Origin of the sequence: Massilia glaciei (genome assembly GCF_003011895.2) — a bacterium.
In the GTDB taxonomy this organism is placed as follows: Bacteria; Pseudomonadota; Gammaproteobacteria; order Burkholderiales; family Burkholderiaceae_D; genus Telluria_A; species Telluria_A glaciei.
Genome location: NZ_PXWF02000204.1, coordinates 1 through 56035, shown reverse-complemented (window position 1 = coordinate 56035; position 56035 = coordinate 1). Strand labels below are relative to the sequence as shown.

Annotated in this window: 34 protein-coding genes and 1 pseudogene; 17 read left to right on the top strand and 18 right to left on the bottom strand. The window is 65.2% G+C overall.

Going from position 1 to position 56035, the window contains the following annotated elements; translation table 11 throughout:
- Together C7C56_RS28845 and C7C56_RS12780 are read left to right on the top strand one after the other, a co-directional pair.
- A pseudogene (locus tag C7C56_RS28845) lies at positions 1-733 on the top strand (hypothetical protein); the annotation flags it as partial.
- Positions 734-803: 70 nt separating this feature from the next.
- A complete protein-coding gene (locus C7C56_RS12780; RefSeq protein ID WP_146204457.1) occupies positions 804-1346 on the top strand; it encodes a hypothetical protein in 543 nt (180 codons plus the stop codon).
- Positions 1347-1433: 87 nt separating this feature from the next.
- Here the strand turns inward: C7C56_RS12780 and C7C56_RS12775 are convergent, their stop codons facing one another.
- On the bottom strand, positions 1434-3650 hold the full coding sequence (locus C7C56_RS12775) for a molybdopterin-dependent oxidoreductase (protein WP_106757775.1): 2217 nt from the start codon (positions 3648-3650) through the stop codon (positions 1434-1436).
- A gap of 152 nt (positions 3651-3802) precedes the next feature.
- Here C7C56_RS12775 and C7C56_RS12770 point away from each other — a divergent pair, with 152 nt between their 5' ends.
- A complete protein-coding gene (locus C7C56_RS12770) occupies positions 3803-4252 on the top strand; it encodes a hypothetical protein (RefSeq protein WP_181373157.1) in 450 nt (149 codons plus the stop codon).
- Between the two features lie 405 nt (positions 4253-4657).
- Here the strand turns inward: C7C56_RS12770 and C7C56_RS12765 are convergent, their stop codons facing one another.
- Positions 4658-6724, bottom strand: coding sequence for a diguanylate cyclase (locus C7C56_RS12765; RefSeq protein ID WP_307719046.1), 2067 nt, complete (start codon positions 6722-6724; stop codon positions 4658-4660).
- Between the two features lie 340 nt (positions 6725-7064).
- Here C7C56_RS12765 and C7C56_RS12760 point away from each other — a divergent pair, with 340 nt between their 5' ends.
- The 3 genes from C7C56_RS12760 (at position 7065) to C7C56_RS12750 (ending at position 10276) form a co-directional block, all read left to right on the top strand.
- Complete coding sequence (locus tag C7C56_RS12760; protein ID WP_106757772.1) at positions 7065-7934, top strand: ABC transporter ATP-binding protein; 870 nt, start codon at positions 7065-7067, stop codon at positions 7932-7934.
- Complete coding sequence (locus C7C56_RS12755) at positions 7931-9535, top strand: ABC transporter permease (protein WP_229458744.1); 1605 nt, start codon at positions 7931-7933, stop codon at positions 9533-9535. The genes C7C56_RS12760 and C7C56_RS12755 overlap by 4 nt, the downstream gene beginning before the upstream one ends.
- 237 nt (positions 9536-9772) lie before the next feature.
- Positions 9773-10276, top strand: coding sequence for a hypothetical protein (locus C7C56_RS12750; RefSeq protein WP_146204456.1), 504 nt, complete (start codon positions 9773-9775; stop codon positions 10274-10276).
- Positions 10277-10600: 324 nt separating this feature from the next.
- Here the strand turns inward: C7C56_RS12750 and C7C56_RS12745 are convergent, their stop codons facing one another.
- Positions 10601-14686 carry an EAL domain-containing protein gene (locus C7C56_RS12745; RefSeq protein ID WP_181373156.1) on the bottom strand — a complete coding sequence of 1362 codons (4086 nt, stop codon included), beginning with the start codon at positions 14684-14686 and terminating at the stop codon, positions 10601-10603.
- An 823-nt stretch (positions 14687-15509) separates the two neighbouring features.
- Between C7C56_RS12745 and C7C56_RS30705 the strand changes: the two genes are divergently transcribed.
- A complete protein-coding gene (locus C7C56_RS30705; RefSeq protein WP_219933150.1) occupies positions 15510-15836 on the top strand; it encodes a site-2 protease family protein in 327 nt (108 codons plus the stop codon).
- Between the two features lie 365 nt (positions 15837-16201).
- Here C7C56_RS30705 and C7C56_RS12740 read toward each other — a convergent pair whose 3' ends face one another.
- The 4 genes from C7C56_RS12740 to C7C56_RS12725 form a co-directional block, all read right to left on the bottom strand.
- The gene (locus C7C56_RS12740; protein ID WP_106757769.1) at positions 16202-17638 is read right to left on the bottom strand and encodes a TIGR00341 family protein; all 1437 of its coding nucleotides are present in this window, start codon (positions 17636-17638) and stop codon (positions 16202-16204) included.
- 163 nt (positions 17639-17801) lie between these two features.
- A complete protein-coding gene (locus C7C56_RS12735; RefSeq protein ID WP_106757768.1) occupies positions 17802-19661 on the bottom strand; it encodes an ABC transporter ATP-binding protein in 1860 nt (619 codons plus the stop codon).
- On the bottom strand, positions 19651-21402 hold the full coding sequence (locus tag C7C56_RS12730; RefSeq protein WP_106757767.1) for an ABC transporter ATP-binding protein: 1752 nt from the start codon (positions 21400-21402) through the stop codon (positions 19651-19653). The genes C7C56_RS12735 and C7C56_RS12730 overlap by 11 nt, the downstream gene beginning before the upstream one ends.
- A 91-nt stretch (positions 21403-21493) precedes the next feature.
- The gene (locus C7C56_RS12725) at positions 21494-22297 is read right to left on the bottom strand and encodes a phasin family protein (protein WP_146204455.1); all 804 of its coding nucleotides are present in this window, start codon (positions 22295-22297) and stop codon (positions 21494-21496) included.
- A gap of 69 nt (positions 22298-22366) precedes the next feature.
- On the opposite strand from C7C56_RS12725, the gene C7C56_RS12720 reads away from it, so the two are divergent.
- Positions 22367-23650, top strand: coding sequence for an amidohydrolase family protein (locus tag C7C56_RS12720; protein WP_106757778.1), 1284 nt, complete (start codon positions 22367-22369; stop codon positions 23648-23650).
- Positions 23651-23715: 65 nt separating this feature from the next.
- Positions 23716-25449, top strand: a complete 1734-nt coding sequence (locus C7C56_RS12715) for a methyl-accepting chemotaxis protein (protein WP_229458743.1) — start codon at positions 23716-23718, stop codon at positions 25447-25449.
- Positions 25450-25762: 313 nt separating this feature from the next.
- Here C7C56_RS12715 and C7C56_RS12710 read toward each other — a convergent pair whose 3' ends face one another.
- The 7 genes from C7C56_RS12710 to C7C56_RS12680 form a co-directional block, all read right to left on the bottom strand.
- Entirely contained in the window at positions 25763-26839 is a 1077-nt protein-coding gene (locus C7C56_RS12710) for an alpha/beta hydrolase (protein WP_106757765.1), read from the bottom strand.
- A 16-nt stretch (positions 26840-26855) separates the two neighbouring features.
- Complete coding sequence (locus C7C56_RS12705; RefSeq protein WP_106757764.1) at positions 26856-29804, bottom strand: MGH1-like glycoside hydrolase domain-containing protein; 2949 nt, start codon at positions 29802-29804, stop codon at positions 26856-26858.
- Between the two features lie 8 nt (positions 29805-29812).
- Complete coding sequence (locus C7C56_RS12700) at positions 29813-31687, bottom strand: glycoside hydrolase family 13 protein (RefSeq protein WP_106757763.1); 1875 nt, start codon at positions 31685-31687, stop codon at positions 29813-29815.
- Between the two features lie 17 nt (positions 31688-31704).
- On the bottom strand, positions 31705-32811 hold the full coding sequence (locus C7C56_RS12695) for an ABC transporter ATP-binding protein (protein WP_106757762.1): 1107 nt from the start codon (positions 32809-32811) through the stop codon (positions 31705-31707).
- Positions 32812-32844: 33 nt separating this feature from the next.
- On the bottom strand, positions 32845-33717 hold the full coding sequence (locus C7C56_RS12690) for a carbohydrate ABC transporter permease (RefSeq protein ID WP_106757761.1): 873 nt from the start codon (positions 33715-33717) through the stop codon (positions 32845-32847).
- A complete protein-coding gene (locus C7C56_RS12685; RefSeq protein WP_106757760.1) occupies positions 33707-34591 on the bottom strand; it encodes a carbohydrate ABC transporter permease in 885 nt (294 codons plus the stop codon). The genes C7C56_RS12690 and C7C56_RS12685 overlap by 11 nt, the downstream gene beginning before the upstream one ends.
- A 61-nt stretch (positions 34592-34652) precedes the next feature.
- Positions 34653-35933: an ABC transporter substrate-binding protein gene (locus C7C56_RS12680; RefSeq protein ID WP_106757759.1), complete on the bottom strand. Its 1281-nt coding sequence runs from the start codon at positions 35931-35933 to the stop codon at positions 34653-34655.
- Between the two features lie 655 nt (positions 35934-36588).
- On the opposite strand from C7C56_RS12680, the gene C7C56_RS12675 reads away from it, so the two are divergent.
- The 3 genes from C7C56_RS12675 to C7C56_RS12665 all read left to right on the top strand — a co-directional run bounded on the left by C7C56_RS12675 (position 36589) and on the right by C7C56_RS12665 (position 43044).
- The gene (locus C7C56_RS12675; protein WP_181373155.1) at positions 36589-39366 is read left to right on the top strand and encodes a TonB-dependent receptor; all 2778 of its coding nucleotides are present in this window, start codon (positions 36589-36591) and stop codon (positions 39364-39366) included.
- Between the two features lie 88 nt (positions 39367-39454).
- The gene (locus C7C56_RS12670) at positions 39455-40960 is read left to right on the top strand and encodes a tryptophan halogenase family protein (RefSeq protein WP_106757757.1); all 1506 of its coding nucleotides are present in this window, start codon (positions 39455-39457) and stop codon (positions 40958-40960) included.
- Positions 40961-41058: 98 nt separating this feature from the next.
- The gene (locus C7C56_RS12665; RefSeq protein ID WP_106757756.1) at positions 41059-43044 is read left to right on the top strand and encodes an alpha/beta hydrolase family protein; all 1986 of its coding nucleotides are present in this window, start codon (positions 41059-41061) and stop codon (positions 43042-43044) included.
- Positions 43045-43126: 82 nt separating this feature from the next.
- On the opposite strand, the gene C7C56_RS12660 is transcribed toward C7C56_RS12665, so the two are convergent.
- Positions 43127-43516, bottom strand: a complete 390-nt coding sequence (locus C7C56_RS12660; protein WP_106757755.1) for a hypothetical protein — start codon at positions 43514-43516, stop codon at positions 43127-43129.
- A gap of 519 nt (positions 43517-44035) precedes the next feature.
- Between C7C56_RS12660 and C7C56_RS12655 the strand changes: the two genes are divergently transcribed.
- Positions 44036-45916 carry a DEAD/DEAH box helicase gene (locus C7C56_RS12655; protein WP_106757754.1) on the top strand — a complete coding sequence of 627 codons (1881 nt, stop codon included), beginning with the start codon at positions 44036-44038 and terminating at the stop codon, positions 45914-45916.
- 158 nt (positions 45917-46074) lie between these two features.
- Positions 46075-47361, top strand: a complete 1287-nt coding sequence (locus tag C7C56_RS12650) for an ABC transporter substrate-binding protein (RefSeq protein WP_106757753.1) — start codon at positions 46075-46077, stop codon at positions 47359-47361.
- Positions 47362-47629: 268 nt separating this feature from the next.
- Here C7C56_RS12650 and C7C56_RS12645 read toward each other — a convergent pair whose 3' ends face one another.
- From C7C56_RS12645 to C7C56_RS12635, 3 genes are all read right to left on the bottom strand, one after another.
- Positions 47630-48385: a hypothetical protein gene (locus tag C7C56_RS12645; protein WP_106757752.1), complete on the bottom strand. Its 756-nt coding sequence runs from the start codon at positions 48383-48385 to the stop codon at positions 47630-47632.
- Positions 48386-48409: 24 nt separating this feature from the next.
- Positions 48410-49735, bottom strand: a complete 1326-nt coding sequence (locus C7C56_RS12640; RefSeq protein ID WP_181373154.1) for an alpha/beta hydrolase — start codon at positions 49733-49735, stop codon at positions 48410-48412.
- Between the two features lie 400 nt (positions 49736-50135).
- On the bottom strand, positions 50136-51413 hold the full coding sequence (locus tag C7C56_RS12635) for an MFS transporter (protein WP_106757750.1): 1278 nt from the start codon (positions 51411-51413) through the stop codon (positions 50136-50138).
- A 300-nt stretch (positions 51414-51713) separates the two neighbouring features.
- Here C7C56_RS12635 and C7C56_RS12630 point away from each other — a divergent pair, with 300 nt between their 5' ends.
- The 3 genes from C7C56_RS12630 to glk form a co-directional block, all read left to right on the top strand.
- Positions 51714-53345 (top strand): alpha-D-glucose phosphate-specific phosphoglucomutase, encoded by a 1632-nt coding sequence (locus C7C56_RS12630; RefSeq protein ID WP_106757749.1) that lies wholly within the window; start codon positions 51714-51716, stop codon positions 53343-53345.
- A gap of 31 nt (positions 53346-53376) precedes the next feature.
- Positions 53377-55050 carry an alpha-amylase family glycosyl hydrolase gene (locus tag C7C56_RS12625; protein ID WP_106757748.1) on the top strand — a complete coding sequence of 558 codons (1674 nt, stop codon included), beginning with the start codon at positions 53377-53379 and terminating at the stop codon, positions 55048-55050.
- A 138-nt stretch (positions 55051-55188) separates the two neighbouring features.
- Positions 55189-56035: glucokinase (gene glk / locus C7C56_RS12620; RefSeq protein WP_106757747.1), on the top strand; the 847-nt coding region annotated here is incomplete at its 3' end.

Here is a 56035-nt window from a genome sequence, read left to right as displayed (position 1 = left end):
GGCGGCGGCGCCGCCGGCGCCGCCGCCACAAGCGCCCAAGCCGCCGCCGCTGCCGGCAGGGCCGCCGCGGCGGCAACCGGTCAGGCTGCGCTATTGGCTGCTCGCGCTCGGGGTGCTCTGGCTGATCTGGCTCGGCGCCAAACCGGACACCCGCAGGACCGATGCGCGCGTCAACGAGGTGATCGCGCTGGCCGCCGATTGCAAGCTTCCCAATGCCGACGCCGAAATGGTCATGCTCAAGACCGAGGGCGCGCGCGCGGTTCAGATCGAGCGGGTGCAGGAGGCGATCGACAAGGCCAAACCCCGTTGCGAGAGAATACGCCTGCGCGCCGCGGCCTGGAAAACAGCCAGCGCCGCGGTCGACGGCGCGCTCAGGGAGGGCACGTTCACCAAGGCGCGCGCGGCGTTGGCCGGGTTCGCGCGCAAGTGGGGCGACGACGCCAATACGCGCGCACTGCACACGCGGATCGACAAGGAGCAGCAGCGCGCGCAGGATGCCGAGTCGGTGCAAAGGCTCGTCGGCGAGGCGCGCTCCGACGTCGCGCGCGGCGACTACAGCGGCGCGACCCGCAAAATGGAGGTCTGCGTGTTGATGGTCGACGCCGATCACAGCCAGTGCATCGCGCTGCGCGACCAGGCCAACCGGCTGCGGCAGGCGATGCTGCGGTGCGTGGCCGGAGGCAACGAATGGTTCGGCTACCAATGCCGCTTGGTCGTTTCGCCTGATAATTAGTCACAAAACATTGTAAGAAAGATATATTATCAACGCCATACCGATGCGTGAGCACATTTTGGAGATGGCGATGAGATTAGCATTTACCCTGATGGCGTTTTTAACGGCGGGCGCCGCGCTGGCGGCCAACGGCGAAACCGCGCCGCGCGCCGACGCTTCGTACTACGTCAACAGCTTCGATGGCGCCGACCTCAAATTCAGCCGGTTCAAATGCGTCGCCCTCGTGTTTCCGGTCAATTCGGCCTCGAACGAGAGCGTGCGCCGGGTCGACAAGGCGGTGCGCCTGTGGCGCGACTGCTTCGCGCGTTTCTCGGCCAGGTTCGACGCCGCGCTGCCGGTCGGGAAGGGGATCCCCGAAGACGTCATCAAGGTCATGAGCGCGGCCGACCTGGCCAAGGCCAAGGCCGCGATGGAAAGCGTGTACGTGCAGATCGCGGCCGATGCGACGATGCAGAACGAGCAGGTGCGCCAGGGCTACGACAAGTGGCTGGCCGCGACCCGATCGTATTCGAACAACAGCGTCCTGAGCGGGGCGACCGAGGCCTCGAAACGCAGCTTCAAGAACGACGAAACCGTCGTGCAGCCCGAGTTGCCGGGCGGGCGCAAGCATTGAGCCGTTCGAGCCGGTTTGTAAGTCGCGTTGAATCAACATAAATCTCAAAAACCACACCGTCCCCGCGCATGAGGTTGGCGCGCGGGCCTAGGCCGGCGCCATCTGCACCGCGATCCCCGACAACACCGCGTTGCCCGACAGCGGGTCGCGCAAATGTTCGTCGAGCAGGGCGTTCAGGTTCACGCCCGGCCGCTCGGCGGCCACCCCCATCCGCGTGCCCGGCAGGTCGTGCCCCCAGCCGTGCGGCAGGCTGACCACGCCCAGCATCATCTGGTCCGACAAGGCCACCTGCGCCTCGATGCTGCGCGCGCCGTTGCTAATGCGCGCCATGGCGCCCTCGGCCAGGCCGAGCCGCGCGGCGTCGTCCGGGTGGACCAGCGCGGTGCAGCGGTAGGCGCCCTTGGCCAGCGCCGGCAGGTTGTGCATCCAGCTGTTGTTCGATCGCAGCTGGCGGCGCCCGATGATCACCATGTCGGGCGCGGGCAGCGCCAGCTGGGCCGCCACGCGCGCGAGGTCGTCGAGCAGCATCTGCGGCGCCAGTTCGATTTTTCCCGACGGCGTGCGCAGCGCCTCGGGGATGCGCGGCGCCATCGGCCCGAGGTCGATCCCGGAGGGCGCGGCCTTGAGGCGCGCCAGCGTCAGGCCGCCCGGGTTGGCGCCGAAGCGGTCGCCGTAGGGGCCGGTGCGCAGCGCCAGGTCGAGCAGGCGTTCGGGCCCGCGCAGGGGCGCGAGCGCCCGGTACACGGATTCGCCCCCGGCGCCCATGGTGCGCCGCAGCTCGTCGCCAAGCGCGGCGTCGTCGAGCGCGCCGATGTCGGCCTGCGCGCCCAGCCCCTGCGCGATGGCGGCGATGCGCATCACGCTCTCCCATTCATCGGGCTGGCCGGGCGCGCGCGCGAGCACCGGGGCGCTGTAGCGCGCGTGGTTGCGGTGCGAGAACTGGGCGAACGTGACGTCGTAGTGCGCGTCCTCGAGCGGGGACGGGCCGGGCAGGATCACGTCGGCGTGGCGCGACGTTTCGTTGAGGTAGATGTCGAGGCTGACCATGAAATCGAGCTGACCGAGCGCGGCGGCCAGGCGCGCGCCGTTGGGGGCCGACAGCACCGGGTTGCTGGCGATGGCGATCAGGGCCCGGATCCGGCCCGGGCCGGGGGTGTCGATTTCCTCGGCCAGGCAGGTGATCGGCAGTTCGCCCGACACCTCGGGCGCGCCCGAGACGCGCGAGCGGTGGCGCCCGGTGACGACGCCGCGTCCCGTGCCGGGCGCGCCGCGGGTGTTGGCCGCGAACGCGGGCGCCTTGGGGAACATGGCGCCGCCTTCCTCGTCGAGGTGGCCGGTCAGGATGTTGAGCGCGTCGATCAGCCACGACGCGAGCGTGCCAAACTCCTGGGTGCAGGTGCCGATGCGGCCGTAGACGGCGGCCCGTTTGGCGCCGGCCAGCTCGCGCGCCAGCGCGCGCATGACGCCGGCCCCGACGCCGCAGCGCGCGGCCACCCGTTCCGGCGCGTAGCCGCGCACGGCGGCCTCGAGCTGTTCGAGGCCGTTGACGTGCCGGCCGAGCCGGCCCAGGCGCACCAGGCCCTCGTCGAACAGCGTGTGGACCATGCCGAGCAGGAGGAACACGTCGGCGCCGGGGCGGATGAAGTGGTGGGCGTCGGCCACCTCGGCCGTCTCGCTGCGGCGCGGGTCGAGCACCACGATCCTGCCGCCGCGTTCGCGCAGCGCGCGCGCCTTGCCGCGGAAGTCGGGCACGGTCCACAGGCTGCCGTTCGAGACCATCGGGTTGGCCCCGAGGATGAGCAAAAAGTCGCAGCGTTCGATGTCGGGCACCGGCACCGACAGCCAGCTGCCGAACATCAGGCCGCATGAGAGCATTTTGGGGACCTGGTCCACGCTCGAGGCCGAGAACATATTGCGGGTGCCGAGCGCGCGCGCCATGCGCGGGAAATACAGCGACAGGCCCATCTTGTGCGACACCGGATTGCCCAGCACCGTGGCCAGCGCGTCGGCGCCGCCCTCGGCGATGATGGGCGGCAGGCGGCGCGCGATTTCGGCGTAGGCCTCGTCCCAGCTGGCCTCGACGAATTTGCCGCCGCGTTTGATCAGCGGCGCGCGCAGGCGGTCGGGGTCGTGCTGCAGCTCCTTGAGGCCGATCGCCTTGGGGCACAAAAAGCCGGCCGAGAACACGTCGGCGTCGTCGCCGCGCACGCGCACCACGCGGTTTTCTTCGAGTTCGAGGGCGAGGCCGCAGCAGGCTTCGCAAAAGGGGCAGATGCGGCGGACGCTGTCGGCGGGCAGTGGCATGGGGGGCTTTCGGGAAGGATGGCGGCAAGGCGGTAAAAATCGAACGGTCGTTCTATTGTGCGCACGGGCGCCGCAACTGTCAACCGCGATTTCCCGCGCCGGTGTATGCTTGCAGGCAATAATATTGGCAACCACTTGGACGGGGTACGACGATGAAAAAAGCAACTGCAATGGGCGCCGCCGCGCTTGCGATGGGAATGCTGCTGGCGCTGCCGGGCTGCGGACAACGCGACGCCGACGCGCCCGGGCCGGCCGAGTCGGCCGGGCGCGCGCTCGACAACGCGGTCGAGAGCGCGGGCGACAAGGTCGCGCGCGAGGTCAGGGAGAGCAAGCAGGCCGCCGACGCGGCCGCGCGCAAGGTCAGCGATGGCGCCGAGCAGGCCGGGCGCAACGTCACCGACGCGGCCGAGCTGGCCAGGACCCGGGTCACCGACGCGGCCGCGACGGCGCGCCAGAACGTCCACGACAGCGCCGAAGCTGCCGGCGCCAAGCTCGAGGACGCGGCCGACGACGCCAGCAAGGGGCTGAGCAAGGCGACCGTGGAAGTGGGCAAATCGGTCGAGCGCGCCGGCGAGAAGATCCAGGATTCGGCGGGCAAATAGCACCGCCGTAAGCTCAGAGGCTGAGAGTTTTTCGGGCGGGCTGAGCGGGCATGATCGAAAGACTCTCAGCCTCTCAGTCGCCATCCTCGCGGAGGCGCGATTCATACGAGCTTGCCGATACGCGCAGTTCGACCTGGATATCAAAATCAACGTCATTGCTGCCATTGGCAGCAATGTCCCCGCGAAAGTGCGATCGCATGCGTTTGCCCCATCCTGCGCATGCGGTTTTGCGCCTTCCTAAAGTTTGGACGCGCAGTTCCAGGGCCTGAAGGTTTGAACTCTGCGTGTAGGCAAGCTCGGCATGGGTCCCCGCTGAGGGGGGCGCCGAGCCCGAGGATGACGTTGGCTGTTTTTTCGATGAAGACGGTTTCTCGATTTCTGCCGCGTTAAACACCGGGTTTCGCACTAATGCGCAGCTTCCGCTCCGGCCTCGTGGTTGCTGCCCAGTACGATCGACAGGTCGACGAAGCCGCTTCGCCACGCGCGCTCGAGGTCCTGCTCGATGTCCTCCATCGAGGTCTGCGCGAAGTTGGCGAAGCCGCGCACGCCGTAGGCGCGGTTGCGGCCATGCGCCTTGGCCAGGTACAGCGCCATATCGACCAGGTTGACCGCGCGCTCCCAAGGCAGCGGGTGTTCGCCCGGCGACAGCGGGAACGGCGCGAAGCCGATCGACACGTTGACCGTGATCGCGTGGCCCTGATAGTGGATGGTCTGGGCCGTGATGCCGACCAGCAGCCGGCGCGCGATCTCCTCGACGCCGCTGCGCGGGATGGCCGGCAGGAAGGCCAGGAACTCCTCGCCGCCCCAGCGCACGATCATGTCGGTCTCGCGCAGGATCTCGCGCAGGTTCTCGGCGATCATCTTGAGCACCAGGTCGCCGGCGGCGTGGCCGTAGGTGTCGTTGACCTTCTTGAAGTGGTCGATATCGAGCAGGAACAGAGCGCCCACGATCTCCTCGCCCGAGGTGCCCGAGCCGCGCTTTTCGACCTGCATGTGGGTGCGCATGAACTCCTGGAAGTGGCGCCGGTTGTACAGCGCCGTGAGCGGGTCGCGCGAGCTTTGCTGCTTGAGCTCGAGGTTCTTGACCTCGAGCTGGGCGTTGGCCTGGCGCACCTTGCGGTAGAGCAGGGTGACCACGATCGAGGACAGCGCGAACACCAGCGCCAGCAGCCACCAGACGCGCTGCTGCAGCCGGCGGTTGTCGATCTCGGTGGACTTGACGAGGTTCTCGCGGCTGAGCAATTCGATTTGGCGCTGCTTCTTGTCGGTCTCGTATTTCTCCTGCAGTTCCCAGATCGCCTTCTGGCGCTGCTTCTCGAACAGCTCGTTCGAGAGCGCGCGCTCGCGGTGGTAGGCCTTGACCGCCCCCTGCAGATCGCCGGCGCGTTCGAGCACGGCGCCGTATTCGATCAGCACGCCCTGCAATTCGGGTTTGTTCTCCGATTCCTCGTAGTGCTTCAAGCCGGCCTCGAAATTGCGCTTGCCCTCGGCCAGCCGCCCCATGCCCATGTAGGCTTGGCCGATGTTGATGCGCGCGGTCGCCACGCTGCTCTCGTCGTTGATGCGCCGCGCCGCCTCGATCGCCTGGTTGCCGTAGTCGATGGTGCGCGAATAGTTGTGTTCTTTGAGGTAGCTGTCCGACAGGTTGACCAGCGAGTAGACGATATCCGAGTCGGCATCGATCTGGCGCTGCAGCGCGAGCGCGGCGAGCAGGGCGCGCAGTCCGCGCTGCGGCTGGTTGGTCGAGCTCGCGAGGATGAATTCGGTGCTCTTGAGCGTGGCCTGGCGGCCCGGCGAGGCGGACTTCTCGGCCAGCTTGAACGCTTCGTCGAGCGCCTCGAAACCGCGGTCGTATTCCTTCATCTGCGAATACAGGTTGGCCAGCGAGTCGAGCGCGATGACCAGCGTGACGGGGTCGTTGTGGCGGCGCGCGATCGCCACCGCCTCCTGCATCTTGGCCAGCGCCGGCGGGAAATTGCCCTCTTCGCCATGCGACTGGGCCGACGCGATCGCCGACGTCACCTGCAGCGGCACGTCCGTGCTCAGGTCGGCGAGCCGCTCGGCCTCCCAGGCGTAGCGGTGCGAATCGGCCAGGCGGTTCAGGTCGTACGTGGAATAGGACTTGGCCAGCAGGCCCTTGGCCATGGCCCGGTTGTCCTTTTGCGCCCGGCCGTAGGCGTACAGCTCCTCGCCGAGCGCGTAGGCCTCCTGCTTGAGGCCGATGCTGAGTTTGGCCAGTCCGAACTGGAACAGGAAGTCGGTCTTGGTGCGCAGGCCGGCGGCGCGCGCCTGCGCCTCGAGTTCCCTCAGTTCGGGCAGCGCCTTGGCCGGCGCGAAGCGGCCGACCTCGCGCAGATGTTCGAGCCGCGAATCGAGGCGCGAATCGAGGCGGCTCGGTGCCGGCGCGGTCGTCGTCTGCGCCCACGCGAGCGCGCCCGCCAGGCACAGCGGTGCCAGCAGTAGGCGGCGCACGGCGCGCGGCGATCGTTTGGTCGAACCTGCCAGCATCGTTCCCTTTGGTGACTTGAAAATGCACGCGCGCTGCCGTGCGGACTGCGCCCAATTATATTCTTGTTGCAGATGAGAAAGACCGTTTTTTAGTTGTTTTTCGGCTGCAACAGGGATTTTTCGTGTCAAAAAACACAAAGAAGATAGTGTTTTGCTAGCTATCAATATCAAAACGTTATTTGCCGCCCATACCGCCAATTGTGCCGCCTGTCACAATCCCCGCGCGCCGCGGCGGGGCTTGGCTTACATTGGGCGCATCCACCCAATCTGGCAGTCACGACAAACACAAACGATAGGTATCCCCATGCTCGAAATCCGCAACGTGGTCAAAACATTTGGACGCGACGTCACCGCCGTCGGCGGCGTCTCGCTCTCGCTCGGATGCGGGTTGGTGGGCCTGATCGGGCACAACGGCGCGGGCAAGACCACGCTGATGCAGATGATCGCGACCCTGACCAGGCCGAGCAGCGGCGAGATCGTGTTCGACGGCGTCGACATCGCCAAAAAGCCGGGGCACATCCGGCGCAGGCTCGGCTTTCTGCCGCAGGACTTCGGCGTCTATCCGAACCTGTCGGCGCTCGAGTTCATGCAGTATTTCGCCGCCCTCAAGGGGGTGCGCGACCCGGCCCGCATCCGCCAGCTGCTCGAGCTGGTCAACCTGCACGATGTCGCCAAGCGCCCGGCGTCGAGTTTTTCGGGCGGCATGCGGCGCCGCCTCGGAATCGCCCAGGCGCTGCTGGGCGACCCGGACATCCTGGTGGTCGACGAGCCGACCGCCGGCCTCGACCCGGAGGAGCGGCTGCGCTTTCGCAACCTGCTCGCCGACCTCGGCTACAACAAGCTGGTGATCATGTCGACCCACATCGTGTCCGACGTCGAGAGCATCGCCAGCCACCTGGCCATCATGCGCGGCGGTAAGCTGCTGGCCTACGAGACGCCCGCCGCCATGCTGGCCCAGGCGCGTGGCCAGGTCTGGAGCGCCAACGTCGACGCCGCCGCGTACGATGAGCTGCGCGCCACGGTGCACGTGCTGCACGCGCAGCGCCAGGGCGAGCGCGTGGCGCTGCGCATCGCCCATCCGCACGCCCCGTTCGCCGGCGCCACGGCCGCCGAGCCGACCCTCGAGGAAGCCCTGATGGCGCAGCGCTACGCGGCGCAGGAGCTGGCGGCATGAAGGCGCATCGGAGCCCGCACCTGAGCCCGCGCCTGAACCTGCACCTGCTCAAGGTCCTGATCCTCAACGAGGTGCGGCTGCGCATGCGCCGGCTGTCGACCGTGGTCACGCTGGTGGCGATCGCCGCCATCGGCTGGGCCATGATTCCCGACCCGGCCACCAGCACCAACGCGCTGATCTCGGTCGACGAGATGCGCGTGCTGTACACCAGCAGCGCGATGGCGCTCGGCAGCGCCTGTTTCGGCGGCACGCTTTTCAGCCTGGCCGGCTTCTACCTGGTGCGCGGGCGCATGTCCGAGGACATCCGCAGCGGCACCGGCAGCGTCATTTGCGCGACGCCGGTCGGCAACACCGCGTTTCTGGTCGGCCGCTGGATGGGTGGCGTGGCCTACCTCGGCGCGCTGGTGGTCGCCTTCATGGGCACCATGATGGTGTGCCACGCGGTGCGTGGCGAGGGGCCGATCGAGCCGCTGATCTACCTCCAGACCTACCTGATCGTGCTGCTGCCGATGGTGCTGTTCACGGTCAGCTGCGCGATCCTGTTCGACAGCTACACCCTGTTGATGGGCAAGGCCGGCGACGCGCTGTATTTTTTCATGATGCTGGCCCAACTGATGATCATGGCGATCGTCGAAAAGCACGCCAGGGAGGGTTTTCATCCACTGCTGCTGGTCGATTTCTCGGGCATGGCCTCCACCTTCTTCAACCTGGCGACCCATTTCAGCACCACCAACCTGTCGGTCGGCGCCTCGCCGTTCGACGCCAAGCTGGCACCGATCACGCTGCCGGCCACGATCTGGAGCGCTCAGATCGTGCTGGCGCGACTGGCCAGCTGCGCCATCGCGCTGCTGCCGCTGCTGCCGGCGGCCTTGCTGTTCCACCGTTTTTCGCCGGACCGGGTCAAGGTCTCGCGCGCCAGCGTGCGCCGCTCGCCGCTGGCGATCCTTAACGGCTGGTGCCAGCCGCTCGCGCGGCTCGCACAGCCACTGTTCCGCGGCGCCGCCGTGCTGCCCGGACTGCCCGGACGCATCGCGGTTGAACTGGCGCTCACGCTGGCGGCCAATCCCTCGGCCATCGCGGTGCTGATCATAGTTTGCGGCGCCTCGCTGGTGGTGCCGTCGGCCAAGCTCGGCGCGCTTGTGATAAGCGGTGTGATGTTCTGGGGCGCGCTCGTGTGCGCCATCTCCACGCGCGACTACGACTCCGACATGGAGGCGCTCAGCGGGGCCGTTCCCGGTGGCGCCGGGCGGCGCTACCTTGGCCAGCTCGGTGCTACGGTCGCGCTGGGCTTGATGATCATGGGGCCGATCGCGCTGCGCTGGTCGTTTGGCGAACCGCTGCGCGCCGCCGCGGTGGTCACAGGCGTGTTCGCGCTGGGGGCGTTGGCGAGCATGTTCGGGCGCCTGAGCCGCACCTCGCGCACGTTTTTGGCGCTGTTCATGTTCGCCTGCTACGTCGCGCTCAATGGGAAGCAGGCGCCGATGCTCGATATGGTTGGTTTCAGCGGGGCGACGAATGTGCAGGCATTGCTGACGCAATTGGCCGTCGGCGCGGCCGCGTTGCTGGTCGGGTATGCGTACAACCGCCATCAGGCCAGGTAGGATCGCGGGACGGATGTCCATATAGTAAGATTCACTACTTGCAAACGCTATCGCCATGGGACGTCGCGCTTTTCGAGACGGCACCCGTACTTGGATAGAATGAGTGTTCGCTAGTGCTCGAGGAAATACAGCTGAAACGGGGCCAATGCACTGAATCTCATGCCGGCCGGCACTGGCCCTCGCGCCCTCATATCACCAGTCGGCAACGCATTTGATATCCCTTAAGACGTTTAGGCTATGCTGAAAGATACCGATCCAAATCCGTATAAGCCGCCAAGCGTCAGCATGGATGACTTGCGCGAATCGGACGAATTTTTTCGGGAACGCCGGGCTGCAGGCATCCGGTCGACAAGTCGGTTTGCTGTTTGCTCCGGCATGTTTTTTTTTAGCTTTGCGGTTGGCCTGCCTTATATTCTCAGATGGCAGGTTGGGAATGTTTTGCGGGAGTATGGCGCCGAACAGTACATTGAAATTGTTGTTGCCAGCGCGATGGAACGGATCGGAATCGGACGTATTCTCACCGGCATATCCGCCGCGCTCAGTATTGCAGCAGGTGTGCTGATGCGGATGCGTGCGGCCCCTGGCCTACACTTGTTGATGCTGGTAAGCGCCGTTCTCGTTGGTGAGATAGTCATCGAGGTGGCAATGCATCCGAGGGACACAAGCGTCCTAGTGATTATTCGAGGTTTTTGGTGGGCATTCGTCTTTTTCTCTGCATTTCGGACAAACAAGTGGCTATAGCAACTGCAACGGGGTCGATACGAATCGGAAGCGTTGCGCGCGCGCACGATCGCGTCAAGGAAGTCCGCCATCGGCCAACAGCGGCCATTAGCCCCACCGCAAATTCACTTTCAGATTGGTATGAAATGATGCGTCCCGAAGTACTCTTATTGCTGATGTTGGCACCTTTCGTGAGTCAAGTGTTGACGCCGACGTCAAATTAACCCAGGACGCCGGCATTTGTTGCCCCACATTTTTTCTTCTAAGGCCCAGCCTCGTGTGGCGTCGATCCGATTTCACTGGGTCAGTTGAGATCGGCCAGCCTGGGGCATTTTGACGTCGGCGTCAACACTCAGCCGACTTGTGTGTAACGAGGTGCTCTCTGATGCCAGTGATAAGATCGCCGGAAATGGGCGCTGCGCCCCAAGCCGCATCAGGCCGCCAGGTCGCGGCCCAGGCTGGCAAATCCCTCGCTGGCATGGGGCGCGCAATCCCATAGCCTTGTGCCAGCACGCAGCCCAAGCGCAGCAGCGCGGTGCCGTGCGCCACCGTCTCTACACCCTCGGCAATCACCTCGCGTTTGAAGGCGGCCGCCAAGCCAATGACACCTTGCAAAATGGCCAAGTCATCGGGGTCCTCGAGCATGTCACGCACAAAGCTCTGGTCAATCTTGAGCAGGGCGACACGCAGGCTCTTGAGGTAAGTCAGCGACGAGTAACCGGTGCCAAAGTCATCCAGAGCAAACTTCACGCCCATGTGGCGACACTCCTCAATCACCTGAGACACCTGTACCATATCTGCCAGCGCACTGGTTTCAAGCACCTCCAACTCCAGCTTGGTGGGACTGGCTTTCGGGTGCTGGGCCAAAATGGTTTGCAGACGCGCCACAAAGTTGTGTTGTTGCAACTGGCGTGCGCCGATGTTGACGCTCACTGGCATCTCCAGCCCGGCGATGTGCCAAACCTCAATTTGCCTTAGTGCCGCGTTAATCACCCATTCACCCACGTCCACCGCCAGCGGATGGTCTTCGATCACGGGTAAGAACGCCGCCGGGGCCAGCAGCCCTTTTTCGGGATGCTGCCAGCGTATGAGGGCCTCGGCGCCAATCACCTGTCCGCTGTGCATATTCACCTTGGGCTGGTAATGGAGCACGAATTCGCCGTTCTCCAGCGCAAGTCGGATGCGCTCCAGGCTTTCGTGGTGGACCCGTATGGTGCTGTCCTGCGCCGCATCGAAGACGAGGTAGCGGTTTTTGCCAGCGACCTTGGCCTGGTACATGGCCTGGTCGGCCTGGCGCAAGAGTTGATCGGCGTCGATGTCTCGGATCTGCGGGTAAAAGGTGACACCCAGACTGGCCGAAACCTGCAGACTCAAGTCGCCCACTTGCACCGGCAGTGCGGCGGCCGCTAGCAGCCGATTAATCAGCGGTATGCTGGTCGACGGGTCCTCCAGATCGATCAGTACCGCCACAAACTCGTCGCCGCCCAGGCGCGCCAGCGTATCACCGTCGCGCAAGGTCTCCTTCATGCGCCTGGCCAGCGTGATAAGCACCTGATCGCCGGTGCTATGCCCGTAGCGGTCATTGATGTCCTTGAATCCGTCCAGGTCCAGGTAAGCCACCGCCAATTGCTGGCCACGCCGCTGTTCCTGCGTCATGACTTGGTGCAGGCGATCGGCCAGCAGCACGCGGTTGGGCAAATGGGTGAGTGCATCATAGTGGGCGATGTGTTCGAGCTTGCTTTCGTATTCTTTGCGCTCGGTAATGTCGGAAAACAGGGCCACGTATTGCTGTGTGTTGCCTTGCCCATCGCGCACCGCGCTGATGGTGAGTAGTTCGGCGTACACCTCGCCATCCTTGCGCTTGTTCCAGATTTCGCCGCTCCAGTGGCCCTGCTCGGTCAAGGCGGCCCACATGGCTTGATAAAACGCTTTGTTTTGGCGACTGGATTGGAGGATGCGCGGGTTCTGGCCGATGGCCTCGGAATGGGTGTAGCCGGTAATGCGGGTAAACGCTTCGTTGACATCGATGATGATGGCATCGGGCCCGGTAATCATGATGCCCTCCAGCGCATGGGTAAATACGCCGGCCGCAAGCTGGAGCTTTTCTTGCGCCAATTTGCGCTCAATGGCGATGCTGGCCAGATTGGCGGTTTGCTCGATGAGGTCGATATCGGCTTGTGCGGGTGTGTGCGGCGCACGGTGGTAGATGGCAAACGTGCCCAGCACCCGGCCGCTGGCGCCGCGAATCGGCTGTGACCAGCAGGCTCTCAACCCGGCACAGGCTGCAAGTTCTTTGTAGGTGGGCCAGTAGGGGTGGGTGGTGATGTCGGTCACGATGACCCTCTCACCGGTAAAGGCTGCGGTGCCGCAGGAACCCACCCCTATCCCGATTTCAATGCCTTCGAGTGCCGCGCCATAAAAATCCTGCAAGCTCGGCGCCACTCCTTTTCCGAGATGGCGGCCTGCGCCGTCGAGCAGCAGGATGCTGCACAGCATGTCTGGGTGGAGTTGTTCCACGCCGCGCACAATGGTTTCAAGCAAGGCCGCGAGGGTCTCATTGGCGGCGAGCCGCTCCAGTGTGTGGCGTCGAAAACGCTCGTATTGCTCGGCTTGCTTACGCGCGGTGATGTCCTGCACCAGGCCGGACACACGAACCACCCGCCCGCTGGCATTGCGCTCCGGAAAGCCCTTGGCGCTGCAGGGGCGCTGCGCGCCGTCGGGCTGCACCGTCATCAGCTCCAGTTCATACGGCGTACCGTCCGACACGGCCTTGCTCACCGCAGTAAACAAGGTTTGTGTGGACTCTGGCGTGTACAACTGGGCTTGGCCTTCCAGATTAGGAATGCCCAAGGCCGGGTCGCGACCGAAAATGCGAAACATCTCTGGCGACCATGACACGGTGTTCGTATCGACGTCCCATTCGAAGCTGGCCAGGCGTGCCATGTTTTCAGTGCGCTCCATCATGGTCGTGCTTCGGTGCAAGGATTGTTCTGCGTGTTTGCGTTCAGTTATCTCGGTCGCGGTGCCGCGTGCTCCCACGATGGCACCCTGTGCATCACGCACCGGTTCGCCGCGCGCCAGCATCCAGCCATGGCTGCCGTCGACCCTCAGCATTTCCAGTTCCAGCTCATACGGCGTGCCTGAGTCCATGGTGCGGGCCAATGCAGCAACCAAGCGCGCCCAACTCTCGGTAGCAAACAAGGTCGATGTCTGTTCGTGCAGCGGCGCTGTTTGCCCCGGGTTCAAGCCGAGCATGCGGTACATCTCGTCTGACCACACTTGCGTCCCCGACACATCCATCTGCCAGCTGCCGACGTGGGCAATGCGCTGCGCTTCCTGCAGTCGTTGGCGTTCGACGTCCAGTGCCAGGTTTGCACTGCGGGCGGCGGCTTCGGCGCGCCCAATTTTTTGGCGGTGCTTTTGCTGCTGAAACAAAAAAAACACCATCAGCAGCGTGACGCCCAGGCCGCCCATCAATGCCAAACGTGCGCCGTTCTCTTGCGCCTTGGCATAGAACGCGGGGCGCGGATGCAAGACTAATTTCCAGGACTGAAGCGCGAAGTCCACTGTGGCGCTGGGGTCGTCGGCCGTCGCCAAGCGAAGCGGTGTGCTCGATTGCTGCAAGTCGGACCCATTGCCATAGGCGGCAAAAAGCGGCGCGTCCGCCGGTGATCCTGCGTCAAATACGAGGAAATCAAATTCGGAGGCGTCGGCCACACGGGCGGCTTGGTCAAACAGGGTGGGCAAGTCCGCCACCGCAGCCAGGTAACCTTTGGCGGTCTGGTCGGCGCCGAACACGGCGGTGGAAATGGCCAAGGCCAAGGAGCCGGACTTAACCACGCCCTCTTTCATGAAATCAAAAGTCCCTGAGGCCACCGGCTGCCCATTGGTGCGCGATTGCAGCTTGGACGCCATACGCTGGGGGCTAAAACTCATGTCGAGCCCCTCAGTGCGGTAGCTTTGCGGCCAGCCAAATAGCACCGGGACGTATTCGTCACGCCCGTGTACAGGCTCCCACCCTGTGCCGCTGGCATCGGGCTGCACCACGCGGAAGTTGGGTCGCCCCATTGTTTGTGCATCCGCCTCAAACTGCGCGAGCTGTGCCGCTGGCACGATAGGCTGCCACTCAATCAAATTTACGCTGAGCTGGTTTGCCACCATTTTTTGCATGTAGCGATTGAATTGCTCGCGCGTGAGCTGCGGATTGGCCTCGATCATCAGCCCTGCGTTTCGAACAGCTTGCGTGGTGTGTGCCAACTCCAGATTGAGAACACTCACAGCGGCTTGTAGGGCCGTGTTTTGCCGCTCTTTCGTCTTGAGTAACTCGGCTTTCTGCAAACTGTTGCCCGCGAGCAGGCTCAGGGCAATGCCCCCCGCCATCACGACCAGCAAAACGAATTGATCACACAATGCGGCGCTAAGGCGTGGCACGGAATTGACAGGTATGGGCATGGATGAAAGAGTAGCATCCCGTTTGGGCGCGCGCTACCCATCGCGCTCTAAAATAAGGCCGCAACGCGCAAGATGTAGGGGCCCAAGAGAAGCCGGACGTTGCAAAAGACCGTCTCAACGTTTATACAATCAAGGGCCCCAGCGGAGAAGCCGGCAGACGTCAGAGGCTGAGAGTTTTTCGGGCGTGCCCGAGCAGCCCGCCAGAAAGCGGCAGATCGAGGCGCAAAGCACAGCCATAGCGGGCTATGGCGAGCATTTGCAACGACGAACTGGCGTTTTCTGGCGGGCTGAGCGGGCATGAACGAAAGACTCTCAGCCTCTCAGTCTGCAGTCGAGTTCAATCGGCAGGAGCCGGCCAAGAGCCGACGGTGGAGTTCCTCTCCCTTTTTCGAAATCATACTATGCCAATTTACGTGAAGCGACACTGGAACGAGACCAGAGGTGATCAGTACGATGCGTGGGGCACATCATGGTGGTACTTTGAATTCGGTACTGATGGCTGGGTGACTCGGCAGATTGAACAGTACAATTCCGGTATGCAGCTTCGCTATGGGCCTGAGCATGAGACTGACGAATTTGGGGGGGCACGCTCAAGCCGCGCTCACGCTATCGGAGCCGGAGTACGTACCGATTTCTCAGCAGGAATTCGATTCGCTTTGGCAGCACTTGTAGTACATCGGCAAAAAGCAGACGGTCGCGGCGAAGACAGCAACAGCGACTCTCAATGCATATTGATTGTTCAGGTCGCTATAATCAAGATGTGACTCAACATCTATCAGCATCTATCACTTTCCATTAGCCCATGCTCGCCCAACTCGCTCTTGCCATCGTCAGCGTAATATTCATTCACTTGCTGGCGATAGCCGCATGTGCGCGCGTACTGGGCATCGCGATTCGTACAGTCACCCTTGGCATCGGCCCTCAAGTCCTTGCCATAGGTCGCTTGCGCCTTGCTTTATTTCCGAACGGGGGAAACATCCGGCTGGCGATGCTGGCTGACGCACCAGAAGGGGAACCTGTGGCTGGGGCCTTGGACCTCGCAGCGCATTGGGAGCGAATATTGCTTTCCTTGAGCGGGCCGTTGGCCTGCTCTTGCTCGGCGCGCCGGCGTTCGCCCACTTCACCCTAGCGTTCGAGTTCGATAGGGGACAGACCCCTGTTTAGCGGCAACGCGGAATTCGCGAATCCTCTTTTTGGCTCCTACGTTATTAAGATACAGGGATCTGTTTCAGGCTGATCTTCGTGCAACGTTTCCAAGGGGCAGGCGTCTGTCCCCGTTTGTTCGCGTTTGTTCGGGATTTGTCGGCGACCCAATTGCGACGGTTGACGTTCAAGGCGGCCCCGGACCTGAACGACTCGATCGGAAAGTTCATTGCAAAACATAACGTGGCGCCGAAACCGAGTATCTGGACCGCGAAAGCAACCGACCTCCTGGCCTAAGTCACGCGCGCACGAACGAAGCGGAATAAACTTCAATCCGTGTGACTCGCTGCACTAACTGTCGCGAGCCTTCTGGACAACGTTGACCGTCACGCTGGCATCCTGATTTTCGACACGGGCCTTGAACCAGCGCTCCAAACGCTCGCGTTCCTGGCGCGACAGAGCACTGCTCATGGTGAGGGACAGGAAGGGCACTTCGGCAATCCCTGGCACGGCAGGGGTCCCGCTTGCGGCATCAGGCTTGGCGTCGCTGGTCAGGGCCTGGCCGTAGCCCACCATCGCTTTGCGTAGGGTCGGGTACTGGGCGCGCAACTCGCGCAGTACGCTGGCCGTCTTGTGCCCGCCAACTTCATCCGCCTTCTTGTGGGCGTCCAATCGACCGCGCAGTTCCAGAATGGTAACGTCCCGCTCGCGCAATGTGTCAATGTTTGTGCGATACAGGTCCGCCAGAACGCCTTCCTTAAGCTGAGCCACATCGATATTTTGGGAGGCGCCCTGATGAACCACGAGCGAGGCCCCCGCCAGACGGGAATTCGCCAGGCGATCTTTGAGTACGTCCAGCGCAAGCTGCTTGATCGGATCGCCTGTCAGCGTCACTTCGATTGTTTTACTGTCCGGCGCCAACGCTAACGCGACCACCCAAGTGTGCTTGAACTGAAACTCGCGTTTGATGAACGCTTGGGCGTTGGTGCGAAAAACTTCGGCTCGCACCAAGCCGAATGCAAGATATGCGCTAGGAATCGTGGTGGCTAGTACGATCACCAAGAGTGCGGTCTTGACCCGGCGCTCGACGTGGCGGTCGACAAAATTGCGGTGAGGCAGGTGCAGAAAGCCGGTGACCAGCACCATCGATACTGCGATGAAGACACTGTTGATCGAAAACAGATAAAACGCACCGACGACAAAATCCCATTTCATGTGTGCCAGGCCGTACCCGGCCGTGCATAGCGGCGGCATTAGTGCGGTAGCGATCGCTACCCCTGGTATGACGTTGGATTTTTTCCTGCGGGTCGCCGCCACGCTGCCGGCGAGTCCGCCGAACAGGGCGATCAGCACGTCCCATATCGTGGGCGTGGTGCGCGCCAGCAGTTCGGTCTGGGCCTGCGATAGCGGTGTGACTGCAAAATACAACGTCGAAGTCATGATGGACAGGCCCGTGGCGATGGCTAAACTGCTCAATGCGCGCCGGATCAGGGCGAAATCATAAATTGCAACGCCGTACCCGATTCCCATAATCGGACCCATCAAAGGCGAGATCAACATCGCGCCAATGATGGCGGCGGCGGAATTCACGTTCAGTCCGACGGAGGCGATGAGAATAGCAAACATCAAAATCCAGGGTGTCGCGCCCCGAAGCTCGATGTCACCCCGAATGCGACTGTCGATCTCTTCATGCGGCGCCTGATCGTCGCGCAGACTGAACCGGCGGGCAAAAGCGGCACGCAGTCGTGGCATGGGACTGATATAGTTGTGTGGTTGAGCAGTTTTCATTCAGGCACTTTTTTAAGCAAAAGCACGATGATAGCCCATCAGGAATTCCGCCTAAAATAGTGTGGACCGGCGGGGCCGTTGGACAACCGGTGACTGTCGGCTAAGGGGCGTAAGCGGGCAACAGGCAGCATTCGGACAGTGTTTAGTCAGCCGCCCGAAAGCCTCACATTGCCAGCTGTTGCAGCAGGTAGAGGCGCTGGTAAAACCCGCCCTCGATCTGCATCAGTTGCTCGTGGGTTCCCGCCTCGGCGATGCGCCCGTGGTTGAGCACCACGATCTGGTCGGCTTCGCGGATGGTCGAGAGCCGGTGCGCGATCGCGACGATGGTCACGCGCCCACGCAATTCGTTGAGCGCCACCTGCACGATCTGCTCGGTCTGGCTGTCGATGTGCGAGGTCGCCTCGTCGAGCAGCAGCAGGCGTGGCTTGCCGGCCAGCGCGCGGGCGATCGCGATTAGCTGCTTCTGGCCAGTCGACAGGCGCGAGCCGCCTTCGCCCAACTCCGTGTCGTATCCCTGTTCGAGCGCGCTGATGAAATCGTGCGCGTGCGCCGCGCGCGCGGCCGCCTCGATCTCGTGCTGCGCCAGGCCGCGGCCCATGTCGATGTTCTCGCGCGCCGACGCGGCCAGCAGGAACGGGTCCTGCGGCACCAGCCCGACCTCGGCGCGGAAGCGCTCGTTGTCGATCGACTCGAGCTGGTGGCCGTTCATCTCGATCGCGCCCGCGGGCGCCGGGTAGTAGCGCAGCATCAGCGAAAGCAGCGTCGACTTGCCGCTGCCGGTATGCCCGACGATGCCGTAAAACGCGCCCTGCGCGATGTCGAGGTTGAGGTCGTTCAGCACGTCGTCGCCCGGGTTGTAGGCGAAGCTCAGGTGGCGGATGCGTAGGGCCGGCGGCGCAGCAGGGACTTGGTGCGGCATGCCGCGCCCCTGCGCAGCGGGCGTCCCTTGCAAGGGACGCTTCCCCGGTTCGCTGTGCGCGGCCGTGTGCGTGGCCGTGGCTTTGCCGGGCGCGTGTTCGGGGGCGCCGGTCTCTTCGAGCAGGGCCGACACGCGCGCCGTCGCCACCACCGCCTGCTGCAAGCCGCTGAACTGCATCGTGATCTGGATCAGCGGCTCGATCACGCGCGCGATGTAGCTGATGAAGGCGTACAGCACGCCCACCTCGACCGCGCTCATGGTGCGCTGCCCGAAGCTGAAGATGACGATCGCCAGCAGCAGCACATTGAGCAGGTCGAGCGCGGGCCGCAGCAAAAAGGCGTTGGCGCGCAGCTCGGCCAGGCGCGCCTTGTAGTGGGCCTGGTTGGTGGCGCCGAAGCGCGCGCCGAAGCGCCGCTCGGCGTTGCTGGCCTGGAGCACGCTCATGCCGCCGATCGATTCGGCGATCTGGCCGTTGATGTCGCTGCGCAGCGCGCGCGCCCGGTGGACCGCCGGCGCCGACAGCCGCTGGTACAGCCAGACGATGGCCACCACCGCCGGCACCAGCGCCAGCACGATCAGCATCAGGCGCCAGTCGAGCCAGGCCATGGCCGCCATGGTGCCGACCAGGACGATGCTGCTGTCGAGGATCACGAACAGCACCTGGATGTAGAGCGTCTTGACGGCCTCGGTGTCGTTGGTCACCCGGCTCACCAGTTGGCCCGTCATGGCGCGGTCGAAGAACGCCATCGGCAGCCGCAGCACGTGCCCGTAGACCCATTCGCGCAGGCGCCGCACCGAGCGCATCGCCAGGCCCGACAGGCGCACCAGCTGCAGGTAGCGCAGCCAGCTCGCGACCCAGCCGGTGACCAACATGGCGCCCAGCATGGCGGCCATGCGCGGCCAGTCGAGCCGGCGCGGCAGCAAGTGTTCGTCGATCAGCATCTTGCCCAAGATCGGGCCGGCGACTTCGAGCGCGGCGGCCAGCACCAGCCAGACCACGGCCCAGCCCAAATGCCTGCGTTCGGGTTCGGCCGCGCGGCGCAGTAGCGCCAGCGCCTTGCCGGTCTGGGCCAGCGCCGGTTTGGCGGGGGTGTCAGGATGCATCGAGGCTGGCCTCCAGTTGTTGGTAGCGCCATTGGGCGGCGTACCAGCCGCCCAGGGCGACCAGTTGGTCGTGGGTGCCCGACTCGCTCACGCGGCCCTCGCGCAGCACCACGATCAGGTCGGCCCCCGCCACGGCCGAGAGGCGGTGGCTGGCGATGATCACGCTGCGCCCCGGGCGCTGGCGGCGCAGCGTCTGCAGGTGGCCGAGGATGCGCGTTTCGGTACCGGTGTCGACCGCCGACAGGGCGTCGTCGAGCAGCAGCAGCGCGCTGTCGGCCAGCAGCGCGCGCGCGATCGCCACGCGCTGGCGCTGGCCGCCCGACAAGGTGATGCCGCGCTCGCCCACGGGCGTGTCGTAGCCCTGCGGGAAGCGGGTGATGTCGTCGTGGATGGCGGCCATGGTCGCGGCCTGTTCGATCTCGGCGCGGGTGGCGTCGGGCCGGGCCAGCGCGATGTTCTCGGCCAGCGTGGCCGAGAACAGAAAGGGCTCCTGCGGCACCCAGCTCTGCGCGCCGCGCAGGGTGGCGAGGGCGTAGGCGTCGAGCGGATGGCCGCCCCACGTCGCTTCGCCATGCTGGGCCGTGAGCTGGCGCAGCAGCACGCGCAGCAGGGTCGACTTGCCGGCGCCGGTCGGTCCCACCAACCCCAGCGTCTGGCCGGGCGCGAGCGTGAGCGAGACGTCCTTGAGCGCGGCCGCGTCCTGGTTCGGGTAGGCGTAGCCGACCCCGCGCAGCGCCAGCGGGCCGGGCGCGATTTGTTCGAGCGTGCCGTGGTCGTCGATCGACAGCGGGGCGTCGAGCATCGGTTGCAGGCGCGCCAGCGCGGCGCGTCCGCGCCCGATCAGCGAGAGCACCCAGCCGGCCGCGAACATCGGCCAGATCAGCTGGCCCAAGTACATCGTGAAGCTGGTCAGCGCGCCGATGGTCAGCTCGTTGTGCCAGACCAGGTAGCCGCCCAGGCCGAGCGTGAGCACGCCGGCCGCCGTCAGCGTCAGGCCGAACGCGGGCTCGTAGGCGGCCTCCCATTTTTGCACCGCGTCGCTGGCGTCGGCCGCTTGTCCGGCCAGTTCGCCGAAGCGCGCCGCGCTGCGCTGCTCGAGGCCGAGCGCGCGCAATGTGCGCACCCCCGAGAGCGACTCCTGCACATGGTTGTTGAGCGCGGCGAAACGGTTGAGCGAGTCGCTCGAGGCGCTGTGGATATGGCTCGAGATGCGCCAGAACGCGTACGCCATCAGCGGGAAAGGCAGCAGCGCGACCAGCGACAGGCGCAAGTCGACCCCGAGCATCATGATCCCTAACACCATCACCAGCGTGAGCGTGCCGTCGAAGCCGGCGAGCATGGCTTCGCCGGCGGCCATCTCGATCGCGTCGATGTCGTTGGTGGCCAGCGCCATCAGGTCGCCGGTGCGCTGCTGCTGGAAGAACGAGGCGCCCTGGTTAGACAGGCGCGCGTAAAAACGGGCGCGCAGCTCGAGGCCGAGCTGGTAGGCCGCCGCGTACAGGCGCATACGCCAGTTCACGCGCAAGACGTAGATGGCCACGCCGATGGCGATCAGTTGCGCGATTTCGGCCAGCAGCTGGTCCTGGCTCATGGTGCGCGCGGCCATGCCGTCGATCATGTTGCCGATCTTGCGCGGCACCCAGACCGTCAGGGCCGCCACGCCGATCAGCATCAGCGCCGAGGCGGCGTACGCGCCCCAATGGCGCCGCACGAAGCCAAACACCAGCGTGGATAAACCCATACCCCGTCCCTTGTCAGCGGGGCCCGCGCACCATTGGCGGGCCGAAGCCCGCTAATTTACTCCGTTTGCCGAAGCCGCGCTGAGCAGGGGGTTATTTCTTCTTGGAAGGCGCCGCAGTTTTTTTTGCGGCGGTGGCCGTTGGCGCGGCCGCTTTTGCGCTCGGTTTGGCGGCGGCCTTGCTTGCCGGCTTGGCCTGCTCGACCGGTGCCGGCTCGGCTTTGGCTTTGGCGGCGGGCTTGGCCACAGCCGCTGGCGCGGGTTCAGCCTTTTCTGCCGGCTTGGCCTTTGCCACCGGCGCGGGTTCGACTTTTTCTGCCGGCTTGGCCTTTGCCGCCGGCGCGGGTTCGACTTTTTCTGCCGGCTTGGCCTTTGCCGCTGGCACGGGTTCAGCATAGTCTTCGGCCCTTGCCCTGGTGGCGGGCTTGGCGTCGGCGACCGGCTTGGCTTCGGCCTCGGGCTTGGCCTCGGCCTTGGCAGTGGCGCTCGCTTTGTTGTCGACCGCCGCCGCCGGCGATTCGGGCTTGGGTGCGGAAACCGCCGCCGGCGCCGGGGCGGCACCGTTTTCGGCCACGCTGGCCAGCAGCGTGACGAACTGCCGTACGGCGGCGCTCGAGGTGTCGACGGCGGCGCGGCTCGCCTGCATGTTCAAGGCCATCAGGCGCTCCGTGTTCTCGAAGCATTTGCCGAAGAACGCCGTCAACAACCCGAGCTGCGCCTCGAAGTCCGACTTGCCGGCGGCGGAAAACTGTTCTGAAATGTGGCTCATGAGCGTCCTTTGGGGTTGTTTGTGATGCAATGCAATATTTCCTAGTCTATCCTGAAAAAGGGCTTGAACACGGCTATTTTCCACCGTATTCTCAAACGACGAGCGCACCGCAGCATCGAATTGTGCCAAGAAATATTTGCTTGGACGCGGCCCCCGCTCTATCGCTACAATAAAAGCTCAGAGCGCTCAGGAGAAATGATGGATCTCGTCATACGCAACGCCAGCCTGCCCGACGGCCGGCGCGATATCGACATCGCCATCGAGCACGGCCGCATCGCCGCGCTCGGCCCGCGACTGGCCGTGCAGGCCGGGCGCGAGATCGACGCGCAGGGCGACCTGGTCACGCCGCCGTTCGTGGACGCCCATTTCCACATGGACGCCACATTAAGCTACGGCCTGCCGCGCGTGAACGCCTCGGGCACCTTGCTCGAAGGGATCGCCCTGTGGGGCGAACTCAAGCCGCAGCTGACCCAGGAGGCGCTGGTCGAGCGCGCCATGCAGTATTGCGACTGGGCCGTGGCGCGCGGCCTGCTCGCGATCCGCACCCACGTCGACATCTGCGACGACCGCCTGCTGGCGGTCGAGGCGCTGCTCGAGGTCCGGCGCCGCGTGGCCCCGTACATCGATTTGCAACTGGTCGCCTTTCCGCAGGACGGCGTGCTGCGCAACAAGAACGCCTTCGCCAACCTCAAGCGCGCCATCGCGATGGGCGTCGACGTCGTCGGCGGCATCCCCCATTTCGAGCGCACCATGGCCGACGGCGCCGAATCGGTGCGCCTGCTGTGCGAGTTCGCGGCCGATAAGGGACTGCGGGTCGACATGCATTGCGACGAGTCGGACGACCCGATGTCGCGCCACATCGAGACGCTCGCCAGCGAGACGCTGCGCCTGGGCATGCAGGGCATGGTGGCCGGCTCGCACCTGACCTCGATGCACTCGATGGACAACTACTATGTGAGCAAGCTGCTGCCCTTGATGCGCGAGGCGGGCGTGGCCGCGATCGCCAATCCGCTCATCAACATCACCCTGCAGGGCCGCCACGACAGCTATCCCAAGCGGCGCGGCATGACGCGCGTGCCCGAACTGCTGGCCGCCGGGGTCGAGGTCGCCTTTGGCCACGACTGCGTGATGGACCCGTGGTACAGCCTCGGCTCGGGCGACATGCTCGAGGTCGCCCACATGGGCCTGCACGTGGCCCAGATGACGGGGCAGGACGCGATGCACCAGTGCTTCCTGGCCGTGACCGAGGCCCCGGCGCGCATCCTCGGCCTCGAAGGCTACGGCATCGCGCCCGGCCGCCACGCCGACCTGGTCGTGCTCGACGCCGGCAGCACGGTCGAGGCGATCCGCCTGCGCGCCGGGCGCCGCCTGGTGCTGCGGCGCGGGGTGGTCGTGAGCGAGGCGCCGGCGGCCGTGGCGACCCTCAAGCTGCCGGGCCGCCCGGCCAGCACCCGTTTCCGCCTTGGCCGGAATGAGGCCTGAAAGCGCCATGGGAATGTTGATTTAGTGCATTATTAGGGTCTGTAGAGACAAAAAAAGGAACTCCAGTGAAGCTTGCCAACATGAAGATCGCCACCCGCCTGAGCGCGCTCGGCATATTTTGCTTTATCTCCGTCTCGGTGCTCGGGACCGGCGCCTGGTTCGCGCTCGACCGCGCCCACCAGACCAGCGACGCGGCGATGCAGCGCGGGGCCGACATGGCCACCGCGACCGACGCGGCGCGCATCGCCCAGGTCGCGTTCAAAACCCAGATCCAGGAATGGAAAAATATTCTGTTGCGCGGCGGCGACCCCGAGCAACTCGAAAAGTACACCAAGGCCTTCAAGGACAGCGGCGTGGCGACCCGCGCGAACCTGGCCAGGACCGACAAGCTGCTGACCAAGCTTGGCATACCGACGCCGCTCGTGGCCGGCGCCGCCCGTATCACCGAGGAGCTTGAAAAAAACTACCTGACCGCGCTGGCCACCTTCGACGGCACCAACCCGGAAAGCTATAAGCAGGTCGACGCCATGGTCAAGGGCCAGGACCACAGCGCCTCCGACGCGATCGACGCCATCGCCAAGTTCACCGAAACCCAGATGGTGGCGGTGTTCGAAAAATCGACCAAGGATCTGAGCGCGATACGCCAGGCGGCGGCGCTGCAATTGGCGCTGTTGGGCATCGTCCTGCTGGTGGCCGGTTCGGCCTTCATGGTATGGCTCACGCGCAGCATCACCGGGCCACTCAACGAAGCGGTCGGCATCGCCAACACGGTCGCCAGCGGCGACCTGACCTCCAACATCCGGCCCGGCGGCAGCGACGAGATCGGTATTTTGCTCAACGCGCTCAAGGCCATGCACGACAGCCTGGCAGACATCGTCGGCAGGGTGCGCGCCGGCACCGACGCCATTTCCCAGGCATCGATCGAGATCGCGCACGGCAACCAGGACCTGTCTTCGCGCACCGAGGAGCAGGCCAGCTCGCTCGAGGAGACCGCCTCGTCGATGGAGCAACTGACCTCGACCGTCAGGCAGAACGGCGACAACGCGAGCCAGGCCAGCAAGCTGGCCGCGGCGGCGTCGGCGGTGGCGCTGCGCGGCGGCGACACGGTCTCGCAGGTGATCCACACGATGGGCGCCATCAACGACTCGTCGCGCAAGATCGTCGACATCATCGGCGTCATCGACGGCATCGCCTTCCAGACCAACATCCTGGCGCTCAACGCGGCGGTGGAGGCGGCGCGCGCCGGCGAGCAGGGCCGCGGCTTCGCGGTGGTGGCGGCCGAGGTGCGCAACCTGGCGCAGCGCTCGGCGGCGGCGGCCAAGGAGATCAAGACCCTGATCGGCGACTCGGTCCTGCAGGTCGAGGCCGGCAGCAAGCTGGTCGACGCCGCCGGCACCACCATGGAGGAGGTGGTCGCCAGCGTGCAGCGGGTCGACGCGATCATCACCGAGATATCGGTGGCGACGGGCGAGCAGAACGCGGGCATCCACGAGATCAGCGGCGCCATCGCGCAGCTCGACGCGGTCACCCAGCAGAACGCGGCCCTGGTCGAGGAGGCGGCCGCGGCGGCCGAGTCGATGGAGCACCAGGCCAGCAGCCTGGCGCACGCGGTCAGCGTGTTCAAGATCCACGCCGACAGCGCGGCCGCCGCGCCGGCGCCGCGCGCCCCGCTGCGCAAGGCCGGCCAGCGCCAGGCCAGCCGGCGCCAGATCGATGCCACGCGCGCGCGCATCGGCGACGAGGCGTCCGCCAAGCCGGGCAAGCCGGCGCCGGCCACGAGCGACTGGGAAACGTTTTAACGGGGCGGCAGAAATCGCGAAGGCCGCGAATTAGTGCGCGGGAAATCGCGCAGATTGAGAACTTCAGTAAAGACCCAAGCCTACATCGTCCTCGGGCTCGGCGCCCCCGCCAAGGGGGGCGCCGAGCCCGAAGACGATGTTGGTTTTTGCTATCAATCCGCCCGATTTCAGTTGCGACCTGATCTAATTTCAGATGCAGTCCCTTGCGGTGTCAAGCAGATTATTCCGGACAGCACTGCGTGCTGGCGGCGCGGCCCGCCACGCCCCCACAGATCAATTGCCAAGCGGCAAACGGCGCTTTGGTCGATTGGCGTCAGTTCTTCACGCCACGCCACGGGAAAAACCAAAGCAGCGGTTTTTCGACGCGCGCCGCCCACGATTTCTCGTTGTGGCCGGCGCCGTCGGCCGCGTGGAACAGCAAATCGGCGCCCTCGCGGTAGCCCTTGGCCAGCATCGCGTCGCGCATGCGCACGGTTTCCTCGAGGCCGTCGTCCTTGGTCCCCGCGTCGATGTAGAACTTGACCGGCACGCGCGCCGGCAAATTGGCGATCATGTCCCTGTTATTCCACCAGAACGAGCTCGATACCCCGCCCGCCTTCGAAAACACCCCGGGGTGGCGCTGCGCGATGGCGACCGAGGCCACCCCGCCCAGCGACGAGCCCATGATCGCGGTCGACTCCCTGCCCGGCAGGGTGCGCAGGGTCTTGTCGATGTGGGGTTTGAGCGTGTCGACGATGAAGGCGCGGTAGCCATCGAGCTTGCCGCCGCCGTGTTTGGGGTCGCAGCACGGTGTGTATTCGGGTATGCGCTCGGGCGTGTTGTCGATCCCGACCACGATGATCTCGTCGAGCTTGCCGGCGGCGACCAAGCGGTCGACCGTCTCGTCGATGCCCCACTCGACGCCGTAGGCCGCGGTCTTGGCGTCGAACAGGTTCTGGCCGTCGTGCATGTACAGCACCGGGTAGCGCTTGGCCGGATTCTCCTGGTAGCTCGGCGGCAGGTAGATGCGCAGCTTGCGCTTGTTTTTCAGCTGCGGCGATTCGAACCCGTCGACGATCGACAGCTTGCCCTGCGGCGCGCCGAAGAAGGGGTAGATATCGGCCGTGCTGCCGGCCGCCAGCCGGTAGGTGCCGCCGATCGCGACGCGCCCGTCGCCCAGGCTCGGCTTCATGCTGATGTCGCCGAGCGCGTCGGGCCACGAATAGACCCAGACGTTGGCGCCCGCGGCGGCCGCCGGGGCCCCCTTCGACCACGTCATCGGCCCCTTGTCGCCGCGCACCATCAGGCGCGACTGGCCGGCGTCGTAGTGGATGCGCACCGTGGTCGCGGCGGCGTTGGCGGCCAGTGCCAGGGCGGCGGCGCCGATCAGGGTGTGGCGCAAAATTGGCATGGGTTCTCCGTGCGGGTTATTGGGTCTGGGTCAGCCGCACGCCGTACAGGTCGACCCTGTTCGACGCGCCGTCGACGCCGCCGGCGGCGCTGAAGGTGCTGTTGCTTTCCAGGTAGCTCATATTGTAAAAGTCGCTCAGTTGGAGCCGGTATGCGCCCGCCTCCAGGCGCGCCGCCAGCGGGGTCGAATACACCAGCGGTGTGTTGGCCTTGTCGATGCGCGCGTGCGGCAGTTGCACCACCCCTTGCGCCACCACGCGTCCGGCGGCGTCGCGCAGCGTCAGCCATTTCACGCCGCCGCTGATGCCAAGGTTGATCTGGTTCGCGCCATTATGGTAGCGCAGCTGGACTTGCCATTGGCCCGCCTCGGGCACCTCGATCGGGCCGACGGCAAAGGTGTCGGCCAGCCCGCCCCAGTCCTTCAGGTGCGGCGCGCCAAAGCGCGCCGCTTTGGGGCCGCTCGGCCCGCTCGGCGCGATGTTCGATGCGACTCGGGCGTCGGTGACGGCGATATCGATGCTGCGCCCGACGCATTGGGGCGCGCTGTGATGGCTGCGGTTGCCCGAGTCGGCAAACTGCGCTTCGACCGCGTAGCACGCGCCGGCGCCGGCGCGGCGGTCGGTCCAGGCGCCGGCCGCCACCTTGGCCGCCACCAGCTTGCCGTCGCGGTAGATGTTGTAGACGGTGTTGCCGGGGTTTTTCGACGGCGCGATGTCGAAGCCGGCATGGCCGGCCGCGTCGCGCGCCAGTTTCGACACGCGCGGCTCGGGCGGGCCGAACACGGCGTCGGCCTCCGAATAAGGGTCGGCCTTCACGCGCGTGATCGCCTGCTCGCCGGGGAGCAGGGCGCCGAGCCGGATCTCTATCGTGTTATCGGCGCCAAGCCGGCGCCAGTCGATCGCCGGCCCGACGGGCGCGCCGTTGAGCGTGACCGCGTCGACCTTGTAGTAGCCTTCGCCGGCCGCCGCCTTCGGGAGCAGCACCCGCACCGTCAGCGCGCGGCCCCGCAGCACCAGGTTGTTGAGGGTGATCGCGTCCGATTGCGCAAACGCCTCGCGCCGCAGGCGCGCCGTGATGAACGGCTTGACGGCGATGCCGCCCGGCGTGGTCGATATCCCGAACACGTTCTCGACCACCATGCCGAGATAGGCGCCGACCGACCACAACTGGCGTTTCGAATTGATCACGGGGCCGATCAGGGCCGGGTTCTTCTCGTCGAGCAGCAGCGGCTGGCCCGACAGCCATTCGAGGTTCTCCATGTTCGACAGGTTGAGCGCGGCGCCGCGCATCAGGGTGTCGTAGGCGGCGTCGGCGACGCTGACGTTGCCGCCCAGAGCGGCCGCCTTGAGCCCGTAGGCGGTCACGAATGGCCACATGGCGCGGTTGTGGTAGACCGGCACGCCAGGCTGCTGCGGATAGATCACCGGCGCGCCCATCGGCCCGTGCGGATAGCGCGCCAGGATCTTGCGCGCGCGCGCGCCGTCGGCCACGCCGGTGACGATGGCCAGCGACTGGCCGAGCCAGTCGAACTTGTGCATCGGGGCGCCGTCGAAGTGGGGCGCGCTCAGGCTGCTGTACATGCCGGCGTCCTCGAGCCACAGGCCCTTGTTGATCGCCTTCTTGAGCGCGGCGGCCCAGGCCGCGTATTTTTTCGCGCGCGCCGCCATGCCCTGTTCGGCCGCCAGCGTGGCCGCCAGCGTCAGCGCCTTGTAGTGGCCGACATTGGTCGACAGCGCCTTCGAGCTCGCCAGCGAGGCGATGTCGTTCATGATCCAGGCGGCGTAGCTCTGGTCGCGCCAGTCGAGGAACGATTGCTCGCCCGTGTACAGGCCCGAGGCCCTGTCGAACGCGGCCAGCCGGTCGTTCTCGAGCGTGTTGCCCAGCGCCGTGAGCGCGCGCGCGGCGAACACTGCGCGCTCGCTGGCGGGTAGCGCCTTGAGCGCGGCCTCGGCCCCGAAGGCCCAGCTCACGCGGTCGGTGCTGACCGGCCAGCTGCCGCCGCTGCCGGTGTCCTGCACCAGCTGCAGCCCGCCGTAGGTGCTGCCCACCTGCGCGGCCGGCGTGATCCCCGGGCGCCAGCCCGAGAGCTTGAAGTTGAGCGAATTGACCACCCGCGCCGGGTCGAGCATGGCCAGCCCGAGGTGCGCGGCGTAGGACAGGTCGCGGGTCCAGACGTAGTGCCATTTTTCGCCCGTCTCGAAGCAGTCGCAGGCGATCGCGGCGCCGCCGTTGTAGTTGCCGTCGCGGATCTCGCGCACCGCGTTTTGCCGCATCTCGGCGCCGGCCAGCGCGAACAGGGCGTCGAAGGCGAGGTTGCCGCTGCGCACGTTGGGGACCGCGGCGTTCTCGGTGTAGCTGGTGTGCTGCGGTCCCGGGTCGCGCAGCTGCATGGTGCTCGAGTGGGCATAGGTGCGCAGCTTCGCGGCGGCGTCGGGCGTCGAGTAGCGCGCCGTCTCGGTCTGGCCGTCGAAGGTGCGGTAGGGGACCGCGGCGACGCCCGCGTGGCCCGCGTGCGGGTCGGTCGCCGCCACCGGCGCATTTTCCAGGCGCACCACGCGCAGCACCGGCGCCTTGGCGTCGTTGACGTCGATGCGGAATTTATAGGCGGCGGTCTTCTTGACGAACAGGTAGTCCTCGGGACCCGGATGCGGATCCATCTTGTAGTCGGTTCCGGGCGCCACCGTCACGCTCGCGTCCGGATTGACGACCCATTCGGCGCTCCAGTCCTTGTGGCCGACCTTAAACGCGTGGTTGCCCGGACTGATCAGGATTTCGACCTCGTAGACGCCCTTGCCCTTGTAGACCAATTGGTTGTCGGTGCCCCAGCCATTGAAGCCGCCGCGCACGAACAGGTCCTTGGCCAGCGGCGCAGCGTCGCCCGCCGCCTGGGCGGGGGCGGCGAGGGGAAGCGCCAGGGCGGCGAGGGCGAGGCTGAGGCGGGTCAGGTTCATGCGGGTCAGGTTCATGCGGGTCCTTAGAGTTCGAGGATCACGGCCGAGCGGGCCGGCAGTTTGAGTTCGGTGCGCAGGTCGAAGCGCTGGCCGCTGATGACGTCGACGCCGCCGGCCACGCCGCCGAGCATCTCGTGGAAACGCGCGGTCGGCAGCGCGACGTCCTTGCCGTTCTTGTTGAACGCGACCAGCACCTTTTGTTTGCCGTCGTAGCGGAAGTAAACGTAGGTGCCATTCTCGGCGCCGTAGTGCATCATCTTCCCGTGGTGGATCACACTTTTGTTTTTGCGCCAGTTGGCCAGCTTGCGCACCAGCGCCTGCGCCCCGCGCTGGGCGGCGCTCAGGCCCTCGCCGGTGAAGGCGCTCACCTTGTCGCCGGCCCATCCGCCCGGCATGTCCTGGCGGTAGCTCGAGTCGTCGCGGCCTTTGGTGGTGCTGGTCATCTGGACCTCGGTGCCGTAGTAGAACTGCGGGATGCGCGGCATCGTCATCAGGTAGGCCATCGCGATGCGGTACATGCCCTGGTCCTCGCCCACGACGCTGAACATGCGCGGCACGTCGTGGTTGCCCTCGAACAGGACCAGGTTGCCCGGGTCGGGATACAGGTAATCTTGCGAGAGCAGCTCGTAGACGTCCTGGAAGCCGGCGCCGGTCTCCTTCTCGGCCAGCGCGCCGCGCATCGCCTCGGCCATCGGGAAGTCCATCACGCTCGGCAGCGAGTTCACATAGCCGTCGAAATTGCGCTTGCCCCGCTGCCAGCGCGACACCACCGCCGGCGACTTGTGCCACTCCTCGCCGACCATGTTCAGGTTCGGGTATTCGGCCATCAGGCGGCGCGTGTATTCGGTCAAAAAGGCGCCGTCCGAGTAGCCGTAGGTGTCGATGCGCAGCCCCGACAGGCCCGCGTATTCGATCCACCAGATGTTGTTCTGGATGAGGTAGGTCGCCACCAGCGGGTTGGTCTGGTTCATGTCGGGCATGTTCGGGCCGAACCAGCCGGTGGTGAAGTTCTGGCCATCCTCGCGCGCCGCGTAGGGGTCCTGCACCGAGACCCGGTGGTGCTGGGTCCCGACGAATTTGCCGCCGTGGTTGGTCCAGTCGGGGGTCGGCATGTCCTTCATCCACCAGTGGTTCAAGCCGATGTGCGAGAGCACCACGTCCTGGATGATGCCGACGCCCTTTTTGCGGCCCTCGTCGGCCAGCCGCTTATAGTCGGCGTTGCTGCCGTAGCGCGCGTCGATGCGGTAGTGGTCGGTCGCGGCGTAGCCGTGGTAGGAGTAGTTGTCCATGTCGTTCTCGACCAGCGGGGTGGGCCAGATCTGGGTGAAGCCCAGGTCGGCGATGTAGCCGAGGCGGTCGATCATGCCCTGCAGGTCGCCGCCGTGGCGGCCGTGGCCGAGTTTTCGGTCGAGCTTGTCGGGCATGGCGGCGACGCTGTCGTTGGCGGCGCTGCCGTTGGCGAAGCGGTCGGGCATGACCTGATAGATCGCGTCGCTGCTGTCGAAGCCCTTGCGCGCGGCCGATCCGGGGGCGCGCGCGAGCAGCTCGTAGCTGTATTTGACGCCCTTGCCGGCGCCGTCGAAACGGATGTCGAACTTGCCCGGCACGGTCGACGGCGCGATCAAGAGGTCGATGAACAGGTAGTTTTTGTTGGCCACCCGCGTGACGCGCTCGATGCTCACCCCGGGCCACGACAAGGCCGGCGTGAGCTCGGCGATGCGCTCGCCGTGCACCATCAGCTGCACTTTCTTTTCCTGCATGCCGGCCCACCAGAACGGCGGCTCGAGATGGTCGATGCGGTAGTCCTTGGCCTGCGCCAGGCCGGCGCCGAGGCACAGGCAGGCGGCGGCGATGGCGGAGAGGGCGGAGAGGGCGCGCGCTTTGATGGTGGGGTTCATGTTTATCCTTTGGGGGGTCAGATGAGGCGTTGTTCGGTGGCCGGGTCGAACAGCACGGCCTTGGACAGATCGAATGCGAGCGTGAGCGGGCGGCCCGCCGTGGCGCCCGCGCGCGGGTGGGTGCGGCAGGTGAGGCGGGCGCCGTTGAACCAGGCGAACACCAACGTGTCGGGCCCGGTCGGCTCGATCATCTCGACCGTGCAAGCGACCTCGCTCGGGTGGTAGCCGGCCCCGCCCGCGCCGGCGCGCGCGCTGGCCGCGTCGGTCACATGCTCGGGGCGGATCCCGAGGATGACCTCGCGCTGGTGCAGGCCGGCCAGGTTGGGCGGCAGCGCCAGCATGGTCGTCACGCCGGCGTGTTCGAGCGCGAAGCCGTTGGGCCCGATCCGGCCGCGCAGCAAGTTCATGCTGGGCGAGCCGATGAAGCCGGCCACGAACAGGTTTTGCGGATTGTCGTAGATATCCTGCGGGCTGCCGAACTGCTGGACCACGCCATCCCTCATCACGGCGATCTTGTCGCCCAGGGTCATGGCCTCGATCTGGTCGTGCGTGACGTAGACGATGGTGGTGCCGAGGCGCTGGTGCAGCAGCTTGATCTCGGCGCGCATCTCGACGCGCAGCTTGGCGTCGAGGTTCGAGAGCGGCTCGTCGAACAAGAACAGGGCCGGATCGCGCGCGATGGCGCGCCCCATCGCCACGCGCTGGCGCTGGCCGCCCGACAGCATGGCTGGCTTGCGATCGAGCAGGTCGGTCATCTGGAGCGTCTCGGCGACCCGCTCGACGATGCGCTTTTGCTCGTCCCTGGGCACCTTGCGGATGCCGAGCCCGAACGAGATGTTCTCGCGCACCGTCATGGTCGGGTACAGCGCGTACGACTGGAACACCATCGCGATGTCGCGCGACTTGGGCGGCACGTCGTTGACGACGCGATCGCCGATGCGGATCTCGCCTTCGGTGACGCTCTCGAGCCCGGCGATCATGTTGAGCAGGGTCGACTTGCCGCAGCCCGAGCCGCCCACCAGGATCAGGAACTCGCCGTCGTTGATCTCGAGGTCGACGCCCTTGAGGACCTCGGCCCCGTTGGGGTAGACCTTGCGCACATTGCGTATCGATAGACTCGCCATCCTCATTGCCCCTTTTTGCTATCCATTTTTTTTCTATCCCTTTACGGCGCCGGCCGTCAGGCCGCGCACGAAGTATTTGCCCGCCACCAGATACAGCAGCAGCGTCGGCAGCGCCGCGATGATCGCGCCGGCCATGTCGACGTTGTATTGCTTGACCCCGGTCGAGGTGTTGACCAGGTTGTTGAGCGCGACCGTGACGGGCTGCGCGTCCGAGCCGCCGAACACGACCCCGAACAGGAAGTCGTTCCAGATCTGGGTGAACTGCCAGATGAAGCAGACCATGAAGATCGGCAGCGACAGCGGGAAGATGATCTTGCGGTAGATCAGGAAGAAGCCGGCGCCGTCGATGCGGGCCGCCTTGACCAGCTCCTCGGGCACGCTGACGTAGTAATTGCGGAAGAACAGGGTGGTGAACGCGAGCCCGTAGACGACGTGCACGAACACCAGGGCACCGGTGGTGTTGGCCATCCCGGCCAGGCCCAGCAAGCGCGCCATCGGCAGGATCACGACCTGGAACGGGATGAAGCAGCCGACCATGAGCGCGGTGAACACGATCTCGGCGCCGCGGAAGCGCCAGTGCGCGAGCACGTAGCCGTTGAGCGAGCCGATCATGGTCGAGAGCAGCACCGCCGGCACCGCCATCTTGAGCGAATTCCAGAAATACGGCGCCAGCCCTTCGCACTGGGCACCGGTGCACGCCGTTGACCAGGCCTTGCCCCAGGCCGCGCCGGTGGGCGCGAGCGGCAGGTCGAGCAGGTTGCCGGCGCGGATCTCGTCGAGTGACTTGAACGAGGTCGACAACATCACGTACAGCGGCATCAGGTAGTACAGCGCGCACAGGGCCAGCAGCAGGTACAGTGCGGCGCGCCCGAGCGGGAGCCGGGCGCCCGGTGGTTTAACGGCCATGGCGCGGTTCCTTCGTCTCGAGGTACATCAGCGGCACCAGCACCGCCAGCACCGTGGCCAGCATCATCACGGCCGAGGCCGCGCCGAGCCCGATCTGCCCGCGCGCGAACGAATACTGGTACATGAACACGGCCGGCACGGTCGTCGCGTTGCCGGGCCCGCCCGAGGTCAGCGCCATGACCAGGTCGAAGCTCTTGATGGCGATGTGGGCCAGGATCAGCAGCACGCTGAAGAACACCGGGCGCAGCGAGGGGATCACGATGCGCCGGTAGATGGTCGGCAGGCCGGCGCCGTCGACCTGGGCGGCCTTGATGATGCTCTCGTCGATGCCGCGCAGGCCGGCCAGGAACAGCGCCATCACGAAGCCCGAGGACTGCCACACGGCGGCGATGACGACCGTGTAGATCGCCATGTCCGGGTCGATCAGCCAGTCGAAGGTGAACTCCGCAAAGCCCCATTCGCGCACCATTTTCTCGAAGCCGAGGCCGGGGTTGAGGATCCATTTCCAGGCCGCGCCGGTGACGATGAACGACAGCGCCATCGGGTACAGGTAGACCGCGCGCAGCGCGCCCTCGAGCCGGATTTTTTGGTCGAGGAAGATCGCCAGCGACAGGCCGACGGCCAGGCTGATGGCGATGAATAGGCCGCCGAAGATGGCCAGGTTGGTCATCGCCACGGTCCAGCGCTCGAGCTCGAACAGGGCGGCGTACTGGCCGAAGCCGCTGTATTCGTAGTTCGGCATCATGCGCGACTCGGTCAGGGACAGGTAGCCGGTGATGGCGATGAAGCCGTACACGAACAGCAGCGAGGCGAGCACGGTGGGCGCGAGCACGAGGCGCGGCAGCCAGCGGTCGGCGAGGGCGGAAAGGCGCAAGGGGGGCTTTCGGAAGGTTCGGTGTCGATGCGCCCGCCACCAAGGGCGGCGGGCCGTTCGCTTACTTGGTTTTGGCGGCCTTGGCCAGCGCCGCCGCAGCGTCCTTGGACGACATCGACGAATTCATGAAGCGCGAGATCACGTCCATGATCGCGCCCTGCGCGGCCGAACCGACCGCCATGTTGTGCGCCATGCTCGGCACGAAGGAGGCGGCCTTGCCGCTCGCCTCCATGTCCTTCATCGACTGCAGGGCGCAGCTGTCGAACTTGGCGCTTGGGACGCCCGAGCGCACCGGGATCGACCCCTTGTTCAGGTTGAACGCCTCCTGGAATGCGGGGCTCATGATGGCGCTGGCCAGCACAAGTTGCGATTTCTGGTCGTCGGCGCGGCTCTTTTTAAACATCAGCATCGAGTCGATGTTGAAGGTGTAGGCCGCGGCCGTGCCCGGGGCGGGCAGGCACAAGAAGTCGGTGCCCGGTTTTTTGCCGGCGGCGGTGAATTCGCCCTTGGCCCAGTCGCCCATGAACTGCATGCCGGCCTTGCCGTTGATGACCATCGCGGTCGCCAGGTTCCAGTCGCGCCCGGCCGCATCGCGGTCTATATAGGTCTTGATCCTGGCGAGAGTGTCGAACGTCTTGACCATGGTCGGGCCGGCCAGCGTTGCCGGGTCGAGCTGCACCAACGCCTTTTTGTAGAATTCGGCGCCGCCGACCCCGAGCGCCACCGACTCGAACACGGTCGCGTCCTGCCACGGCTGGCCGCCGTGCGCGAGCGCGACCATGCCGGCCGCCTTGATCTTGTCGGCCGCGTCGAAAAACTCGGCCAGCGTCGCGGGCGCCTTGGCGCCGGCCTTTTTGAGCACCGCCGGATTGACCCACAGCCAGTTCACGCGGTGCACATTGACCGGGGCGGCGACGTAACTGCCCTTGTACTTCATGACCGCCGCGACGGCCGGCGGCAGCAGGCTATCCCATTTTTCGGCCCTGGCCACCGCGTCTATATTGGCGAGCACGCCCTCGGCGCCCCATTCCTGGATCGCCGGTCCCTTGACCTGGGCCGCGGTCGGCGCGCCGCCCGAGATCACGCGCGCCTTGAGCGCGGTCGCCGCGTTCTCGCCGGCGCCGCCGGCGACGGCGAAGTCCTTCCAGTTGACGCCCTTGGTGGCGAGCGTCTTTTTGAGCTCGGCGATCGACTTCGCCTCGCCGCCCGAGGTCCAGTAGTGGAGCACTTCGACCTCGGCCGCGGTGGCGCTGGAGGGAGCGATGGCGCCGGCGCTGGCGAACAGGGCGCACAGCGCGCGCAGCGCCGCGCCGCGCGGGCGCCGGGACGGGATCTTGGTCATTTGGTCTCCAAAAGCGTTGTTTTTCGTAGTTTGACTACTTAAATTTATGGGATCGAGGATACTACATCGATGTGGCAGTGGCAATTGTTAGCGACCCGGGTCCTGAAGGGTGCTTTGGCAATCATTTAGTTTAGGTACATAGGGGCGCGACCGTTGCCGCCTTTGCCCGTGCGCCTTCCCGTGTGCCCAAAGTGCAGCGGCAGGGCCACAAAGTTGTACTCGCGACATTGACGGACGTGCGCATCCGGTCAGAAGCCGGGTCGAACGGCGGGCGTTATTCATTAGTATTTTGTAATCTTGCTTCATAAGGATGTTGCTTATTAGCAACAGCCACTGGCAAGACATCGCCGTCGCAGGGTTTTTATGGTGCAATGGTGCTCAAAGTTGGTGAGATTCTTACGAAATGTAGTCCAATTACACGACACTGCCTTGTCCTTTGTAGCTCAAATACAACGAGGATCGACTAAAACGAGATGATAGCCTCCAAAAATGCCATATTTTGTTAGTGCATCACAACTCTCGTTGACAGTGCATCTAGTTTTAGTACAAAATTGATTTCATGACGACTTAGAGCGTTTGTAACTGGATCCCGTGTTTTAGGCTGCCTGGCTGTAGTTGCGGGAAATTATGTAGTTCTGATGAAATGAGGGGACAAATGAAAATTTTCGCAAACAAGGGCAACGTGGACACGGCTCAAAGCAAGGCCTTCAGGCTCAATCCGGTCGCTGCCGGTTGCGCGCTGCTGTTGACCGCGATGGCGGCCAATGCGTATGCCGCCGACCAGGAAGCGCCGGTGGCCGTTGACGCCACCACGGCGGAAGACAAGAAGAAAGAAGCGGCGGCGCCGATTCAAACGGTGGTCGTCTCGGGCATCCGCCGCGGTATCGAAGCGGCGATCTCCGTCAAAAAGAACGCCGACTCGATCGTCGAGGCGATTTCGGCCGAAGACATCGGCAAATTGCCGGACCAAAGTATCGCCGAGTCGATCTCGCGCCTGCCAGGCGTATCCTCGCAACGCGTCAGAGGCGGCGGCGCCCAGGCAGTCTCGATCCGCGGCATGTCCCCGGATTTCTCGACCGCCCTGCTGAACGGCCGCGAGCAAGTGTCCACCGGCGACAGCCGCGGCGTGGAATTCGACCAGTACCCCGCCGAGTTGCTCGGTGGCGTCATGATCTACAAGACCCCTGACGGCGCGCTCGTCGGCCAGGGCCTGTCCGGCACCATCGACCTGCAGACCGTGCGTCCGCTCGACTTCGGCAAGCGCGCCATCGCCGGCAACTACCGCCGCGAAAAGAACGGCGTCGGCGCCGGCTCCGGTCCCGACGGCGAAGGCTCGGGCGACCGTTTCAGCATCTCCTACATCGACCAGTTCGCCGACCGCAAATTCGGTATCGCCCTCGGTTTCGCCCGTCTCGACGGCACCAGCGGTTCTACCAGCCGCTTCGAATCATGGGGTTCGGGCGAAACCCAGTACAACGGCGCCACCGTCAAAGTGCCATACAACGGCTTCAATGCGTGGACCGACCAGAGCGAAGGCACCCGCGACGGCGTGATGGCTGTGCTGCAATTCCGCCCGAGCCGCGACTTCAACACCACGCTCGACCTGTTCTACTCGAAGTATGACCGCCTGTCCCAGTCGCGCGGCTTCCAGGCGCCTTTGAACGACAGCTGGAACGATCCCGCCAGCACGGTCGACCGTCCAGGCCAGTTGATCAATGCGGTAATCGCCAACGGCAGCGCCACCAGCGGCACCTTCAACAATGTGCGCCCCGTGCTGCGCAACGACGCACAGAAGTCGGTCAACGAGACCAAGTCGATTGGCTGGGCGACCGATTTCAAGATCAACAGCGACTGGAGGGGCCGCACCGACGTCAGCCACAACACGGCCAGCCGCGACGCGATCGATACCGAAACCTACGCCGGCACCACGGGCGCGATGGGCAACATCGGCTTCACCGCCGGCAGCCAGGTGTTCACCAGCAGCTTGAACTACGCCGACCGCGCCGTCACCAAGCTGACCGACGTCCAGGGTTGGGGCGGGGCCGACGTCCAGGCCGGCTACATCAAGTTCCCAAAAGTAGAGGACAAGATCTCGGCCTTGCGTTTCTCGGTCAAGCGCGACCTGCCTGAAGGCATGTTCTTCAGCAACGTCGATCTGGGCTTGAACATTTCGGACCGCTCCAAGCGGCGCGAATTCACCGAGGCGCTGCTGTCGATCAAGGGTGGCGGTCGTTTCGCCTCCGTCGCGATGCCTGGCTCGTCGACCGGCGGCACCGCCGGCACCGGTCTGCTCATCCCGACCTTCGACCCGACCGCGAACCTTGGCCTGTATGATCAGAAGCAGAAACTGCATCCGGACATCTACAACAAGGATTGGGTTGTCAACGAAAAGGTCACCACCGCTTTCGCCAAGATGAACATCGATTCGACCCTGTTGGGCAAGCCCCTGCGCGGCGCTGTTGGCCTGCAGTTGGTCAACACGGAGCAGGATTCGACAGCGTACTCGGTCAACAGCGCCCGTCCGGTCGCGACCGTGAACGTAGGCACCAGCTACACCGACGTGCTGCCAAGCGCGAACTTCATTCTGGACGTGGCCGACCAGCAATCGGTGCGCCTGTCGGTGTCGAAGATCATGGCCCGCCCGACGATGAACGACATGCGTGCAAGCAATTCGTTCGGCATCGACACCACCAAGAACATCTACTCCGGCGGTGGCGGCAATCCGAAACTCGACCCGTTCCGCGCCAAGGGCCTGGACTTGTCGTACGAGCGTTACTGGGGTATCAAGGCGTATGCCAGCGTCGCCGCCTTCTACAAGAAGATCGACACCTACATCGTCACCACCAGCCGCGCCTTCGACTTTACCCCTTACCTGACGGCTGGCACGCCAGTGCTGGCATCGAAAATCGGCGAGTTCAACGCGCCGATCAATGGCAAGGGCGGCAACATGAAGGGTCTCGAGGCGACCGTGTCGCTGCCGCTCAACGTGGTCACGCGCTACCTCGATGGTTTTGGCGTTGTCGTCAACGCCGCCGTCACCTCGAGCGACCTGAACGTGCCCGACACCAGCGACGGCGGCTCCGGCAACATGCCATTGCCCGGCCTGTCGAAGCAAGTGGGCAGCCTCACGATGTACTACGAGAAGCATGGTTTCTCGGCCCGCGTGGCGCAGCGCTACCGTTCGGACTTCGTCGGCGAAATCACCCAGTTCGCGGGCGACCGCCAGGCGACCTACATCAAGGCCGAGAAAGTCATGGACCTGTCGCTCGGTTACGAGTTCCAGAACGGCCCGTTGAAGGACCTGTCGTTCAGCTTGTCGGTAAACAACTTGCGTAACGCTCACTTCATCCGTTATCGTAAGACCAAAGACAATGTCATCCAGGACGACAAGTACGGCAAGCAAATCTTGCTGGGCGTGAACTACAAGATGTAATTGTCAGACTAAGAGGGCTAAAGCCCCTTGCCGGGAGTTTCCGGGCAAGGGGCTTTTTTTTGTGGCGCGTCACTTCGGGGTATTTCTCATGCAACAAAATAACGTCAAAAAGATTGTGATCGTCGGCGGCGGCACCGCCGGCTGGATGGCGGCCGCGTCCTTGTCCAAGATCCTCGGGAACAAGGTCGCGCTCCGGCTCGTCGAGTCCGACGAGATTTCCACGATTGGCGTGGGCGAGTCGACCATCCCGATGATCAAGATGTTCAACCAGGTGCTCGGCATCAACGAGGACGAGTTCATGCGCGAGACCAAGGCGACCTTCAAGCTCGGCATCGAATTCGCCGACTGGGGCAAGCTGGGCGACAAGTACATGCACGGCTTCGGCAAGTTCGGGCAGGACCTGTGGACGGTCGATTTCTACCAGTACTGGCTCAAGATGCACCAGGCCGGCAAGGCGCCCGACCTCGAGAACTATTCGATCAACCGGATGGCAGCCAAGGCCGGAAAATTCATGCGCCCGCCCGCCGACATGGGCAATTCGCCGCTCTCCGAGATCACCTACGCGTTCCACCTCGACGCCGGCCTGTACGCGCGCTACCTGCGCAAGTTCAGCGAGGCGCACGGGGTCGTGCGCACCGAGGGCAAGGTCGCCGAGACCGTGCTCGACCCGGTCAACGGGCACGTGGCGGCGGTGGTGATGGAAAACGGCGAGCGCATCGAAGGCGAGTTGTTCATCGATTGCTCCGGTTTCCGCGGGCTGCTGATCGAGCAGGCGCTCAAGACCGGCTACGAGGATTGGAGCCACTGGCTGCCCTGCGACCGCGCCTACGCGGTGCCGTGCGAGCTGGCCGGCGAGCTGCTGCCGTACACGCGCGCCACCGCGCGCCCGGCCGGATGGCAGTGGCGCATCGGCTTGCAGCACCGCACCGGCAACGGCCATGTGTATTCGAGCAAGTTCATGAGCGACGACGAGGCCGCGTCGATCCTGATGAACAACCTCGACGGCAAGGCGCTGGCCGAGCCCAGGCAACTGCGCTTCGTCACGGGCAAGCGCAAGAAGGTGTGGAACAAGAACGTCGTCGCGATCGGCTTGTCGTCGGGCTTCATGGAGCCGCTCGAGTCGACCAGCATCCATCTGATCCAGTCGACCGTGGCGCGCCTGATCACGTTCTTCCCGGACCGCGGCTTCGACCAGGCCGACGTCGACGAATTCAACCGCCAGTGCGATTTCGAGACCGAAAGGATCCGCGACTTCCTGATCCTGCACTACAACGCGACCGGCCGTGACGACACCCCGTTCTGGGACCACTGCCGCACCATGGTCTTGCCCGAATCGCTGCGCCGCAAGCTCGAGCTGTACAAGGCGCACGGACGCATCGTGCGCGACAACAACGAGCTGTTCGCCGAGGTCGGCTGGCTGCAGGTGATGCATGGACAGGGCATCAAGGCGGGCGGCTACCATCCGCTGGTGGACCTGCTCGGCGAGCGCGAGGTCGGCGAGTATCTCGCGGAGGTCGCCGGCGTGGTCGGAAAATGCGTCTCGGTGATGCCGAGCCATGCCCAGTTCGTCGCCGCGATCATCGCCGCAAAGTAAGGCCGGCAAGGTGTGAGACGGAGGCGGCAAAGCCGCCCTCCGTGCGCGTACGCCTGTATAATTGACAAAATATAAATATAGAAAAAAAGGAAGCCGCCATGCGTTTTGCCAATATCGCCTTGCTGTCCTTCTTCGCGGCGGCCGTGTGCGCCGCGCGCCCGGCTGGCGCCGCCGAAGCCGGCGCGAAGCAGCCCGCGATCGCCAGTTTTTTCCAGAGCGACACCTTCAGCGGCGCCGAACTGTCGCCCAACGGCCGCCACCTCGCGATCCGGATCGCGACGCGCGAAAGCCGCGCCAACCTCGCCGTGCTCGACCTCGCGACGATGAAACTGACGCCGGTCGCCGCCTTCAACGATGTCGACGTCGGCCGCTTCGATTGGGTCAACGACGAGCGGCTGGTGTACAACATGACCGACCTGCGCCTGGCGCGGGGGGAGTTTAGAACCGGTCCCGGCCTGTTCGCGGTCAACCGCGACGGCAGCGCCGAGCGCCAACTGGTGGATCGGACCTATGAATTCGTCAAGTCGAGCGATGACGTGGTGCGGCTCGACCCGCACACACAACTGCTTGGCGTTGGCCACCGCCAGGACAGCAACGACGTCTACGTGGTGCGCGCCGAGTCCTACCAGGGCAAGGACGCCGGACACTTCCTGCTCCAGCGACTCAACACCAAAAACGGCCGCGCGGCCGCGCTCGACCTGCCGCCGAAAACCGTCGAGGCGATGCTCGACGCGCAGGGCGCGGTGCGGGTGGCGGTCACCCGCGACCAGGACCGGCAGGCGCTGCTGTTCAACGATCAGGCCAGCGGCCAATGGCGCACGCTGGCCGAGTTCAAGAGCAACGGCGAAGGCGCGGTGCAGCCGCTGCTGTACGGCCCCGACAATGTGCTGTACGTGGCGGCCAACAACGGCCGCGACAAGAGCGCCGTCTACCGCTACGACCTCGCCGCGGGCAAACTGGAGGCCGCGCCGCTGGTGGCGTCCGACCAGTTCGACATCGACGGCGAATTCATCACCGACGCCGGCAAGGTGCTCGGCTTTCGTTACGAGATCGATGCCGAGGTGACCACCTGGTTCGATCCGGCCATGCAAGCGGGCCAGACGGCGGTCGACGCCCTGCTGGGCGCGACCACCAACCGCATTTCGCGCGGAGCGCGCTCGGAAACCCCGTTCCTGCTGGTCGAGTCATTTTCGGATGTGCAGCCGCCTATCTACCATTTGTTCAATACCGCGACCGGCAAGCTGACCAAGCTTGGCGCCGCCAACGCCGACATCGACCCGCGCCGCATGTCGATCAAAGACATGGTGCGCTACAAGGCGCGCGACGGGCTCGAGATCCCGGCCTACCTGACCCTGCCCGCTGGCGGCGGCGGCAAGAACCTGCCGATGGTGGTGCTGGTCCACGGCGGACCGTACGTGCGCGGCGGCAGCTGGGAGTTCGATCCCGAGGTGCAGTTTCTCGCCTCGCGCGGCTACGCGGTGCTGCAGCCCGAGTTCCGGGGCAGCACCGGCTTCGGAACGCGCCATTTCAAGGCCGGCTGGAAGCAATGGGGACAGGGCATGCAGAACGACATCGCCGACGGCGCCAAATGGGCCATCGCGCAGGGCTACGCCGACCCCAAGCGCATCTGCATCGCCGGCGCCAGTTACGGCGGCTATGCCACCCTGATGGGATTGATCAACGACCCGGGCCTCTTCAAATGCGGCATCAACTGGGTCGGCGTGACCGACATCGGCCTGATGTACACGGTCAAATGGAGCGACCTCGGCGACAGCTGGAAGAAATACGGCATGCCGCAGTTGGTGGGCGACCCCGTCAAGGACGCGCCGATGTTCGAAGCCAATTCGCCCCTGCGCCACGCGGCGCGGCTGCGCCAGCCGCTGCTCATGGCCTACGGCAGCGCCGACGAGCGCGTGCCGCTGGTGCACGGCACGCGCTTCCACGACGCGGTCAAGGCCGGCAACCCCAACGTCGAGTGGGTCGTCTATGACCAGGAGGGGCATGGCTGGAGGTTGCAAAAGACCCGGGTCGATTTCTGGGGGCGCGTTGAAAAATTCCTGGAGCGCAACATCGGCAAGCCCTGAGCGCGGTCATGGCGCGGCCCTTGGTCGGGGCGCCTTGCCGCAGGATGAGTCATTCGCAGATATTGAACTCTTCCCTGCAAGGTTATTGCAGCCACGTCTTCAGTAAAATGGGCGAGCTGGCGTAAGAGTGTCGGCAGCCGTCGCCCAAGCCCGCGCCAGCACGTCTGCCGCCCGACAAACCGTAATATCGGACCGCAAGGAAGTGAACGTGTCCACAGCCCGCTTGTGGCTTGTGCAGCGCCTCGATCGAGTCCAGAAAGCGCGCCTGGGCGGGAAGGATCTGGAATTGGGTGCCACCGAAGGGGAACAGGGCGCCCTGGTCGGGGATCGCGATGATGCGCCCCTCGGTCTTGCCCTGGGCGCAGAAGTGCGGCACGAGACGCGACCAGATCGACGAGATCAGCAGTTTGGTCTCGGAGCCGTTGAACCCGTGCGGCGATGATGTCGGGGTCGGCGTGCGAGGCGAGCACATATTTGCGCTGCTTGGCCGGGAAGTATTCGCTCATCGCGATGAAATAGCTCGTTTTAGCTCAGCACCCCACCCGGATCGAGCAAAATCGCGTTGCCGTTTTGAACGAACAGGAACTGGTTCGACTGCACCGACTCGCCCTCCGCGCCCTCGGACAGATCGGAAAAATCAGGCGGATGTGCGCTCCGTTGTTGAATAATTCGACTGTCATAATGTCCATACCGTTAAGATGGGTATATCGTGGCGCGGGTATTAACTATTGGCAACAAGTGCTGTCGTCGGCGCAAGGTTAAGCCGGCTCACGCCCGATTCGCGCCGTTTTGACCCGTTTGCGCCCGTTTGCGCCCGTTTGCGCCCGTATGCGCCCTTTTGCGACCTTTTGCGCATTCTGAAGCTTGAAAAAGGGGCGATGGGCAGTAATGGCCGCCAAAATAGGCGATTTAAATACAGATCGCGCCGCAAAAGAGTAAACTGTAGGATGCTTTCCCGTCGGGCGAGCTAGTCAAATTTTGTGAGTGTCCTATGTCTGAAACCCCTGTCATGCTGTTTTCCGAACTTAACCTGAGCGCCCAAGTGCTGAAGGTTATCAAAGAAGTCGGCTACGAAACCCCGTCGCCGATCCAGGCCGCGACGATCCCGCTGCTGCTGGCCAATCGCGATGTGCTGGGGCAGGCCCAGACCGGGACCGGCAAAACGGCCGCGTTCGCGCTGCCGATCCTGTCCAACATCGACATCAAACAACAGTCGCCGCAGGCGCTGGTGCTCGCGCCCACGCGCGAACTGGCGATCCAGGTGGCCGAGGCGTTCCAGAAGTACGCGACCCACATCAAGGACTTCCACGTGCTGCCGATCTACGGCGGCCAGAGCTACGGCCCGCAATTGTCGGCCCTGCGCCGCGGCGTGCACGTCATCGTCGGCACCCCGGGCCGCGTGATCGACCACCTCGACAAGGGCTCGCTCGACCTGTCCAAGCTCAAGACGCTGGTGCTCGACGAGGCCGACGAGATGCTGCGCATGGGCTTTATCGACGACGTCGAACAGATCCTGCAAAAAACCCCGGCCACGCGCCAGACCGCGCTGTTCTCGGCCACCATGCCGTCGGCCATCAAGCGCATCGCCAAGACCTACCTGCGCGACCCGGCCGAGGTGACCGTGGCCGCCAAGACCGGCACCGCCGACAACATCCGCCAGCGCTACTGGATGGTGAGCGGCATGCAAAAGCTCGAGGCGCTCACCCGCATCCTCGAGGCCGAGCCGTTCGACGGCATGATCATCTTCGCCCGCACCAAGCTCGGCACCGAGGAGCTGGCCTCCAAGCTGCAGGCGCGCGGCTTCGCCGCCACCGCCATCAACGGCGACATGCAGCAGACTCAGCGCGAGCGCACCATCGAGCAGCTCAAGAACGGCAAGATCGACATCCTGGTCGCCACCGACGTCGCCGCGCGCGGCCTCGACGTCGAGCGCATCAGCCACGTGATCAACTACGACGTGCCATCCGACCCGGAGAGCTACACCCACCGCATCGGCCGCACCGGCCGCGCCGGGCGCAGCGGCGAGGCCATCCTGTTCATCACCCCGCGCGAGCAGGGCCTGCTCAAGGCGATCGAACGGGCCACCCGCCAGCCGGTCGCGCCATTGACGCTGCCGACCGTCAAGGCCGTCAACGACGTGCGCATCGCCAAGTTCAAGGACCAGATCACCGAGGCGATTGCCGCCGGCGGCCTCGACGTGTTCCGCTCGCTGATCGAGGAATACGAGACCGAGCTCAACGTGCCGGCGATCGAAATCGCCGCCGCGCTGGCCAAGCTGGCGCGCGGCGACGTGCCGCTGCTGCTCGAAAAACCCAACCGCGACGCCAAGGCGGCGCCCTCGTGGCAGGAAGAAAAACCGATGGCGCGCAGCACCCGCCCCGACGCGCCGGCCCGCGCCGAGCGCTTCGAGCGCGACGCGCCGCCGGCCGCCTTCAAGCCGGCGCGCGAGCGCAACATCCGTCCGCCCGAGGAGGGCATGGGCACCTTCCGCATCGAGGTCGGCCACGCGCACGGCGTCAAGCCGGGCAACATCGTCGGCGCCATCGCCAACGAGGCGGGCATCGAATCGAAGTACATCGGCCGCATCGAGATCTTCGACGACTACAGCACGCTCGATCTGCCGGCCGACATGCCGCCCGACCTGGTCGACCACCTCAAAACCGTGTGGGTCGCCGGCCAGCAGCTCAACATCACGCGCGAGGGCGAGACGCCGGCGGGACCTAGCGCCAAAAAGTCGTCGTTCGCGCCGCCCAAAAAAGCGGGCGACCGCCGCTTTGCCGAAAAGGGCGCCGGCGCCAAGCCGGCCGGCAAGTCCTACGATTCGGCCAAGCCGAAGACGCTGCACCGCAAGGGGCCGCCCAAGGCCGTGTAAGCCGCGCTTGCGCACCGCGCGCGCACGCAAAAAGGGCCACGCTTGCGTGGCCCTTTTTTTATCAACTGTGCTTGCCCCGGGGCGGGTAATGGAATATTGTCTGTGTACAAGATGCATCCAAGTAATGCGTCTACCATCCCAACAAAAGGAGAGAGACAATGTTTGGAAAAATCTTAAGCCGGGGCGCCTTCCCGCGCCGCGCCCTGGCAGTCGCGCTGGCCATGTTCGGCGCCGGCTCGGCGCAGGCGGTCGAAGTGACCATCGCCTGCGGTTCGGTCGGCACCGATGTGGAAATCTGCAAGAAGCTGACGGCCGAATGGTCGGCCAAGACCGGTAACACCGTAAAAATCTTCGCCGCGCCGGAATCGAGCACCGAGCAACTGGCCCTGTACCGCAAGCAGTTCGCCGCCAAGTCGGGCGAGGTCGACGTGCTCTCGGTCGACGTGGTGTGGCCGGGCATCATCAAGGAGCATCTGCTCGACCTGACCCCGTTCGCCAAGGGCGTGCAAAAGCAGCATTTCCCGGCCATCATCAACAACAACACGGTCGGCGGCAAGCTGCTCGCCATGCCGTGGTTCACCGACGCCGGCCTGCTGTACTACCGCAAGGACCTGCTCGGCAAGCACCAGGCCAAGGTGCCCGGGACGTGGCTGCAGCTGGCCGCCACCGCGCAAAAAATCCAGGACGCCGAGCGCAAGGAGGGCAACGCGAACATGCAGGGCTATGTGTTCCAGGGCAAGGCCTACGAGGGCTTGACCTGCAACGCGCTCGAGTGGATCGCCGGCAATGGCGGCGGCACCGTCGTCGAGCGCGACGGGCGCATCAGCATCAACAACGAAAAAGCGGCCAAGGCGCTCGACCTGATCGCCAGCTGGCCGGGCACCATCTCGCCGAAGAATGTCGTCACCTTCGCCGAGGAGGAGTCGCGCGGCGTGTTCCAGAGCGGCAACGCGGTCTTCATGCGCAACTGGGCCTACGTGTGGAACATGGCGCAAAAGGACGGCAGCCGCATCAAGGACAAGATCGGGGTCGCGGCGTTGCCGCGCGGGGTGGGCGGCAAGAGCGCCTCCACGCTCGGCGGCTGGCAGCTGGCCGTGTCTGCCTACTCCGAGCACCAGAAGGAGGCCGCCGATCTCGTGATGTTCTTGACGAGCAAACAAATGCAGAAGAAGCGCGCGCTCATGGTCGGCACGCTGCCGACCTATCCGGCGCTCTACACCGACCCCGAGGTGCTCGCCGCCGCGCCGTATTTCACGGCCCTGGTCGACGCGTTCAACATGGCCAGCGCGCGGCCGTCGTCGGTCACGGCCGACAAGTACAACGCGGTCTCGGCGGTGTTGTGGAGCGCCGCCCAGGACGTGCTGACCAAGAAGGCGAGCGGGGCCGAGAGCGTGGCCAAACTCGAGAAGGAGCTGATCAAGATCCGCAAGGGCGACAAGTGGTAGCCCGGGCGCGTCGCGCGCGCGAGATGCCGCTGCGGCCTTAGCGCATTGGTCCGCCCCGGACGCAAAAAAAACCACGCGACTGCGTGGTTTTTTTGTCGCCGCGCCGAGTCAGAGGCTGAGAGTTTTTCGGGCGTGTCCGCTCAGCACGCCAGAAAGCGGCAGATCGAGGCGCGAAGCACAGCCACAGCGGGCTATGGCGAGCATTTGCAACGACGAACTGGCGCTTTCTGGCGTGCTGAGCGGGCATGATCGAAAGACTCTCAGCCTCTCAGGGCTGGAGCGAGGGCTGGGCCGGCTGCCCGCCAAGCGTGAACTGAAGCAGTGTCGCATCGGGCCAGGCGGCATCGCCGAGCGGCGCGTTGAAGCGGCCCGATAGTTTGGAGAGCTTCATTTCGCGACCGTCCGCGCTCAGGGTGATGGCGTCGTACTGCCCGGGCGCATCCATGCCGATGTTTGAATCGGATTTGCAAATGTTGAGCCCGAACAGGCCGAAGGTGCCGAGTATCGCGCGCGCGGCCAGCAGGTCGGCTTTGGCGATCTCGACTTGGACCTCGCAAGCGAGGCGCAGGTCGCCCAGCCGCCTCACATGGGCCGGCAAGCCCGGGGTGCTCACCTCGATGTTGGGATGCCTGTATTCCTCGGGCGCGAAGTGCCGCCCGCGAACGACCACATCGGCCTTCCCGGCGCCCGTCCGGGTCTCGCGCGTGAGCGTGAAACTATTGTCCGGCGCGGTCTGCAGCTTGATCGGATCTTGCGCCAGGGCGATTTCTACCGTTGTGTCCGGCGCAAGCGAAATGCCCTTCGGCAGTTTGAAGCGCAGCGTCGCCCCGGGGGCGAGTTCGGCGCTGCGCCGTTCGAACAGGTCCAGGCCGGAGAGCAGCGCGCGGTACTTCCACGCCACCGGCTTGCCGGCCGGGACGGTGCCGGCGCCTTCGGGCGCCGGCGTTTGTAAGGGTTCGGCGGCGCCGGCGGCGTGGGCGAAAAACGCGGCCGCGACCAGGCCCAGGGTGAATTGTTTTTTCATTGTTCTCGTTTTGGTTGAATTGAATTAACGCTGTTTTACGACGAACGCGGCGATGCGTTTGAGCGCGATGGGCGCGATCGTTTCGTCGATCTGGCCGTACTCGTCCTCCTTGCCGGTCTTGGCGGTCTGGAACAGGTGGTTGAGCGAGGGCAGCACCTCCGACTCGACCATGCGGTTGCCGCCCGCCTTGAGGGTGGCGACCAGGCCGCCCAGGTTTTCCTCGGCGGGCACTTGGTGGTCGAGGCTGCCGTTGAGCAGCAACACCGGGCTGCGGACGCGGCGCCAGTCGGCCGGCGGGTTGGAGCGCAGCGCCGCGATCATGAACGGTTTGGCCGCCCAGTCGAGGGAAAGCGAGCCCCCGTCCATCTTGAATTTTTTAACCAGTTCCATCACTCCGGCCGGCTGCGTCTGCTGGAAAGCCTTGAGCGCGGCGATGCGCGGCGCGGCCTCGTCGTGTGCCATGAGCACGTCGTAAAAACCGCGCACATACGCCATCAGGCGCTCGACCTGCGCCGGATCGGCGCCGTGGTCCTTGGCCACGACGCGGTCCTGCACCAGCATCGTGTCGAGGCCGTTCATGCCGATGCCGGCCATGGAGACGAGGAAGTCGACCGATTTCGGATCGCGCGCGGCCACCGCGGCGGCCAGCCCGGGACCTTCGCTAAGGCCGATGACGCCGACGCGCTTGAATTCCTTGCGCGCCTTCATGGCCTTGACGACCGCGTGCAGATCGTCGATCAGGTGCGCGGTGGTGTGCTGTTCGTAGTCGCCGGTCGAGCGCGCGTTGCCGCGCTTGTCGTAGCGCAGCACCGCCACCCCCTGGCGCGCGAGATGGTCGGCCAGTACGGCGAAGTGTTTGTGGCCCAGCACGCCGAGGTCGCGCGTGCCCGGGCCGCTGCCATGCACCAGCACCACCACGTTCGGATTGGTCGTGCCGTTTGGGATCGAGAGCGTCGCGCCCAGCGTCACGCCGTTGGCGCCGGCGATGGCCAGCGTCTCATCCTTGTACGGGAAGGGGCCCTTGGGGGTCTGCGGCCGCGCTTTTGCGGGGAAGGCGGCGACCTGCCTTAGCTCGAACTTCAAAGGGGCGTCGCCCTGCTTCCATTCGCCATCGAAGTGGTCCTTGTCCCAGGTCAGTTTGAGCGTGAAGACGGCATGCTTGAGCGACACGGAGGCGCCTTCTTCCAGGGCCGATTGAAGCGGAATGTCATACGCGTCCTGGTCCGGGCTCGCCACGCTGGCCCAGATTGTGCCGTCGGCGCGGGCGAAGATCTCGGCGCCGATTTTGACCGTTTGCCCCTCGGGAATCTTCATGTCGCCGAGCCAGTGGCCGGGATGGTCTTTCAGCACGCCGGCTTGGGCGGCTGGCTGGAAAACGAGAAAAATTGCCAGGGGAAGTGCTTTCCAAAAATGCGTTTTCATAGGTATCCGGTGGGTTGTGGGTGTCGCGTTACATGAATACTTTGGTGGTGTTGTACTTAACTATAACAGCGAATTGATGTTTATGCAGTGTTTTTCTTGCGGTGGGCGGGTGGAGTGGCCCGTTGCGGGCCGTGCGGGGGAGGAGATTTTTGGGCGGAGTGACGCGTCGTTTCTGGCGCGGTCATACACATTTGAATGGAGGCGCACCAAGCTATACAAAAATGCATACCCGGCGCGGCTGACCCCGTAAATGGCGGTGTCGCGAGCGCAATCCGCCGGCGCCAAGCCAGCGGGATTGCCCCGTCAATTTCGGGTGTTGAGCCTTGGCCTAGTGCGCCGGCGCCAGTGCAGGATTGCCCTGCGGCGCGTTCGCCGTCTCGCCGACCAGTGCCCACAGCGCCGCCGAAACGGCCAGACAGCCGCCGCAAATCATGAACAGCACGCTTTGGTCGGCGGACACCTTGAGCACATACCCGACACCGGTCGCCAACAACTGCGGAATCACCACCGACAGGTTGAAGATTCCCATGAAAAAGCCCATGCGGCTCTTGTCGACCTTTTCGCTCATGATCGCGAACGGCAGGCTGACCACCGCGCTCCAGCCGATCCCGACCACCGCCATGAGCGCGTACAGCATCAGCGGCGTGCGCGCCATCGTGGCGATCAGCAGGTAGCCGAGCGCCATCACGGCGACGCAGCCGATCTGGGTTTTGACGCGCCCGATTTTGCTCGCCAGCGGCGCCAGCACCAGCGCCGGCAGCAGGAAGCCGACCACGTTCATGACCGCGAACGAGATCGCGATGACCTTGCCCGACTGCGCGCTCATCTCGGCCGCCGTGGCGCCGGCCGGCACGATGTGCTGCTGAATGAAGGCGATGATGTAGACAAACATCGACTGGATCCCTATCCACGAAAAGCCGTGCGCCAGGTAGATGCGCCAGAGCTGGTTCCATTCGGTCGCGGTGGCGGCCACGGTTTCGGACTTGACGCTCAGTTCGCGCGGTTCGGTCACGAAGAACATCGGCGCCAGTGAGAACACCAAAATGATCACCACGCCGACCGAGATGAGCGCGTAATTGTCGATGAAGGCGCCGATCAGGTAGGCCGCCACGCCCCAGAAGCCCGAGATGGTCTGCATCCAGGTGTAGCCCTTGGTGCGGGCGGCGCCGTCCGGGGTGACGTCGGCGATCAGCGCGCGCGTGGGGTTGAAGCCGATGTTGATCGACAGGTCGAGCGTGAGCGCGACGATGACGGCGACGATGACGAGGTTGCCGATGCCGAGGAACTGGCCGACCACGTCGATGCGCGGCAGCAGGAACACCATCAGCGCGGCGAGCACGCCGCCGATCATGATGAACGGGCGCCGCCGTCCGCCCCAGAACCAGGTCTTGTCGCTGATGAAGCCGATCGCGACCTGGCCCAGGATGCCGGCCAGCGGCCCGGCCGCCCAGACGATCCCGATCTGGTGGATCTCGAGGCCGAACTTGGTGCTCAGCAACCAGCTCAGCGCCGATATCTGGATGCACAGCGCGAACCCCATCGCCGTCGACGGCAGGCTGATGATCGCGTAAAAGGAGTTGCTCAAGCGCTTCTGTAGATCCAGCATGGTGTCCCCATCGATGTGATTTTATGGTGGCGGCTCTGTTGTTTGACTACAAAACTCCAGCCTAAAGGCCGCCTTAATTTTTATTGTACTATGAACACGTTCGATTTGACACTTGGAAATGATCATGTTACTTTGCTACAAATAGGTTCGCTCCAAAAAATAACCAGGCGATCCGGTCGATTCCTGGCAGGGCCGCCGCGCGCGCCGGGTCATTGATGCGCGAATCACCTTTCGACGCCGCCGGCGGCGGGCCGCGTATGTTAACCTGCTGAGATTGACCAATTGCCCACAGGAGTGGAAATGAGCGTTCGCACCATCGCAACACAACCGATCGACGGACAGCGCCCCGGCACCTCGGGCCTGCGCAAGAAAGTCGTTGAATTTTGCCGCCCGCACTACCTCGAAAACTTCGTCCAGGCCATTTTCAACACCCTCGGCGACTGCGCCGGGCAGACCCTGGTGCTCGGCGGCGACGGCCGCTACTTCAACCGGCCCGCGATCCAGATCATCGTGCGCATGGCCGCCGCGCACGGCTTCGAGCGGGTGCTGGTGGGGCAGGGCGGGATCCTGTCGACGCCGGCGCTCAGTTGCGTGGTGCGCAAGCGCGGCGCGCTCGGCGGCATCATCCTGTCGGCCAGCCACAATCCGGGCGGACCCGACGGCGACTTCGGCATCAAGTACAACGCGGCCAACGGCGGCCCGGCGCCCGAAAAAATCACCGACGCGATCTACGCGCAAACCCGGTCGATCGGCCAGTACTTCACCATCGACGCACCCGACATCGACCTCGACACGCTTGGGGCGGCCAGCGTCGGCGCGCTGCGCGTCGAGGTGATCGACCCGGTCGCCGACTACGCCGAGCTGATGGGCGAGCTGTTCGACTTCGGCGCGATCCGGGCGCTGTTCGCGGGCGGCTTCACGATGTGCTTCGACGGCATGTGCGCCGTCGGCGGACCGTACGCGCACGCGATCCTCGAGGGCGCGCTCGGCGCGCCGCGCGGCACCGTCATTAACGGCGTGCCGCTCGAGGACTTCGGCGGCCACCACCCCGACCCGAACCCGGTCAACGCGGCCGAACTGATCGCCCTCATGGACGGACCGTCCGCGCCCGACTTCGGCGCCGCCTCCGACGGCGACGCCGACCGCAACATGATCGTCGGGCGCGGCATCGCCGTCACGCCCTCGGACAGCCTGGCCATCATCGCGGCCAACGCCACGGTGGCGCCGGGCTACGCGGGCGGCATCAAGGGCGTGGCGCGCTCGATGCCGACCTCGGGCGCGGCCGACCGCGTGGCCGCCGCGCTCGGCGTGCCGTGCTACGAGACCCCGACCGGCTGGAAGTTCTTCGGCAACCTCATGGACGCCGGCCTGGTCACGCTGTGCGGCGAGGAGAGCTACGGCACCGGCTCGGACCACGTGCGCGAGAAGGACGGCCTGTGGGCGGTGCTGTTCTGGCTCAACCTGCTCGCCGCCAGCGGCAAGCCGGTCGGCCAGATCGTGCGCGGGCACTGGGCCCGCTTCGGCCGCAATTACTACTCGCGCCACGACTACGAGGCGGTCGAGTCGAACGCGGCCGCGCAGCTCATGGCCGACCTGCGCGCGCAACTGCCAAGCCTGGCCGGGCGGACCATGGACGGCCACACGATCGCGCTGGCCGACGATTTCGCCTACACCGATCCGGTCGACCACTCGGTCTCGCTCGGGCAGGGCGTGCGCATCATCATGGACGACGGCTCGCGCATCGTGCTGCGCCTGTCGGGCACCGGCACCGAGGGCGCGACCATCCGCCTGTACCTCGAAAAATACGAGGCCGATCCGGCGCGCCACGACTTCGACACGCAAACCGCGCTGGCCGGCCTGGCCGCGCTGGCCGAACGAATCGCCGGCATCGCCGCGCGCACGGGCCGCGGCGGCCCGAGCGTGATCACCTGACAGCCCCACACCCACCGACAGGAACCCCAACATGAAATTATCCGCCCTTGCACTGTCCCTCGGCGTCGCCCTCGGCGCGCTCGCAGCACCGGCCGCGGCGTGCGCGTTCAGCGCGCCCAAGCCGTTCGCCTGGGAGAACGCGACCGTCTACTTTTTGCTCACCGACCGCTTCCACAACGGCAACCCGGCCAACGACCTGGCCTACGGGCGCAAGGCCGACGCCGCCACGCTGCGCGGCTTCATGGGCGGCGACCTGGCCGGCGTCACGGCCAAGATCAAGGCCGGCTACTTCAAGGACCTCGGGGTGGACGCGCTCTGGATCACGCCGCCGGTCGAGCAGATCCACGCCGGCACCGACGAGGGCACCGGCAAATCCTACGGCTTCCACGGCTACTGGGCGCGCGACTTCACCGCCGTCGACGCCAACCTCGGCACCGAGGCCGACATGCGCACGCTGGTCGACACCGCCCACGCGCACGGGATCCGGGTGCTGCTCGACGTGGTCATGAACCACACCGGCCCGGTGACCGAATCGGACCCGGTGTGGCCGGCCGACTGGGTCCGCACCGGCCCCACCTGCACCTACAAGGACGCGCCGACCACGACCGACTGCACCCTGGTGAAAAACCTGCCCGACGTGCTCACCGCCAGCGACGCGAACGTGGCGCTGCCGCCGGCGCTGGTGGCCAAGTGGAAGGCCGAAAACCGCTACGAGCGCGAGGTGGCCGAGCTCGACGCGTTCTTCAAGCGCACCGGCTATCCGCGCGCGCCGCGCTACTACCTGGTCAAGTGGCACACCGACTGGGTGCGCAAGTACGGCTTCGACGGCTTCCGCGCCGACACCGCCAAGCACACCGAGCCGGGCATCTGGAAGGAGCTCAAAAAAGAGGCCGGCGCCGCGTTCGAGGACTGGAAGCGCGCCAATCCCAAAAAACGCGTCGGCGACACCCCGTTCTACATGACGGCCGAGGTCTACAACTATGCGATCGGCCACGGCCACCAGTTCGACATGGGCAACAACACCCAGGTCGACTTCTTCGCCAACGGCTTCGACAGCCTGATCAACTTCAGCCTCAAGGGCGACGCCAGCAAGCCCTACGAGGAGATCTTCAGCGCCTACTCCGACAGCCTGAACGGCCCGCTCAAGGGCCACTCGGTGCTCAACTATCTGAGCTCGCACGACGACGGCAGCCCGTTCGACGTCGAGCGCAAGCGCCCGTTCGAGACCGCCACCAAGCTGCTGCTCACGCCCGGCGCGGTGCAGATCTACTACGGCGACGAGACCGCGCGCGCGCTCAAGGTCGACGGCGCCGAGGGCGACGCCAACCTGCGAAGCTTCATGAACTGGGGCGAGCTGGCCGCCAACGCGAAGCGCGACGGCTACCGCGTGGCCGATGTGCGCCGCCACTGGAGCCGGCTCGGCCTGTTCCGCCAGGCCCACCCGGCCGTCGGCGCCGGCGTGCACCGCAAGCTGGCCGACAGCCCGTACACCTTCGCGCGCACCTACGCCAAAGGCGGCGTGAGCGACAAGGTGGTCGTCGCGCTCGACCTGCCGGCGGTGCGGGCGACCCCGGTGTCGGTGGCCGCGGTGTTCAAGGACGGCGAGCTGGTGCGCGACTACTATTCGGGCAAGCGGGCCAAGGTGGCGGGCGGCAAGGTGCGCTTCGACGCCGCCAATCCGATCGTCCTGATCGGCAAACCATAGCGCGCGGAGGTGGCACGATGCTGGCCTGATGGTCGAGGGATGGTAGTAAACGCGCGGTAAATTTTGGTGCATTTGCAACAATAGGGTATGCTACGCGCGATCGGGAACGCCCGTTCCCAGCTGCCCTATTGAGTTGCGATGACCAAAGACCTCGACCCCGAACAAAAATTCAGCCGCACCGCGTACGCGGACGGCCCGCGCCTGCTCGCCGACATCGGCGCGACCCACGCCCGTTTCGCCCTCGAGACTGCGCCCGGGGTGCTGCGTTCGGTGAGCGTGCTCAAATGCGACGACTACCCGGGCATCGTGCCGCTGCTGCACTCCTACCTGGCCGACCATCCGGGCATCCGCCTGAACCACGCCGCGTTCGCGCTGGCGAACCCGATCAGCGGCGACATGATCCGCATGACCAACCGCGACTGGGCCTTCTCGACCGACGAGGTGCGGCGCGAGCTGGGCCTCAACACGCTGCTGATCGTCAACGACTTCACCGCGCTGGCGATGTCGCTGCCTGGCCTGGCGGGCAAGGACCTGTTGCGGGTGGGGCCGGGCGAGCCGGCCGCCAACGCCGTCGTCGGCGTGCTCGGGCCGGGCACCGGGCTTGGCGTGTCGGGCGTGATCCCCACGCTCGACGGTTTTGTGACGCTCGGCAGCGAGGGCGGGCACGTCAATTTCGCGCCGGCCGACGAGCGTGAGTTCGCGATCCTGCAGTTCGCGTGGCGGGAGTGGCCGCACGTGTCGAACGAGCGCCTGATCTCCGGCCCCGGGATGGAGATCATCTACCGCGCGCTGGCCGAGCGCAACGGCGTGGCGGCCGGGCCGCGCAGCTCGCCCGAGATCATCAGCGGCGCGCTCGAGGACAAGGACGCGCTGTGCCTCGAGGTGCTCGAGTGCTTCTGCGCCATGCTTGGCGGCGCGGCCGCCAACCTGGCCGTGACGCTGGGCGCGTTCGGCGGCATCTTCATCGGCGGCGGCATCGTGCCGC

Bases quoted from the DNA above. Each gene is read 5' to 3' on its own strand.
- C7C56_RS12780 (WP_146204457.1), top strand. From the start codon at position 804: ATGAGATTAGCATTTACCCTGATGGCGTTTTTAACGGCGGGCGCCGCG.
- C7C56_RS12775 (WP_106757775.1), bottom strand. From the start codon at position 3,650: ATGCCACTGCCCGCCGACAGCGTCCGCCGCATCTGCCCCTTTTGCGAA.
- C7C56_RS12770 (WP_181373157.1), top strand. From the start codon at position 3,803: ATGAAAAAAGCAACTGCAATGGGCGCCGCCGCGCTTGCGATGGGAATG.
- C7C56_RS12760 (WP_106757772.1), top strand. From the start codon at position 7,065: ATGCTCGAAATCCGCAACGTGGTCAAAACATTTGGACGCGACGTCACC.
- C7C56_RS12755 (WP_229458744.1), top strand. From the start codon at position 7,931: ATGAAGGCGCATCGGAGCCCGCACCTGAGCCCGCGCCTGAACCTGCAC.
- C7C56_RS12750 (WP_146204456.1), top strand. From the start codon at position 9,773: ATGCTGAAAGATACCGATCCAAATCCGTATAAGCCGCCAAGCGTCAGC.
- C7C56_RS30705 (WP_219933150.1), top strand. From the start codon at position 15,510: ATGCTCGCCCAACTCGCTCTTGCCATCGTCAGCGTAATATTCATTCAC.
- C7C56_RS12740 (WP_106757769.1), bottom strand. From the start codon at position 17,638: ATGAAAACTGCTCAACCACACAACTATATCAGTCCCATGCCACGACTG.
- C7C56_RS12735 (WP_106757768.1), bottom strand. From the start codon at position 19,661: ATGCATCCTGACACCCCCGCCAAACCGGCGCTGGCCCAGACCGGCAAG.
- C7C56_RS12730 (WP_106757767.1), bottom strand. From the start codon at position 21,402: ATGGGTTTATCCACGCTGGTGTTTGGCTTCGTGCGGCGCCATTGGGGC.
- C7C56_RS12720 (WP_106757778.1), top strand. From the start codon at position 22,367: ATGGATCTCGTCATACGCAACGCCAGCCTGCCCGACGGCCGGCGCGAT.
- C7C56_RS12710 (WP_106757765.1), bottom strand. From the start codon at position 26,839: ATGCCAATTTTGCGCCACACCCTGATCGGCGCCGCCGCCCTGGCACTG.
- C7C56_RS12705 (WP_106757764.1), bottom strand. From the start codon at position 29,804: ATGAACCTGACCCGCATGAACCTGACCCGCCTCAGCCTCGCCCTCGCC.
- C7C56_RS12700 (WP_106757763.1), bottom strand. From the start codon at position 31,687: ATGAACCCCACCATCAAAGCGCGCGCCCTCTCCGCCCTCTCCGCCATC.
- C7C56_RS12695 (WP_106757762.1), bottom strand. From the start codon at position 32,811: ATGGCGAGTCTATCGATACGCAATGTGCGCAAGGTCTACCCCAACGGG.
- C7C56_RS12690 (WP_106757761.1), bottom strand. From the start codon at position 33,717: ATGGCCGTTAAACCACCGGGCGCCCGGCTCCCGCTCGGGCGCGCCGCA.
- C7C56_RS12680 (WP_106757759.1), bottom strand. From the start codon at position 35,933: ATGACCAAGATCCCGTCCCGGCGCCCGCGCGGCGCGGCGCTGCGCGCG.
- C7C56_RS12675 (WP_181373155.1), top strand. From the start codon at position 36,589: ATGAAAATTTTCGCAAACAAGGGCAACGTGGACACGGCTCAAAGCAAG.
- C7C56_RS12670 (WP_106757757.1), top strand. From the start codon at position 39,455: ATGCAACAAAATAACGTCAAAAAGATTGTGATCGTCGGCGGCGGCACC.
- C7C56_RS12665 (WP_106757756.1), top strand. From the start codon at position 41,059: ATGCGTTTTGCCAATATCGCCTTGCTGTCCTTCTTCGCGGCGGCCGTG.
- C7C56_RS12660 (WP_106757755.1), bottom strand. From the start codon at position 43,516: ATGTGCTCGCCTCGCACGCCGACCCCGACATCATCGCCGCACGGGTTC.
- C7C56_RS12655 (WP_106757754.1), top strand. From the start codon at position 44,036: ATGTCTGAAACCCCTGTCATGCTGTTTTCCGAACTTAACCTGAGCGCC.
- C7C56_RS12650 (WP_106757753.1), top strand. From the start codon at position 46,075: ATGTTTGGAAAAATCTTAAGCCGGGGCGCCTTCCCGCGCCGCGCCCTG.
- C7C56_RS12645 (WP_106757752.1), bottom strand. From the start codon at position 48,385: ATGAAAAAACAATTCACCCTGGGCCTGGTCGCGGCCGCGTTTTTCGCC.
- C7C56_RS12635 (WP_106757750.1), bottom strand. From the start codon at position 51,413: ATGCTGGATCTACAGAAGCGCTTGAGCAACTCCTTTTACGCGATCATC.
- C7C56_RS12630 (WP_106757749.1), top strand. From the start codon at position 51,714: ATGAGCGTTCGCACCATCGCAACACAACCGATCGACGGACAGCGCCCC.
- C7C56_RS12625 (WP_106757748.1), top strand. From the start codon at position 53,377: ATGAAATTATCCGCCCTTGCACTGTCCCTCGGCGTCGCCCTCGGCGCG.